At 71.2% G+C, this 57122-nt stretch carries 49 protein-coding genes and 1 pseudogene (1 of these 50 running past the window's edge); 24 read left to right on the top strand and 26 right to left on the bottom strand.

Annotated features, from left to right (window positions below; genetic code table 11):
* From ngcE to AB0Q90_RS38275, 10 genes are all read left to right on the top strand, one after another.
* Nucleotides 1-244, top strand: partial view of an N-acetylglucosamine/diacetylchitobiose ABC transporter substrate-binding protein gene (ngcE, locus tag AB0Q90_RS38320; protein WP_363163949.1) — the 3' end only. The gene continues 1199 nt to the left of window position 1, outside the view; the window shows 244 of its 1443 coding nt (coding positions 1200-1443); the start codon falls outside the window, past its left edge; the stop codon is at nt 242-244.
* 55 nt (nt 245-299) lie between these two features.
* Complete coding sequence (locus AB0Q90_RS38315) at nt 300-1235, top strand: sugar ABC transporter permease (protein ID WP_363163948.1); 936 nt, start codon at nt 300-302, stop codon at nt 1233-1235.
* A 17-nt stretch (nt 1236-1252) separates the two neighbouring features.
* Nucleotides 1253-2176 (top strand): carbohydrate ABC transporter permease, encoded by a 924-nt coding sequence (locus AB0Q90_RS38310; RefSeq protein ID WP_363163947.1) that lies wholly within the window; start codon nt 1253-1255, stop codon nt 2174-2176.
* Nucleotides 2177-2359: 183 nt separating this feature from the next.
* A complete protein-coding gene (locus AB0Q90_RS38305) occupies nt 2360-3559 on the top strand; it encodes an ROK family transcriptional regulator (protein WP_363164020.1) in 1200 nt (399 codons plus the stop codon).
* Nucleotides 3560-3692: 133 nt separating this feature from the next.
* On the top strand, nt 3693-4793 hold the full coding sequence (locus AB0Q90_RS38300) for a substrate-binding domain-containing protein (protein WP_363164019.1): 1101 nt from the start codon (nt 3693-3695) through the stop codon (nt 4791-4793).
* A 210-nt stretch (nt 4794-5003) separates the two neighbouring features.
* A complete protein-coding gene (locus AB0Q90_RS38295) occupies nt 5004-5795 on the top strand; it encodes an ATP-binding cassette domain-containing protein (RefSeq protein ID WP_363163946.1) in 792 nt (263 codons plus the stop codon).
* The gene (locus tag AB0Q90_RS38290) at nt 5792-7093 is read left to right on the top strand and encodes a sugar ABC transporter permease (protein WP_363163945.1); all 1302 of its coding nucleotides are present in this window, start codon (nt 5792-5794) and stop codon (nt 7091-7093) included. Before AB0Q90_RS38295 ends, AB0Q90_RS38290 begins: the two co-directional genes overlap by 4 nt.
* A 182-nt stretch (nt 7094-7275) precedes the next feature.
* The gene (gene dxs, locus AB0Q90_RS38285) at nt 7276-9201 is read left to right on the top strand and encodes a 1-deoxy-D-xylulose-5-phosphate synthase (RefSeq protein WP_363163944.1); all 1926 of its coding nucleotides are present in this window, start codon (nt 7276-7278) and stop codon (nt 9199-9201) included.
* A 138-nt stretch (nt 9202-9339) separates the two neighbouring features.
* A complete protein-coding gene (locus tag AB0Q90_RS38280; protein ID WP_363163943.1) occupies nt 9340-10863 on the top strand; it encodes an amino acid permease in 1524 nt (507 codons plus the stop codon).
* Between the two features lie 73 nt (nt 10864-10936).
* Complete coding sequence (locus AB0Q90_RS38275; RefSeq protein WP_363163942.1) at nt 10937-12364, top strand: glycosyltransferase family 39 protein; 1428 nt, start codon at nt 10937-10939, stop codon at nt 12362-12364.
* A 10-nt stretch (nt 12365-12374) separates the two neighbouring features.
* Here AB0Q90_RS38275 and AB0Q90_RS38270 read toward each other — a convergent pair whose 3' ends face one another.
* Complete coding sequence (locus AB0Q90_RS38270) at nt 12375-12749, bottom strand: NTP pyrophosphohydrolase (protein ID WP_363163941.1); 375 nt, start codon at nt 12747-12749, stop codon at nt 12375-12377.
* A 51-nt stretch (nt 12750-12800) separates the two neighbouring features.
* Between AB0Q90_RS38270 and AB0Q90_RS38265 the strand changes: the two genes are divergently transcribed.
* Nucleotides 12801-13814 carry a hypothetical protein gene (locus AB0Q90_RS38265; protein WP_363163940.1) on the top strand — a complete coding sequence of 338 codons (1014 nt, stop codon included), beginning with the start codon at nt 12801-12803 and terminating at the stop codon, nt 13812-13814.
* Nucleotides 13815-13872: 58 nt separating this feature from the next.
* Here AB0Q90_RS38265 and AB0Q90_RS38260 read toward each other — a convergent pair whose 3' ends face one another.
* From AB0Q90_RS38260 to AB0Q90_RS38245, 4 genes are all read right to left on the bottom strand, one after another.
* Nucleotides 13873-16002, bottom strand: a complete 2130-nt coding sequence (locus AB0Q90_RS38260) for a 3-hydroxyacyl-CoA dehydrogenase NAD-binding domain-containing protein (RefSeq protein WP_363163939.1) — start codon at nt 16000-16002, stop codon at nt 13873-13875.
* Nucleotides 15999-17219 carry an acetyl-CoA C-acyltransferase gene (locus AB0Q90_RS38255; protein ID WP_363163938.1) on the bottom strand — a complete coding sequence of 407 codons (1221 nt, stop codon included), beginning with the start codon at nt 17217-17219 and terminating at the stop codon, nt 15999-16001. The genes AB0Q90_RS38260 and AB0Q90_RS38255 overlap by 4 nt, the downstream gene beginning before the upstream one ends.
* Nucleotides 17220-17350: 131 nt before the next feature.
* Complete coding sequence (locus tag AB0Q90_RS38250) at nt 17351-18388, bottom strand: LacI family DNA-binding transcriptional regulator (RefSeq protein WP_363163937.1); 1038 nt, start codon at nt 18386-18388, stop codon at nt 17351-17353.
* The gene (locus AB0Q90_RS38245; RefSeq protein ID WP_363163936.1) at nt 18385-20742 is read right to left on the bottom strand and encodes a glycoside hydrolase family 2 protein; all 2358 of its coding nucleotides are present in this window, start codon (nt 20740-20742) and stop codon (nt 18385-18387) included. Before AB0Q90_RS38245 ends, AB0Q90_RS38250 begins: the two co-directional genes overlap by 4 nt.
* Before the next feature lie 151 nt (nt 20743-20893).
* On the opposite strand from AB0Q90_RS38245, the gene AB0Q90_RS38240 reads away from it, so the two are divergent.
* The 3 genes from AB0Q90_RS38240 to AB0Q90_RS38230 are packed head-to-tail and all read left to right on the top strand — an operon-like array spanning nt 20894 to nt 23987.
* Nucleotides 20894-22204, top strand: a complete 1311-nt coding sequence (locus tag AB0Q90_RS38240; protein ID WP_363163935.1) for an ABC transporter substrate-binding protein — start codon at nt 20894-20896, stop codon at nt 22202-22204.
* Nucleotides 22204-23145, top strand: a complete 942-nt coding sequence (locus AB0Q90_RS38235) for a sugar ABC transporter permease (RefSeq protein ID WP_363163934.1) — start codon at nt 22204-22206, stop codon at nt 23143-23145. Before AB0Q90_RS38240 ends, AB0Q90_RS38235 begins: the two co-directional genes overlap by 1 nt.
* Entirely contained in the window at nt 23142-23987 is an 846-nt protein-coding gene (locus tag AB0Q90_RS38230) for a carbohydrate ABC transporter permease (protein ID WP_363163933.1), read from the top strand. Before AB0Q90_RS38235 ends, AB0Q90_RS38230 begins: the two co-directional genes overlap by 4 nt.
* 16 nt (nt 23988-24003) lie before the next feature.
* Here AB0Q90_RS38230 and AB0Q90_RS38225 read toward each other — a convergent pair whose 3' ends face one another.
* From AB0Q90_RS38225 to AB0Q90_RS38215, 3 genes are all read right to left on the bottom strand, one after another.
* Nucleotides 24004-25296 carry a ribonuclease D gene (locus tag AB0Q90_RS38225; RefSeq protein WP_363163932.1) on the bottom strand — a complete coding sequence of 431 codons (1293 nt, stop codon included), beginning with the start codon at nt 25294-25296 and terminating at the stop codon, nt 24004-24006.
* Between the two features lie 196 nt (nt 25297-25492).
* On the bottom strand, nt 25493-26155 hold the full coding sequence (locus AB0Q90_RS38220; RefSeq protein WP_053751649.1) for a response regulator transcription factor: 663 nt from the start codon (nt 26153-26155) through the stop codon (nt 25493-25495).
* Between the two features lie 235 nt (nt 26156-26390).
* The gene (locus tag AB0Q90_RS38215; protein ID WP_363163931.1) at nt 26391-27056 is read right to left on the bottom strand and encodes a DUF3000 domain-containing protein; all 666 of its coding nucleotides are present in this window, start codon (nt 27054-27056) and stop codon (nt 26391-26393) included.
* A 104-nt stretch (nt 27057-27160) separates the two neighbouring features.
* Between AB0Q90_RS38215 and hemE the strand changes: the two genes are divergently transcribed.
* Nucleotides 27161-28216: a uroporphyrinogen decarboxylase gene (gene hemE / locus AB0Q90_RS38210; protein ID WP_363163930.1), complete on the top strand. Its 1056-nt coding sequence runs from the start codon at nt 27161-27163 to the stop codon at nt 28214-28216.
* 1 nt (nt 28217) lies between these two features.
* Here hemE and AB0Q90_RS38205 read toward each other — a convergent pair whose 3' ends face one another.
* Nucleotides 28218-29039, bottom strand: a complete 822-nt coding sequence (locus AB0Q90_RS38205; RefSeq protein ID WP_363163929.1) for a rhomboid family intramembrane serine protease — start codon at nt 29037-29039, stop codon at nt 28218-28220.
* Nucleotides 29040-29136: 97 nt separating this feature from the next.
* Here AB0Q90_RS38205 and AB0Q90_RS38200 point away from each other — a divergent pair, with 97 nt between their 5' ends.
* On the top strand, nt 29137-29421 hold the full coding sequence (locus tag AB0Q90_RS38200; RefSeq protein WP_363163928.1) for a hypothetical protein: 285 nt from the start codon (nt 29137-29139) through the stop codon (nt 29419-29421).
* On the opposite strand, the pseudogene AB0Q90_RS38195 reads toward AB0Q90_RS38200, so the two are convergent.
* Both AB0Q90_RS38195 and AB0Q90_RS38190 read right to left on the bottom strand, forming a co-directional pair.
* A pseudogene (locus tag AB0Q90_RS38195) lies at nt 29418-30393 on the bottom strand (FAD-dependent oxidoreductase); the annotation flags it as partial. The gene AB0Q90_RS38200 and the pseudogene AB0Q90_RS38195 sit on opposite strands and share 4 nt — an antisense overlap.
* A 451-nt stretch (nt 30394-30844) precedes the next feature.
* Nucleotides 30845-31822 (bottom strand): DUF4349 domain-containing protein, encoded by a 978-nt coding sequence (locus AB0Q90_RS38190; protein WP_363163927.1) that lies wholly within the window; start codon nt 31820-31822, stop codon nt 30845-30847.
* Nucleotides 31823-32006: 184 nt separating this feature from the next.
* Here AB0Q90_RS38190 and hemG point away from each other — a divergent pair, with 184 nt between their 5' ends.
* Together hemG and hemQ are read left to right on the top strand one after the other, a co-directional pair.
* On the top strand, nt 32007-33683 hold the full coding sequence (gene hemG, locus AB0Q90_RS38185) for a protoporphyrinogen oxidase (protein ID WP_363163926.1): 1677 nt from the start codon (nt 32007-32009) through the stop codon (nt 33681-33683).
* 5 nt (nt 33684-33688) lie between these two features.
* Nucleotides 33689-34420: a hydrogen peroxide-dependent heme synthase gene (hemQ, locus tag AB0Q90_RS38180; RefSeq protein ID WP_363163925.1), complete on the top strand. Its 732-nt coding sequence runs from the start codon at nt 33689-33691 to the stop codon at nt 34418-34420.
* Here the strand turns inward: hemQ and AB0Q90_RS38175 are convergent.
* The 8 genes from AB0Q90_RS38175 to AB0Q90_RS38140 form a co-directional block, all read right to left on the bottom strand.
* A complete protein-coding gene (locus AB0Q90_RS38175) occupies nt 34392-35993 on the bottom strand; it encodes an alpha/beta hydrolase (RefSeq protein WP_363163924.1) in 1602 nt (533 codons plus the stop codon). The two genes, hemQ and AB0Q90_RS38175, sit on opposite strands and share 29 nt — an antisense overlap.
* Nucleotides 35994-36109: 116 nt before the next feature.
* Complete coding sequence (locus AB0Q90_RS38170; protein WP_363163923.1) at nt 36110-36883, bottom strand: TIGR04222 domain-containing membrane protein; 774 nt, start codon at nt 36881-36883, stop codon at nt 36110-36112.
* A 92-nt stretch (nt 36884-36975) separates the two neighbouring features.
* The gene (locus tag AB0Q90_RS38165; RefSeq protein WP_363163922.1) at nt 36976-37752 is read right to left on the bottom strand and encodes a DUF4142 domain-containing protein; all 777 of its coding nucleotides are present in this window, start codon (nt 37750-37752) and stop codon (nt 36976-36978) included.
* An 83-nt stretch (nt 37753-37835) separates the two neighbouring features.
* On the bottom strand, nt 37836-39410 hold the full coding sequence (locus tag AB0Q90_RS38160; RefSeq protein ID WP_363163921.1) for a DUF692 family multinuclear iron-containing protein: 1575 nt from the start codon (nt 39408-39410) through the stop codon (nt 37836-37838).
* A gap of 94 nt (nt 39411-39504) precedes the next feature.
* Nucleotides 39505-40086, bottom strand: a complete 582-nt coding sequence (locus AB0Q90_RS38155; protein WP_363163920.1) for a TIGR03086 family metal-binding protein — start codon at nt 40084-40086, stop codon at nt 39505-39507.
* Nucleotides 40086-40499, bottom strand: coding sequence for a hypothetical protein (locus tag AB0Q90_RS38150; protein ID WP_363163919.1), 414 nt, complete (start codon nt 40497-40499; stop codon nt 40086-40088). The genes AB0Q90_RS38155 and AB0Q90_RS38150 overlap by 1 nt, the downstream gene beginning before the upstream one ends.
* A 76-nt stretch (nt 40500-40575) precedes the next feature.
* On the bottom strand, nt 40576-41214 hold the full coding sequence (locus tag AB0Q90_RS38145) for a TetR family transcriptional regulator (protein WP_363163918.1): 639 nt from the start codon (nt 41212-41214) through the stop codon (nt 40576-40578).
* A complete protein-coding gene (locus AB0Q90_RS38140) occupies nt 41211-41915 on the bottom strand; it encodes a peptidyl-tRNA hydrolase (protein ID WP_363163917.1) in 705 nt (234 codons plus the stop codon). The genes AB0Q90_RS38145 and AB0Q90_RS38140 overlap by 4 nt, the downstream gene beginning before the upstream one ends.
* Before the next feature lie 35 nt (nt 41916-41950).
* Here AB0Q90_RS38140 and AB0Q90_RS38135 point away from each other — a divergent pair, with 35 nt between their 5' ends.
* Together AB0Q90_RS38135 and AB0Q90_RS38130 are read left to right on the top strand one after the other, a co-directional pair.
* Entirely contained in the window at nt 41951-42805 is an 855-nt protein-coding gene (locus tag AB0Q90_RS38135; protein ID WP_363163916.1) for an ATP-binding cassette domain-containing protein, read from the top strand.
* On the top strand, nt 42802-43473 hold the full coding sequence (locus AB0Q90_RS38130) for an ABC transporter (RefSeq protein WP_363163915.1): 672 nt from the start codon (nt 42802-42804) through the stop codon (nt 43471-43473). The genes AB0Q90_RS38135 and AB0Q90_RS38130 overlap by 4 nt, the downstream gene beginning before the upstream one ends.
* Here the strand turns inward: AB0Q90_RS38130 and AB0Q90_RS38125 are convergent.
* The 6 genes from AB0Q90_RS38125 to zapE all read right to left on the bottom strand — a co-directional run bounded on the left by AB0Q90_RS38125 (nt 43465) and on the right by zapE (nt 49578).
* Nucleotides 43465-43647 (bottom strand): hypothetical protein, encoded by a 183-nt coding sequence (locus AB0Q90_RS38125; protein WP_363163914.1) that lies wholly within the window; start codon nt 43645-43647, stop codon nt 43465-43467. The two genes, AB0Q90_RS38130 and AB0Q90_RS38125, sit on opposite strands and share 9 nt — an antisense overlap.
* Before the next feature lie 18 nt (nt 43648-43665).
* Nucleotides 43666-44502, bottom strand: a complete 837-nt coding sequence (locus AB0Q90_RS38120) for a polysaccharide deacetylase family protein (RefSeq protein WP_363163913.1) — start codon at nt 44500-44502, stop codon at nt 43666-43668.
* Nucleotides 44503-44564: 62 nt separating this feature from the next.
* A complete protein-coding gene (locus AB0Q90_RS38115) occupies nt 44565-46082 on the bottom strand; it encodes an FAD-dependent oxidoreductase (protein ID WP_363163912.1) in 1518 nt (505 codons plus the stop codon).
* A gap of 31 nt (nt 46083-46113) precedes the next feature.
* The gene (locus AB0Q90_RS38110; protein ID WP_363163911.1) at nt 46114-47493 is read right to left on the bottom strand and encodes a PhoX family protein; all 1380 of its coding nucleotides are present in this window, start codon (nt 47491-47493) and stop codon (nt 46114-46116) included.
* Nucleotides 47494-47583: 90 nt separating this feature from the next.
* Nucleotides 47584-48372: a slipin family protein gene (locus tag AB0Q90_RS38105; protein ID WP_363163910.1), complete on the bottom strand. Its 789-nt coding sequence runs from the start codon at nt 48370-48372 to the stop codon at nt 47584-47586.
* A gap of 108 nt (nt 48373-48480) precedes the next feature.
* Nucleotides 48481-49578 carry a cell division protein ZapE gene (zapE, locus tag AB0Q90_RS38100; RefSeq protein ID WP_363163909.1) on the bottom strand — a complete coding sequence of 366 codons (1098 nt, stop codon included), beginning with the start codon at nt 49576-49578 and terminating at the stop codon, nt 48481-48483.
* A gap of 140 nt (nt 49579-49718) precedes the next feature.
* On the opposite strand from zapE, the gene AB0Q90_RS38095 reads away from it, so the two are divergent.
* From AB0Q90_RS38095 to msrB, 4 genes are all read left to right on the top strand, one after another.
* Entirely contained in the window at nt 49719-50474 is a 756-nt protein-coding gene (locus AB0Q90_RS38095; RefSeq protein ID WP_363163908.1) for a pyrimidine reductase family protein, read from the top strand.
* Nucleotides 50475-50710: 236 nt separating this feature from the next.
* Nucleotides 50711-51184 (top strand): indole-3-glycerol phosphate synthase, encoded by a 474-nt coding sequence (locus AB0Q90_RS38090; RefSeq protein ID WP_363163907.1) that lies wholly within the window; start codon nt 50711-50713, stop codon nt 51182-51184.
* A gap of 99 nt (nt 51185-51283) precedes the next feature.
* Nucleotides 51284-52669 (top strand): UDP-N-acetylmuramate--L-alanine ligase, encoded by a 1386-nt coding sequence (gene murC / locus AB0Q90_RS38085; protein WP_363163906.1) that lies wholly within the window; start codon nt 51284-51286, stop codon nt 52667-52669.
* A gap of 13 nt (nt 52670-52682) precedes the next feature.
* Nucleotides 52683-53090, top strand: a complete 408-nt coding sequence (msrB, locus tag AB0Q90_RS38080; RefSeq protein WP_363163905.1) for a peptide-methionine (R)-S-oxide reductase MsrB — start codon at nt 52683-52685, stop codon at nt 53088-53090.
* 62 nt (nt 53091-53152) lie between these two features.
* On the opposite strand, the gene AB0Q90_RS38075 is transcribed toward msrB, so the two are convergent.
* Nucleotides 53153-57122: SDR family NAD(P)-dependent oxidoreductase (locus AB0Q90_RS38075; RefSeq protein ID WP_363163904.1), on the bottom strand; the 3970-nt coding region annotated here is incomplete at its 5' end.

Here is a 57122-nt window from a genome sequence, read left to right as displayed (position 1 = left end):
CGACTCCGGCGTTCAGCTGCGGCCGGGTACGCAGTCGACGGTGGAGGCCTCCAAGGCCGCCGGCACCAACACCTTCCGGTACCTGTACACCGAGTGGTACAGCGAGATGGACACCGCGATCCAGAACGCGTCCAACGAGCTGATGGCGCAGCGGATCCAGCCGAAGGAGTGGCTGAAGCGGGCGCAGGCGGCGGTGAACAAGGCCGCTGAGGACCCGGCGTCCAAGAACAACCGCCGGGACTAGCACCGAAGGGCGAACGACGGCCATCAGAAAGAACACCAGGGCAGGAAACACGCCAATGCGCAAAGGGCAGTACGGGTTCGTCGCGGGATTTCTTCTCGTCCCCGTGGCGCTTTATCTGATCTTCGTCATCTGGCCCTACCTCCAGACGTTCGGCTACTCGCTGACGGACTGGAAGGGCCAGTCGCAGACCTTCAGCTTCGTCGGCCTGGACAACTACACGGCGCTGTTCCAGGACGACATCTTCTTGGGGGCCATCTGGCACAACATCCTGTTCCTGGTGTTCATCCCGGTGATCACCATTCTGCTCGCCCTGTTCTTCGCCTTCATGCTGAACGCGGGCGGGCGCGGTCGGGCCGGCGGAGTGTCGGGCGTCGCCGGGTCCAAGTTCTACAAAGTCGTCTATTTCTTCCCGCAGGTGCTGTCACTGGCGATCATGGCCGTGCTCTTCGGCGCGGTCTACCGCAGCGACAGCGGCGGCATGCTCAACGGATTCCTGGTCAAACTCGGACTGGTCGACGAGGGCGATCCGATCGAGTGGCTCAACGAGCCGAACATGGTGCTGTGGGCGCTGATCCTGGTGGTCGTCTGGCACGGCGTCGGCTTCTACCTCGTCCTGTTCTCCGCCGCCATGCAGTCGATCCCGAAGGACATCTACGAGGCCGCCATCATCGACGGCGCCGGCCGCGGCCAGTCCTTCTTCCGCATCACGCTGCCCCTGCTGTGGGAATCCGTGCAGACGGCGTGGGTCTACCTCGGCATCGTGGCGATGGACATGTTCATCCTGGTCTCGACCATGACCGCGCCCGGCGGCGAGTTCGGCGGCGGCCCCGACCACCACAGCGAGGTCATGGCGACCGTCCTGATGCGCAACTTCCTGATCTACGGCAAGAGCGGCTACGCCTGCGCCATGGGCGTGGTCATGCTGCTGCTCACCCTGATCCTGTCCATGGTCATGCTGCGCGCCACCCGCCGCGACCGCGTCGAGTTCTGAGCGGGAGAGATACGACGATGAGCGCACCCATCAAGGAGACCGCGGACGTGCCTGTGCAGCGGTCCGTGACCAAGGAACCCCACCGGGCCGGTGAGCGGCGCGGCGAAGGCGTCGTCCTGAACGCCTTCTCGCACGGCTTCCTCGCGCTGTGGGCCCTGCTGATCGTGCTGCCGCTGCTGTGGCTGGTGCTCAGCTCCTTCAAGACCGACGCACAGATCGCGGGCTCGGCCTTCGGCTGGCCCGAGAACTGGACCTTCGACGTCTTCTCCCGGGCCTGGGACCGGGGCATCGGCGACTACTTCCTCAACACCGTCATCGTGCTGGTGTTCTCGGTGCCGATGACCATGCTGTTCGGCTCGATGGCGGCGTACGTGCTGGCCCGCTACGAGTTCTGGGGCAATCGCTTCCTGTACTACTTCTTCGTCGCGGGCGCGATGTTCCCGGTGTTCCTGGCCCTGGTCCCGCTGTTCTTCATGGTCAAACGGCTGGACATGCTGAACACCTACCAGGGTCTGATCCTGGTCTACGTCGCCTACTCGATGCCGTTCACGGTGTTCTTCATGTACGCCTTCTTCCGGACCCTGCCCACCGCGGTGTTCGAGGCGGCGATCCTGGACGGGGCCTCGCACACCCGCACCTTCTTCCAGGTGATGCTGCCGATGGCGAAGCCGGGTCTGCTGAGCGTCGGCATCTTCAACACGCTCGGCCAGTGGAACCAGTTCATCCTGCCGACGGTGCTGATGCAGCCGCAGAGCGGCGACGATCCGGAACGTTATGTCCTGACCCAGGGGCTCATCCAGCTCCAGCAGCAGCAGGGCTACGCCTCCGACCTTCCGGTCCTCTTCGCCGGTGTCACGATCGCGATGATCCCGATGCTGGTCGTGTACCTGTCGTTCCAGCGCCAGGTGCAGGCGGGCCTGACCTCCGCGACCTTGAAGTAACCCTCGGCAGTCGGCCGTAAGCACGCCGTTCCCCTCCCTGGGAGCGGCGTGCTTCCGTGTGTCCCGGGACCCGGATGCTGTTCAACCTCTTGACGGGAGGCAACCCGAACGGCTCAGCTTAGAGTTCACTAGTTGGACATAGACGGGGCCTCACTGAAGCGGTCCCGCGCGCAGGAGGTCGTCGTGGAGACTCCGGGGTCGCAGTCGTCGCTGCACCGAGCCAACCTGGAGCGGGTCGTCCGAGCCGTACGGCTGGCGGGTTCGCTCACCCAGGCGGAGATCGCCAGGACGACGGGCCTGTCGGCGGCGACGGTGTCCAATATCGTCCGGGAGCTCAAGGACGGCGGAACCGTCGAGGTCACGCCCACGTCAGCGGGCGGCCGCCGGGCCCGCAGCGTCTCCCTGAGCGGGGACGCGGGCATTGTCATCGGGGTGGACTTCGGGCACACCCATCTGCGGGTCGCGGTCGGGAACCTCGCCCACCAGGTGCTGGCCGAGGAGTCCGAGCCGTTGGATGTGGACGCCTCCTCGACACAGGGCTTCGACCGGGCGGAAGAGCTGGTCAACCGCCTGCTCGCGGCCACCGGCGTGGACCGCTCGAAGATCGCCGGGGTGGGTCTCGGCGTGCCCGGCCCGATCGACGTGGAATCCGGCACGCTGGGCTCGACGGCCATCCTGCCGGGCTGGACCGGCACCAAGCCCGCCGAGGAGCTGCGCGGCAGGCTCGGCGTGCCCGTGCACGTGGACAACGACGCCAACCTGGGCGCACTGGGCGAGCTGGTCTGGGGCAGTGGCCGCGGGGTGCGGGACCTGGCGTACATCAAGGTCGCGAGCGGTGTCGGCGCCGGTCTGGTGATCAACGGGCGCATCTACCGCGGCCCGGGTGGCACAGCGGGAGAAATCGGGCATATTACTCTTGATGAGTCCGGCCCGGTCTGCCGTTGCGGAAACCGGGGCTGTCTGGAGACCTTCGCGGCCGCGCGCTATGTGCTTCCGCTCCTCCAGCCCAGTCACGGCACCGACCTCACCATGGAGGGCGTCGTACGGCTGGCCAGGGACGGAGACCCGGGCTGCCGTCGGGTGATCGCCGACGTCGGCCGCCATATCGGCAGTGGAGTGGCCAATCTCTGCAATCTTCTGAACCCGAGCCGGGTGGTCCTCGGTGGCGATCTCGCCGAGGCCGGCGAGCTGGTTCTCGGGCCCATCAGAGAGTCCGTGAGCCGGTACGCGATCCCCAGCGCCGCACGTCAACTCTCCGTTCTCCCCGGTGCACTTGGGGGTCGCGCAGAGGTGCTCGGAGCGCTCGCTCTCGCACTCAGCGAGATGGGCGATTCAACCCTTTTGGACGGCACCCTGCACGCAGCGGCACCCGCCTTCACTTAGAGAACGGATGGCACCGTTGCCAACCCGTTAAGGATTTACTTCTTGACGTCGCACGCGTGGCCGAGTTGACTTCCAGCCACCTCGGCCGCAACGACGCGGCCTCGTCAGGGAGGTTTCTGAAGTGAACACGCGTATGCGTCGTGCCGCTGTTGCCGTTGCCGCAGGTGCGATGGCCATCTCGCTCGCCGCCTGTGGCAGCGCCGATGAGGCGGACGACAACGGCTCCACCACGTCGGGCGCCAAGAAGGGCGACGACATCAAGGTCGGCCTCCTGCTTCCGGAGAACCAGACCGCGCGTTACGAGAAGTTCGACAAGCCCCTGATCGAGAAGAAGATCAAGGAGCTGACGAACGACAAGGGCGAGGTCGTCTACGCCAACGCCAAGCAGGACGCCAGCCAGCAGGCCCAGCAGGTCGAGTCGATGATCACCAACAAGGTGGACGTGATCATCCTCGACGCGGTCGACTCCGCCGCGATCAAGTCCTCCGTGCAGAAGGCCAAGGACGCGGGCATCCCGGTCGTCGCCTACGACCGCCTGGCCCAGGGCCCGATCGACGCCTACACCTCGTTCGACAACGTGACGGTCGGCAAGACCCAGGGCGAGGCGCTCCTGGAGGCCCTTGGCGACAAGGCCAAGGACGGCCAGATCGTCATGATGAACGGCTCCTCCACCGACCCGAACGCCGCCCAGTTCAAGGAGGGCGCGCACTCCGTCCTCGACGGCAAGGTGAACGTCGGCAAGGAGTACGACACCAAGGAGTGGAAGCCGGAGAACGCCAACGCCAACATGGAGGGCGCGATCTCGGCGATCGGCAAGGACAAGATCATCGGCGTCTACTCCGCCAATGACGGCATGGCCGGCGGCATCATCACCGCCCTCAAGGCCGCCGGCATCGACGACGTCCCGGTGACCGGTCAGGACGCCGAGCTCGCCGGTGTGCAGCGCATCGTCACGGGTGAGCAGTACATGAGCGTCTACAAGCCGTACGCCCCCGAGGCCGACGCCGCCGCCGAGATGGCCGTCGCGCTCGCCCAGGGCAAGTCGCTCGACTCCGTCGCCCAGGACAAGGTCGACAGCCCCACCAACAAGGGCATCCCGTCGGTCCTGGTCGACGTCACCTCGCTGACCCAGGACAACATCCAGGACACCGTCATCAAGGACGGCGTCTACACGGTCGCGGAGATCTGCACCGCCAAGTACAAGGCGGCCTGCGAGAAGATCGGCCTGGAGTAAGCAGCCGCAAGTCCCTTCCCAGGTACGGGAATTCGTCCTTGAATTCCCGTACGGGACTTGACGCTCAAGGCTTCCTTCCGGCGCCCCGCGCATTCGACAGCCCCGCAAGCTCGGCGCGGGGCGCCGGACGGAACGTTCCCTCGCGGGTAACCCCCGCACCCCCACCCTGTGTTTCTGCACAACCTCCCGCCGGGTCAGGCGGCGAAGGAGATGGTTTACGTGTCCGCTACGCCCGTGCTGGCGTTGCGCGGGGTCTCCAAGCGGTTCGGTGCCGTTCAGGCGCTCACCGACGTAGAGCTTGAGGTCCACGCCGGTGAAGTGGTCGCCCTGGTGGGCGACAACGGTGCCGGAAAGTCCACGCTGGTCAAGACGATCGCCGGCGTGCACCCCATCGATGACGGCGTCATCGAGTGGGACGGCAAGGCCGTAACGATCAACAAGCCGCACGACGCCCAGAACCTGGGCATCGCGACGGTCTACCAGGACCTCGCGCTGTGCGACAACATCGATGTCGTCGGCAACCTCTACCTGGGCCGGGAGATCCGCAAGCGCGGAATCCTGGACGAGGTCGAGATGGAGCGCCGCTCCCGCGAGCTGCTGGACACGCTGTCGATCCGCATCCCCAGCGTCCGCATCCCGATTGCCTCCCTCTCCGGCGGTCAGCGCCAGACGGTGGCCATCGCCCGCTCCATGCTGGGCGAGCCCAAGCTGGTCATCCTCGACGAGCCCACCGCCGCCCTCGGCGTCGAGCAGACCGCCCAGGTCCTCGACCTCGTCGAGCGGCTGCGCGAGCGCGGGCACGCCGTGATCCTCATCAGCCACAACATGGCCGATGTGAAGGCGGTGGCCGACAAGGTCGCCGTCCTGCGCCTCGGGCGCAACAACGGCGTCTTCGAGGTCAAGTCGACCTCGCAGGAAGAGATCATCTCCGCCATCACGGGCGCCACGGAAAACGCTGTGACCCGTCGTGCGGCGCGCACCACTGGGGAGATCAAGAAGTGAGCATCGACAAGACCTCTGAGGCTCCGGAGACCCCGGAAGACCACGTCGTGGAGAACCCCGAGGCCGCGGCCGGCGCCGCGACCGCCGTAGACCCCCGACTGCTGGTGCGCGAGCAGGGACTCGCGGGCTACATCTCCGAGTTCAAGCGCAAGATGAAGGCGGGCGACCTGGGTTCCATCCCGGTCGTCATCGGCCTGGCCGTCATCTGGATCATCTTCCAGAGCCTGAACTCCAACTTCCTCACCGCGGGCAACCTGTCCGACATCTCCGTCGCCATGGTCGGCACGGGCATGATCGCCGTCGGTATCGTCTTCGTCCTGCTGCTGGGCGAGATCGACCTGTCGGTCGGTTCCGTCTCCGGTGTCGCGGGCGCCATGTTCGCGGTGCTCAGCGTCAACGAGGGCATGAACGAGTGGCTCGCCCTGGTGCTGGCCATCCTCACCGGTACGGTCATCGGCGCGATCCACGGCTTCTTCTTCGCGAAGATCGGCGTCCCGGCCTTCGCGGTGACGCTGGCCGGCCTGCTGTTCTGGCAGGGCTTCATGCTGAAGATCCTGGGCGACAACGGCACCATCAACCTGGACAGTGACGGCGTCGTCGGCAAGCTGACCAGCTACTACTTCTCCGACGTGGCCGCCGCCTACGGGCTCGCCATCGCGGTGACCGTGCTGTTCTTCCTCAGCTCCTTCTACGGCAACAAGCGCCGCGAGGCCGCGGGTGTGCCGTCCCGGCCGCTGAGCGACACGATTCTGCGTACGGTACTGCTGGGGGTCGTCTCCCTGGCCGTGGCCATGGTCTACAACTCGTACAAGGGCCTGCCTCTGGCCGTGGTGCTCTTCCTCGCGGTCCTGATGCTGACGGACTTCGTGCTGCGCCGCACCGCCTACGGCCGCAAGGTCTTCGCGCTCGGCGGCAGCGTCGAGGCCTCGCGTCGCGCCGGCATCAACGTGGACCTGGTCCGGATCTCGGTCTTCTCGATCGCCGGCACCTTCGCCGCGATCGGCGGCCTCTTCGTCGCCTCGAAGATCGCCTCCGCCAACCAGGGCGCGGGCACCGGTGAGTTCCTGATGAACGTCATCGCCGCGGCCGTCATCGGCGGTACCTCGCTGTTCGGTGGCCGAGGCCGCACGTGGAACGCCCTGCTCGGTGTTCTCGTGATCGTCTCGATCCAGTACGGCCTGGCCCTGGAGGGCATCGCCGCCCCGGTCCAGTACATGATCACCGGTGGTGTCCTGATGGCGACCGTCGTCATCGACGCGGTCACCCGGAAGACCCAGAAGTCGGCCGGTCGCGCCTGACCGCCCCCGAGACCTGTTGCCCGGCACCAATGGCGGTGCCGGGCAACAGTCATGTCGTAGGAACGCCTGATCTTGGGTACAGCCGATCGCGTGACGTACGACGCACAGCCCGGGCGCCGCCCGCAAAGGCGGAACATTAGACTCGACAAGCCCGGCAACAGCTCTACTGCAAGGAGGCACGGGTGCCGCTGCTGACCCGCATCAGGGGACCGCGCGATCTGGACCGGCTCAGCCTGGAGCAGCTGGACCAGCTGGCCGGCGAGATCAGGACCTTCCTCGTCGACGCGGTCTCCAAGACCGGCGGCCACCTCGGCCCCAACCTCGGTGTGGTGGAGCTGACCATCGCCCTGCACCGGGTCTTCGAGTCCCCCAAGGACAAGGTGCTGTGGGACACCGGCCACCAGTCCTATGTCCACAAGCTGCTCACCGGCCGCCAGGACTTCTCGAAGCTGAAGATGAAGGGCGGCCTCTCCGGCTACCCCTCGCAGGCCGAGTCCGAGCACGACGTCATCGAGAACAGCCACGCCTCGACGGTCCTGGGCTGGGCCGATGGCCTGGCGAAGGCCAACCGGATCCGCAAACGGGACGACCATGTCGTCGCCGTGATCGGTGACGGCGCCCTCACCGGCGGTATGGCCTGGGAGGCGCTGAACAACATCGCCGACGGCGACCGCCCGCTGGTCATCGTCGTCAACGACAACGAGCGCTCCTACGCCCCGACCATCGGCGGCCTCGCCAACCACCTGGCGACCCTGCGCACCACCGACGGCTACGAGCGCTTCCTGGCCCGCACCAAGGAGGTCCTGGAGCGGACCCCGGTCGTCGGCAAGCCGCTCTACGAGACCCTGCACGGCGCCAAGAAGGGCCTGAAGGACTTCATCGCCCCGCAGGGCATGTTCGAGGACCTGGGCCTGAAGTACGTCGGCCCCATCGACGGCCACGACATCGAGGCCCTGGAGTCCGCGCTGGCCCGCGCCAAGCGCTTCGGCGGCCCCGTCATCGTGCACTGCCTCACCGAGAAGGGCCGCGGCTACCAGCCCGCCCTCCAGGACGAGGCCGACCGCTTCCACGCCGTCGGCAAGATCCACCCCGACACGGGCCTGCCGATCGCCTCCTCCGGCGCCGACTGGACCTCCGTCTTCGGCGAGGAGATGGTCGCGCTCGGCAAGGAGCGCGAGGACATCGTCGCCATCACCGCGGCCATGCTCCAGCCGGTCGGCCTGGACAAGTTCGCCAAGGCCTTCCCGGACCGGGTCTACGACGTCGGCATCGCCGAGCAGCACGGCGCCGTCTCCGCGGCGGGCCTGGCCACCGGCGGTGTGCACCCGGTCTTCGCGGTGTACGCCACCTTCCTCAACCGCGCCTTCGACCAGGTCCTCATGGACGTCGCCCTGCACAAGTGCGGGGTGACCTTCGTCCTGGACCGGGCCGGCATCACGGGCACCGACGGCGCCTCCCACAACGGCATGTGGGACATGTCGATCCTCCAGGTCGTCCCCGGCCTCAGGCTCGCCGCCCCGCGCGACGCCGACCAGGTCCGCGCCCAGCTGCGCGAGGCCGTCGAGGTCAAGGACGCGCCGACCGTGGTCCGCTTCTCCAAGGGTGCCGTCGGCCCCGCCGTTCCGGCCGTGGGCCGCGTCGGCGGCATGGACGTGCTGCGCGAGCCGGGCACGGACACCCCGGACGTGCTGCTGGTCTCCGTCGGCGCGCTCGCCCCGATGTGCCTGGAGATCGCCTCCCTCCTCGACAAGCAGGGCATCTCCGCCACCGTCGTCGACCCGCGCTGGGTCAAGCCCGTCGACGAGGCCATGGCCCCGCTCGCCGAGCGGCACCGCGTGGTCGTCACCGTCGAGGACAACTCCCGCGTCGGCGGCGTCGGTTCCGCGGTCGCCCAGGCCCTGCGGGACGCCGGAGTGGACGTACCGCTGCGCGACTTCGGTATCCCGCCGCGCTTCCTCGACCACGCCTCGCGTGCCGAGGTGATGGCGGAGATCGGTCTGACCGCCCCGGACATCGCCCGCCAGGTCACCGGGCTCGTCTCCAAGCTGGACGGCCGGTACGACCGTACGGCCGCCGAGGTCGACTCGGTGGAGCCCGCGCGCGACTGAGTACCTCCGAATGGGCCGGTCCCACCCCCCTTTGCGGTGGTGGAACCGGCCCATCCGTGTGACATCGCTTGTGTCAGGGCATGCGCACCCCGCCCCCTCTCGATCATGTCGGGGACGACAAGCGTCGGAGGTACGCCCATGAGCAGCACCCTCTTCCGGACGAAGAAGGTCGAGCAGTCCATCCTCGATACCGAGGAGCCAGAGCACGCGCTCAAGAAATCTCTGTCCGCGCTCGATCTGACGGTCTTCGGCGTCGGTGTCATCATCGGCACCGGCATCTTCGTCCTGACCGGCACCGTCGCCAAGAACAACGCCGGCCCCGCCGTCGCGCTGGCCTTCGTCGCGGCCGGCGTCGCGTGCGCGCTTGCTGCGCTCTGCTACGCCGAGTTCGCCTCCACCCTTCCGGTGGCGGGCTCCGCGTACACCTTCTCCTACGCCTCCCTGGGCGAACTGCCCGCCTGGATCATCGGCTGGGACCTCGTCCTGGAGTTCGCCCTCGGTACGGCGGTGGTCGCCGTCGGCTGGTCCGGCTACATCGCCTCGCTGATGGACAACGCGGGCTGGCACCTGCCCGACGCACTGGGCTCCAGAGACGGCGCCGACGGCTTCGGCTTCGACATCCTCGCCGCCGCGCTGGTCCTGGTCCTCACCGGCATCCTCGTGCTCGGCACCAAGCTCTCCGCGCGCGTGACCTCGCTCGTCGTCGCGATCAAGGTGACGGTCGTCCTGGTGGTGATCATCGCGGGTGCCTTCTTCATCGAGGGCGACAACTACGACCCGTTCATCCCCAAGGCGCAGACCGTGGAGGCGGGGGAGAGCCTGGACGCGCCGCTCATCCAGCTGATGTTCGGCTGGGCGCCCTCCAACTTCGGTGTGATGGGCATCTTCACCGCGGCCTCCGTCGTCTTCTTCGCCTTCATCGGCTTCGACGTCGTCGCCACGGCCGCCGAGGAAACCAAGAACCCGCAGCGCGACATGCCCCGCGGCATCCTCGGCTCGCTGGCCATCTGCACCACCCTGTACGTCGCCGTGTCCATCGTGGTGACCGGCATGCAGCACTACACCGAGCTGTCCGTGACCGCCCCCCTCGCCGACGCCTTCAAGGCCACCGGGCATCCCTGGTACGCGGGCTTCATCAGCTTCGGCGCCGCGGTCGGCCTGACGACGGTCTGCATGATCCTGCTCCTCGGCCAGACCCGCGTCTTCTTCGCGATGAGCCGGGACGGGCTGCTGCCGCGCTTCTTCTCCCACGTCCACCCGAAGTTCAAGACCCCGCACCGGCCGACCATCCTGCTCGGTGTGCTGATCGCGATCCTGGCCGGCTTCACCCCCCTCAGTGAACTCGCCGAACTGGTCAACATCGGCACCCTGTTCGCCTTCGTGGTCGTCGCGATCGGCGTGATCATCCTCCGCCGGACCCGCCCCGACCTGCACCGCGCCTTCCGCACGCCGTGGGTTCCGGTCGTCCCGATCCTGTCGGTGTGCGCCTCCCTGTGGCTGATGCTGAACCTGCCCGCCGAGACCTGGGTCCGGTTCGGGGTCTGGATGGTCGTCGGATTCGTCGTCTACTTCCTCTACGGCCGCTCCCACAGCCGCCTCGGCCGGCACGAGGAGACCACGGTCGGCCAGATCATGAAGCCTCCGCGAGGTGACGCGGAGTAATCGCTGCCTTCGCTGCTCCGGCCCCGTATGTCCCGCTCAGGCGGCGACTGCGGGGCCGGATAGCGTGACGTCCATGCTTCTCGCGCCGTCACGCTCCGTGTCCGAACCGCGGGTCGGCCGCGGCTACTGGAGACGGCTGCTGCCCGTGCTGGCCCTGCTGGCCTGCGTCACGCGGATCCCCTCCTTCGCCCGGCCGCTGTGGAACCCCGACGAGGGCTACCTCGCCGTACAGGCCCGGATGCTGGCGCACGGCGGGGAGCTCTACGAGACGGTCGTGGATCGCAAGCCACCGCTCGTGCCGTGGCTCTACCAGGGGGCGTTCGCACTGGCGGGCTCGGAGTCGCTGACCTCGGTGCGGCTGCTGGCCGTGCTCGCCCAGCTGCTCACCGCGGCGCTGCTCGTCTCGCTGGCCCGTCGCCGCTGGGGCGACTCGGCGGGCCGTACCGCCGGAGTGCTGTATCTGCTGCTCTCCATCGGCCTCAACCCCGAGGACGCGCAGGCCGCCGGGTTCGAGGTGTTCATGCTGCCGTGCACGGCGGCCGCGATGTGGTGCGCGGACCGCGGCCGCTGGGCCCTGGCGGGCGCCGCCGTCGCCTGCGCGTTCCTCGCCAAACAGACCGGCGGCGCCGTCCTGTTGCCGGTGCTGTGGCTGTGCGGCGCGGCACGGGGCGGGCTGCTGCGGCTCGGGGCGGGAGCCGTGCTGCCGGTGCTGGGCGCTGCGCTGCTCACGGATCCGGCGGGGTTCGTGTTCTGGACGGTGACGGGGTCGTCGGCGTACGCCTCCTTCACGGGCTCCGAACTGCACGTCCTGACACGGGGCCTGACGAACACCGCGATCCTCGCGGTGGCCTGCGCGGGCCTGCTCCCGCCGCTCGTACGGGCGGCCCGCGGGCGGAGGGGGCCGGCGGACCTCTGGCTGTGGCTGACGGCATCGGCCGGGGCGGTCCTGACCGGCTTCCACTTCTTCGGCCACTACTACCTGCAACTCATCCCGCCGACAGCCCTGTTGGCGACGGCCGCGCTGCATCTCCTGCCCCGCGACCGGCGCGTGGCCGCCGTCCTGACCACGGCCTGCTGCTGCGCCCTGTTCCTGACCTGGGGCCTGCTGGCGCCCCGCCCGGAACTGGACCACGCCCGCCGCCTGGCGACCGCGGCCAAGCACCTGACCGACCCCGGCGACCGCGTCCTGTTCTGGGGCATACACCCGGAGGCCTACTGGCTCGCCGACCGCACCCCCGCGACCCGTTACCTGACCGCGGGCCTCCTCACGAACTACAGCGGCGGCAGGGACGGCCCGCGGGTGGGGGAGCGATACGCGGTGAAGGGCGCCTGGAAGACCTTCCGCCAGGAGCTGACGGACCGTCCCCCGGCTCTGATCGTCGACGACTCCCGGGGCAAGCCGTACGCCCCGCAACGGCTGCGGAGCCTACGGCGGTTGCTGGCGACGGGGTACGAGGAGGCGGGCAGGGTGGACGGGGCGGTGCTGTACGAGCGCCGGTGAGACACGCCCTTCACGGCCGTACGGTGCGGGGCCCAGCCACTTCCGCCCCCAACTCCGTCACCCGGCGCCGCAGTTCCCGGTCCGCGGTCACCACGAGACACGGGCGGCCATCGGCTCGCGCGGAGACCAGCCCGACCATGCGGTCGTCCCCGCTCCCGGCCGCCGACTCCACCCGTACCCCCGGCACCGACTCGACGCCCCGGGCCGCCCCCTCCACCACCAGCACGATCTCCACCGGACCCGCCCGCCCCGGCACGCCGTCCGCCGCCAGCCGGTCCCGCAGCCGCTCCGCCGCACCCCGCCGGTCCCGCCACCAGCCGTCGGGCACCGACCCGACGACGTTCGCGGCATCGACGATCACGAGCAGGGGAGAGTTGTCGTCCATGGGGCCAGGGTCGCACGTGGTGCCCGGGACGCCCCCGTTTAGAGTGATCCGGTGAACGGCGACTGGCTCATACGCGGCCGAGACGGCCGCCTCAGCGTCTACTGGCCGACGCATGACGCCGTCCTGTGCCGGGCGGAACGGGCACCCGGCGGCGCCTGGGACCCCCCGCGCCGAGTGGGCGGAGACCAGAGGGTGCAGACGGGATGCGCGATTGGCCGGGGCGCCGACGGTTACACCCACCTCGTCGCCTGGCGGCCCACCGGGGCGGGCGAGTCCGCCCTGGTGCACTCCACGCACTTCCGGCCCCTGCTCGCCCCCCTGGACTGGCTTCCGGTCGGCCACCCCAACAAACAGGGCGGGCGCACCGGCACACCCGCCGTCGCCGTCGACGCCGAGGGACGGGCGCACGTCTTCGTACGCAACCGCGGCAAGGGCGTTCACATCATCAATCAGAAGGTGCGCGGCGGCTGGACCGTCTGGCGCGACCTGAGGGGCTCCAAGGTGAGCGAAGAACTCGTCGCCGTCACCGCGGAGTCGGGCCTGGTCGAGGTGTACGCCACGAACCCCACCGGCGTCCTGCGCTGGCTCCAGCAGGAGCCCGCCGCCCGCCCGGTGGCCGCCGAGCCGCTGGCCGCCCGCGTCGAGCCGGGCACGCTGAGCGCGCTGCCGACGTCGAAGGAGCACACGACGCTGTTCTTCGCCGACCCGGAGGGCATGCTGTACGCCTGGCGGCCCGGCGGCGACCCGATCGCCCTCATCGCCACCGCGGGCCCCGGCCCGGTGGCCACCCTGCGCTGCGACCTGGAGGGCCACGACTGCACGGTGCTCGCCCAGCGCTCGGCCTCCGGCCGCGTGGCGTTCGCCGCCTATCCGACGCAACAGGAGTCGGCGGGCCTGTGGTGGACCGAGTCCGGCCCGCACCTCCCGGCCGGCAGCCGGGTCGCCCTCGCACAGGACGCCGAGGGCCGAGTCGTGGCCGCGACGATGACACCGGACGGCGTGCTGCGCCTCGCCCGCCAGAAGAACGAGCCGGGGCTGGCGCTGGCGGCCTGGCAGGAGGTCTGAGAAAGGGGAAGGGGGCCTCCGCCGGTCGGCGGAGGCCCCCTTCACAGCCGCACGGAGGTTACGAAGGCACCGAAGCCAGGCCAGGGGCCAGGAACTTCTTGCCGTTCACGCGCTCCGAGACACCCTCACGGTCCAGGTACGGCGTGATGCCGCCCAGGTGGAAGGGCCAGCCGGCGCCCGTGATCAGGCACAGGTCGATGTCCTGGGCCTCGGCGACGACACCCTCGTCGAGCATGAGCCCGATCTCCTGCGCCACCGCGTCGAGCACGCGCTCGCGCACCTGCTCCTCGGTCAGCACGACGTCGCCCTGCTTCAGCAGCGCGGCGACCTCCGGGTCCAGCTCCGGCTTGCCGCTGTCGTAGACGTAGAAGCCGCGCTTGCCCGCCTTGACGACGGCCGCGAGGTTCGGGGAGACCGTGAAGCGGTCCGGGAAGGCCCGGTTGAGGGTCTCCGAGACGTGCAGACCGATCGCGGGACCGACCAGCTCCAGCAGGACCAGCGGGGACATCGGCAGGCCCAGGGGCTCCACCGCCTTCTCCGCGACCTCGACCGAGGTGCCCTCGTCGATGACGTTCTGGATCTCGCCCATGAAGCGGGTGAGGATGCGGTTCACGACGAACGCCGGGGCGTCCTTGACCAGAACCGCGGTCTTCTTCAGCTTCTTGGCGACGGCGAACGCCGTGGCCAGCGAGGCGTCGTCGGTCTGCTCGCCGCGGACGATCTCCAGCAGCGGCAGGATCGCGACCGGGTTGAAGAAGTGGAAGCCGACGACCCGCTCGGGGTTCTTCAGCTTCGACGCCATCTCGGTGACCGACAGCGAGGAGGTGTTGGTGGCGAGGATCGCGTGCGCCGGGGCGACCGCCTCGACCTCCGCGAACACCTGCTGCTTGACGCCGATCTCCTCGAACACGGCCTCGATGATGAAGTCCGCGTCCGCGAAGCCCTCGGCCTTGTCCAGGACACCGGTGACCAGGGCCTTGAGGCGGTTGGCCTTGTCCTGGTTGATACGGCCCTTGCCGAGCAGCTTCTCGATCTCGGCGTGGACGTAGCCCACACCCTTGTCGACGCGCTCCTGGTCGATGTCGGTCAGCACGACCGGCACCTCAAGGCGGCGCAGGAAGAGCAGCGCGAGCTGGGAGGCCATCAGACCGGCGCCGACGACACCGACCTTGGTGACCGGACGCGCCAGGTTCTTGTCCGGGGCGCCCGCGGGACGCTTGCCGCGCTTCTGCACGAGGTTGAACGCGTAGATGCCGGAGCGCAGTTCGCCACCCATGATCAGGTCGGCGAGCGCCACGTCCTCGGCGTCGTAGCCCTGCTGGAGGTCGCCGTTCTTGGCGGCGGCGATGATGTCCAGGGCGCGGTAGGCGGCCGGGGCCGCGCCGTGCACCTTGGAGTCCGCGATGAAACGGCCCTTGGCGACGGCCTGGTCCCAGGCCTCACCGCGGTCGATCACCGGACGCTCGACCTCGACGTCGCCCTTCAGCACCTGGGCGGTCCAGATCAGCGACTGCTCCAGGAAGTCGGCACCCTCGAAGAGGGCGTCGGCGATGCCCAGGTCGAAGACCTGCTGGCCCTTGAGCTGCTTGTTCTGGTTGAGGCTGTTCTCGATGATCACCGAGACGGCCTTGTCGGCACCGATCAGGTTCGGCAGGATCGTGCAGCCGCCCCAGCCGGGAACCAGGCCGAGGAAGACCTCGGGGAGCGAGAAGGCCGGGAGCGCCTTCGACACGGTCCGGTACTTGCAGTGCAGACCGACCTCGACGCCACCGCCCATGGCCGCGCCGTTGTAGTACGCGAAGGTCGGCACCGCGAGGCCCGCGAGGCGCTTGAAGACCTCGTGGCCGCCCTTGCCGATGGCGAGCGCGTCCTTGTGCTCCTTCAGCAGCTCGACGCCCTTGAGGTCGGCGCCGACGGCGAAGATGAACGGCTTGCCGGTGATGCCGACGCCGACGATGTCGCCGGCCGCGGCCTCCGCCTCGACCTGGTCGATGGCGGCGTCCAGGTTCGCCAGCGACTGCGGGCCGAAGGTGGTCGGCTTGGTGTGGTCGAAGCCGTTGTCAAGGGTGATGAGCGCAAAACGCCCAGCACCGAACGGCAGGTCGAGGTGGCGTACGTGCGCGGACGTCACGACCTCGTCGGGGAACAGCTCGGCCGCGCCCTTGAGGAGTTCAGCGGTGGTGCTCACTTGTTGCCTCCGTCGAAGTGCGGGTTCTCCCAGATGACCGTCGCGCCCATGCCGAAGCCGACGCACATGGTGGTCAGGCCGTAGCGGACCTGAGGCTGCTCCTCGAACTGGCGGGCCAGCTGCGTCATGAGACGCACACCCGAGGAGGCCAGCGGGTGGCCGAAGGCGATGGCGCCGCCGTACTGGTTGACGCGCGCGTCGTCGTCGGCGATGCCGTAGTGCTCCAGGAACGCGAGCACCTGGACGGCGAAGGCCTCGTTGATCTCGAACAGGCCGATGTCGTCGATGCTCAGCCCCGCCTGGGCGAGGGCCTTCTCCGTGGCCGGGATCGGGCCGTAGCCCATGACCTCCGGCTCCACACCCGCGAAGGAGTAGGAGACGAGGCGCATCTTCACCGGGAGGTTGTTCTCCCGGGCGAAGTCCTCGGAGGCGATCAGCGAGGCGGTGGCGCCGTCGTTCAGACCGGCCGCGTTACCGGCGGTGACCCGGCCGTGGACGCGGAACGGGGTCTTCAGACCGGAGAGGTTCTCCAGGGTGGTGCCCGGGCGCATCGGCTCGTCGGCGGTGACCAGGCCCCAGCCCGTCTCGCCGGCCTCGGGGTTGGTGCGGCGCACCGAGATCGGCACCAGGTCGGCCTGGATCTTGCCGTTGGCGTACGCCTTGGCGGCCTTCTCCTGCGAGCGCACGGCGTACTCGTCGGCGCGCTGCTTGGTGATCGTCGGGTAGCGGTCGTGCAGGTTCTCGGCGGTCATGCCCATGAACAGCGCCGACTCGTCGACCAGCTTCTCGCTGACGAAGCGCGGGTTCGGGTCCACGCCCTCGCCCATCGGGTGGCGGCCCATGTGCTCGACACCACCGGCGATGGCGATGTCGTACGCGCCGAAGGCCACGCCGCCCGCGACGGCGGTGACGGCCGTCAGGGCGCCGGCACACATGCGGTCGATCGAGTAGCCGGGCACGGACTGCGGCAGCCCGGCCAGGATGCCCGCGGTGCGGCCGATGGTCAGACCCTGGTCGCCGATCTGCGTGGTCGCGGCGATGGCGACCTCGTCGATCTTGCTGGGCTCCAGACCGGGGTTGCGGCGCAGCAGCTCCCGGATCGCCTTCACGACAAGGTCGTCGGCGCGGGTCTCGTGGTAGATGCCCTTCGGGCCCGCCTTGCCGAACGGGGTGCGGACGCCGTCGACGAAGACGACGTCCCTGACGGTACGAGGCACGATGGCTCTCCTCCAGATGCGGGATGGCACTGCTGGCACTGCTGCACGGCGCAAGCGCTGAGCGCGCGCTCAGGCCCATGCTACTTGTGGGTAACGTAGCTGCACAGTCCCGGAGGCCGGAGCGGTGAACGTCACATCCGCGGGGGTGCCGTCGAACCGCGTGGGGTGAGCACCGGAGTGGGTACGGGGTGTGAGCCCGGCCCCTGCCCGGTGATGGCCCCGAACAGGGTGCGGGCCGCGTCCGCGCCGAATCCGTGCACGTCATGGCTCATGGCGGACAGGGTCGGATGCGTCAGCCGGCACAGCTGGGAGTCGTCCCACGCCAGCAACGAGACATCGTCCGGCACCCGCAGCCCCATCTCCGCGGCCACCGACAGCCCGGCCACCGCCATGATGTCGTTGTCGTAGACGATCGCCGTCGGCCGGTCCGGCGGGGCGGCGGTGAGCAGCGACCGGGTGGCGCGGGCGCCCGCCTCGCCCGAGTAGTCCGTCGTGACCTGCCAGGCCCCGGCCAGCTCCAGCGTCCGCGCCGCCTCGTCGAACGCGGCCGTCCGCATCGTGGTGTGCCCGAGGGCCGCCGCCCCGCCGACCCGTGCGATCCGCCGGTGACCGAGCGCGGCGAGATACCGCACCGCATCCGTCACCGCCGTGGCGTCGTCGGTCCACACCGAGGTCAGTCCACCGGTGAGCGACGGATGCCCCACCGCGACCACTGGCATCCCGAGCCGCTCGACCGCCGCCACCCGGGGGTCGTCCGCCCGGAAGTCGACCAGGATCGAGCCGCCGATCTGCCGCCCACGCCACCACGCCTCCTGGATCGCGACCTCCTCCTCGACGTTCCGCACGAGCCGCAGCAGCAGCGAGCAGGAGTGCTCGGTCAGGACGCTCTCCACGCCGGAGACGAACTCCATGTAGAAGGGTTCGAGCCCGAGCAGCCGCGCGGGCCGGCAGATCGCCAGACCCACCACGTCCACCCGCGAGCCGGCCAGCGTCCGCGCGGTGAGGCTGGGCGCCCAGCCCAGCTCCCGGGCCGCGCGGAAGATCCGGTCCCGGGTCGCCTCCGACAGGCCCGGCTTGTGGTTGAAGGCGAGGGACACCGCGCCCTTGGACACACCGGCGCGCGCGGCGACGTCCTTGATGGTGACGCGGGGTCCAGGAGGAGGCGTCATCGGGAGGGCTCCACGCAGTACAGGGCCGATCGGGCGGTCTCCGGATCCGGAGTCTGCCAGCCCCGCACGCCGATGGTCACCCGCTCACCGGGAAGCAGCGTGACGAGCCCCCGGTCGGCGCGCGCCCGCGGGTCCAGCCGGTCGGCCTGGAGCAGCAGATCCCGTACGAGGGTGCGCGCCGTGACCGTGATCCCGCCCGGCACGAGCGAGACGTCGAACTCCGGCCGGGGGTAGGGGATGTCCCGGTCGGGGCAGGGGAAGTACAGCGCCCGCAACCCGTCGGCGTCGGCGACGAGGAACTCCTTGGGCCCGGCCGGCTCCAGCTCCGGCGGCACGCCGAGGCGGGCCACCGCCCGTGCCCCGGCGGCCAGTTCCAGGCGCGTCTCACCGACGACCTCGCCCTCGACGGACATCCGACGCAGCCGCAGCACGCCCAGCCACACCTGGGCAGACTGATTGACGGCAGCCACCTCCCGCCCTCGAAGGGTCAGCAGCCGGTCGGCATACAGCCGCCGCAGCTCGTGGTAGAGCGGCTTCTCCCGCCCGTCGCCGTCGATCGCCGCCCATGAGGTCACCGGCCAGCAGTCGTTGAGCTGCCAGAGCACCGTGCCCGCGCACACCGGCCAGTGCGAACGCCAGTGCTCGATGCCCGCGGCGACCGCCCGCGCCTGGTTGACCTGAGTGAGGTAGTGCCAGCGGTCGAAGTCCCCCTCGGGGAAGGCGAAATGGCGCTCAAGACCCCGCCGCAGCTTGCCGTTCCCGTCGTCGGCCTTCTGATGGTGCAGCATGCCGGGGGAGTCGTGCGCGAGCTCCTCCCCCGGCAGCGCCCGCCGCAGCGTGGCGTGCGCGGGCGGCGCCTGCCAGCCGAACTCGGCCATGAAACGCGGCACGTTCGCGCGGTACTCCGCATAGTCCTCCCGGTTCCACACGTCCCAGGAGTGATGCGTGCCGTGCGCCGGATCGTTCGGATGGCGGTCCCAGGAACCGGACCAGGGGCTGCCCGCCGTGTACGGCCGCGTCGGATCCAACTCGGCCACCACACGCGGCAGTAGGCCCAGGTAGTACCCCTCGCCCCAGGACTCCCCGGCCAGCCGCCGCTCCCAGTCCCAGTCCCGGAACCCCCACAGGTTCTCGTTGTTGCCGTTCCACAGCACCAGCGAGGGATGCGGCATCAGCCGTACGACGTTCTCCCGCGCCTCGGCCTCGACCTCCCCGCGCAGCGGCTGCTCCTCGGGGTAGGCCGCGCAGGCGAACGGGAAGTCCTGCCAGACCATGAGCCCGAGTTCGTCGCAGGCGTCGTAGAAGTCCTCGCTCTCGTAGATACCGCCGCCCCAGACGCGTACGAGGTCCACACCGGCGTCGGCCGCCTGGCCGAGCCGTGTGCGGTAGCGCTCGCGGGTGATCCGGGACGGGAACACGTCGTCCGGGATCCAGTTGACTCCCCGCGCGAACAGCCGCTCGCCGTTGACGACGAGGGTGAAGCCGGTGCCGTGCGCGTCGGCCGAACGGTCCAGCTCCACCGTCCGGAAGCCGATCCGCCGACGCCACACATCCAGCGCCTCGCCGCCGTGCAGCAGCCTCAACTCTACGTCGTACAGCGGCTGTTCACCGTATCCGCGGGGCCACCACAGCCGCGGCGAGGGCACTTCCAGCCGTACCACCCCGTGGGTGCCGTCGATCGACGCGCTCGCCCGGACTCCGTCCACCGTCGCCTCGACGGTCAGTGGCGCCTCGACCCGCGACCGCTCCACGTCGACCGCCAACTCCACGCGCCCCGAGCCCTGTTCGACGGTCACCAGCGGGCGCACCCGGGCGAGGCGGGCCGTCGACCAGTGCTCCAGACGCACCGGCCGCCAGATTCCGGCCGTCACCAGCGTGGGCCCCCAGTCCCAGCCGAAGGAGCAGGCCATCTTCCGTACGTACGCGAAGGGTTCGGCGTAGGCGGCGGGCCGCGCGCCCAGCCTGTCGCGTACGGCCTCGGCCTCGGTGTACGCGGAGAGGAACCGCACGGACAGCCGGCCCGCAGCGCCGGTCACGTCGAAGCGATGGGAGCGATGCATATTGCGCACCCGGCCGAGCGGCCGCCCGTCGAGCGCCAGCTCGGCGACGGTGTCCAGGCCCTCGAAAACGAGGTCGGTCTGCTCGTGCCCGGAGGCCGCGGACAGGTCCCGCTCGTAGGTCCACTCCCGCCGTCCGACCCACGCGACCTCGGTCTCGTTCCGCCCGAGAAAGGGGTCCGGGATCACCCCGGCCGCCAGCAGATCGGTGTGCACGCACCCCGGCACCGCGGCCGGGAGCACCTCTCCGTCGTGCCGCAGGATCCAGCCGTCGCCGAGCGGTGTGGCCTCCAGCATGCGCACTCCCTAAACCGGTCAACCCCAGTACGGGGCAGGATTTTGGCACCGATGGCGAGATAGGGACTTTACCGGTTGAGAAAGCGCTGTCAGAGTTCCGAATCAGCCAACCCGCTCGTGCTCGTCCGTCCCGTGAACGGAGCTGATGCACATGTACCGCCGTACAGTCCTGGCCGTCGCCGCGAGTGCCCTGCTGCTCTCGGCGTGCACCGGTACCGGAGGCACCTCGAAGGAGGCGGACGCCGACGCGCCCACCGACCCGGCCAAGGTCAGCGGAACCATCAAGGTCCTCACCGTGCGCACCGACCTCGTGCAGGACGGCACGATGGACCGGTACGCCGCCGAGTTCAACAAGACCTACCCGAAGGTCAAGGTCGAGTTCGAGGCGCTCACCAACTACGAGTCCGAAGTCAAGATCCGTATGAACACGGAGAACTACGGCGACGTCCTGCTGATCCCCGCAGTCATCAAGAAGAACGACTACCCGAAGTTCTTCGCCTCGCTGGGCACGGCGGAGGAGCGCAGCAAGAAGTACCGCTTCACCGACTTCACCACCGTCGACGGCAAGGTCTACGGCCAGAGCCCGGTCGGTGTGATGCCCGGCTTCGTCTACAACAAGAAGGTCTGGCGGGAGGCCGGCGTCACCGAATGGCCCACCACACCGGCCGAGTTCCTCACCGCGCTGCAGGCGATCAAGGACAGGACCGACGCCGTTCCCTACTACACGAACTTCGCCGCAGGCTGGACGCTCACCTCCTGGACCTACGTCAACGGCTCGGTGCACTGCGATCCGGAGGCCACCACCAAGCTGGCCGAGGGCGACCCCTGGGCCGAGGACGCCGACCTGCGCGTGGGCGACACGCTGCTGCACGACATCGTCGAGCAGGGCCTGGCCGAGAAGGACCCGACCACCACCAACTGGGAGGAGTCCAAGCCCCGGACGGCCAAGGGCGAGATCGCCACGCAGTGGCTCGGCACCTGGGCCATCGTCCAGTTCCAGGACGCCGCGAAGCAGGCCGGGGTGAACCCCGACGACATCGGGTTCATGCCCTTCCCGGCCCAGACGGACGGCAAGTTCTGCGCCGTGGTCGCCCCCGACTACAACCAGGCCGTCAACGTGCACTCCGAGCACAAGGAAGCCGCCCGCGCCTGGATCGACTGGTTCACCGACAAGTCCGGCTACGACCAGGACAACCTGGCGATCTCCCCGCTCAAGAACGCCCCGCTGCCCCAGGTCCTGAAGCCCTACGAGGACGCCGGCGTGGAGTTCATCGAGGTGAACGACGCCAAGGGAGCCGAGGTCAAGCAGATCGACAACCAGTCGGAGACCGGCATCTACGCCCCCGAGTACCGCCAGAAGCTGGTGGATCTGGCCCGGGGCGCCACGAAGGGCAGCCTCGACGACTTCTTCGCCGACCTCAGCAAGCGCTGGGCCGAAGCGCAGCAGACCGCGGGGTCCTGATGACGGACACCGCGGAAAAGGCGGTCGAGCGTGCGGTCGCGGGGACGGAACTGGCCGCCCCCGCCCCGCGCAGGGCACGCCTGTGGCGAGGCGTCACCCCCTGGCTCTTCCTGCTGGCCCCCCTCGCCCTGCTGATCGTCTTCACCTACGCGCCGATCGCCAACATGGTCGCGTACAGCTTCACCGACTGGGACGGCGTGAGCCCCGAGCTCAACTACACGGGCGCCGAGAACTACACGGAGATCTTCACCCGTGAGGACCTCTTCCGGGTGTTCTTCGTCAGCGGCTACTACCTCGCGGCCTCCGCGGTCCAGATCGCGGCGGCCCTCTACTTCGCCACGATCCTGAGCTTCAACGTCCGCTTCCGGAACTTCTTCAAGGGCGTGCTCTTCTTCCCGTACCTGATCAACGGGGTCGCGATCGGCTTCGTCTTCCTCTACTTCTTCCAGGACGGCGGCACCCTCGACTCGGTGCTCGGCCTGCTCGGCGTGGAGACCGACCACGCCTGGCTCTCCACTTCGACCTCGGCCAACACCTCGCTCGCGGGCGTCTCGGTCTGGCGCTACCTGGGCCTGAACTTCGTGCTCTTCCTCGGCGCGATCCAGTCGATCCCGGGGGAGTTGTACGAGGCGGCCGAACTGGACGGCGCGAACCGCTGGCACCAGTTCCGGTACATCATCGCGCCGGGCATCAAGCCGGTCCTGAGCCTGACGGTGATCCTGTCGATCTCCGGCTCGCTGTCGGTCTTCGAGATCCCGTACATCATGACCGGCGGGGCGACCGGCACCGAGACCTTTGTGATCCAGACGGTGAACCTGGCCTTCCGCTTCAACAAGACGGGGCTCGCCTCGGCGGCCGCGGTCGTGCTGCTGCTGATCATCCTGCTGGTCACCTGGGTCCAGCGGCGCCTCGTCCCGGACGACAAGGTGGACCTCGTATGACACAGCCTCGTGTGACACGCCGAGCCGCAGCCCGTACGTTCGTCTACCTGTCGTTGGTGACGGCGACCGTGGTGGTCCTGCTCCCGCTGGTCGTGGTCCTGCTGACCTCGCTCAAGACGGAGCAGGAGATGGCGGACGCCGACGGAGCCCTCTCACTCCCCGGCAACCCGCTCAACTTCGACAACTACGTGACCGCGTTCCAGGACGGCCGCATGCTCTCGGCATTCGGCAACACGGCCCTGATCCTGCTGTTCGCCATCGGCGGCACGGTCCTGATCGGCTCGATGACGGCCTATGCGATCGACCGGTTCCACTTCCGCTTCAAGAAGCTGGTCGTGGCCCTCTTCCTGGTCGCCGCGCTGGTCCCCGGTGTCACCACCCAGGTGGCGACCTTCCAGATCGTCAACAGCTTCGGCATGTTCGACACCCTCTGGGCGCCGATCGTGCTCTACATGGGCACGGACATCGTCTCGATCTACATCTTCCTGCAGTTCGTGCGGTCCATCCCGATCTCCCTGGACGAGGCCGCACGCCTGGAGGGCGCCAACGCCTTCACGATCTACCGGAAGATCATCTTCCCACTGCTCAAACCGGCGATCGCGACGGTGGTCATCGTGAAGGGGATCACCGTCTACAACGACTTCTACATCCCCTTCCTCTACATGCCCTCCGAGGATCTTGGCGTGATCTCGACGTCCCTGTTCCGCTTCCGCGGCCCGTACGCCGCCCATTGGGAGACGATCTCGGCAGGCGCCGTGCTGGTCATCCTGCCGACACTGATCGTCTTCCTCTTCCTCCAGCGCTTCATCTACAACGGCTTCATGCGAGGAGCGACGCGGTGAGAAGCGCCGACGCCGGCTAGGCCGACAACGCGGCCACCAGAATCGGCGTGACCTGCTCGACCTGCCAGGCGCGCGCCCCATGCCCGGCAAGCGCAGCCCCCACCGACTCCGGGTCGACCACCGTCGGCGGCTCCCAGCAGACCCGCCGCACCGTGTCCGGCGTGATCAGGTTCTCCTGCGGCATGTTCAACCGCTCCGCCAGCGCCGAGACGCCCGCCCGAGCCGCCGACAGGCGAGCCGCGGCGGCCGGGTCCTTGTCGGCCCAGGCGCGCGGCGGCGGAGGCCCCGTCACCGGCTGTCCAGGCTGCGGCAGCTGCGACTCGGACAGCACCTTCGCGCGGTCCACCGCCGCCTGCCACTGCTCCAGCTGCCGCCGTCCCATCCGATGCCCGAAGCCGTTCAGCGCGGCCAGCGCGTGCGCGTTGGCCGGAAGGGAGAGCGCCGCCTCCACGATGGCCGCGTCGGACAACACCTTGCCCGGGGACACGTCCCGCCGCTGGGCGATCCGGTCCCGGGTCTGCCACAGCTCCCGTACGACGGCCAGCTGCCGGCGCCGCCGCACCTTGTGCATCCCGGAGGTCCGCCGCCAGGGGTCCTTGCGGGGCTCGGGCGGCGGAGCCGACGCGATCGCGTGGAACTCCTGCCGGGCCCACTCCAGCTTGCCCTGCCGGTCCAGCTCCTTCTCCAGCGCGTCGCGCAGGTCGACCAGGAGCTCGACGTCCAGGGCGGCATAGCGCAGCCACGGCTCGGGCAGCGGACGGGTGGACCAGTCGACGGCCGAGTGGCCCTTCTCCAGGACGAAGCCGAGGACGCTCTCGACCATGGCGCCCAGGCCCACCCGGGGGAACCCGGCGAGCCGGCCGGCCAGCTCGGTGTCGAACAGCTGGGTGGGCACCATGCCTATTTCCCTGAGACAGGGCAGGTCCTGGGTGGCGGCGTGCAGCACCCACTCGGCGTCGGCGAGCGCCTCGCCGAGACCGGAGAGGTCGGGGCAGGCCACGGGGTCGATCAGCGCGGTGCCGGCGCCCTGGCGGCGCAGCTGCACCAGATAGGCGCGCTGTCCGTAGCGGTAGCCGGACGCGCGCTCGGCGTCGACGGCGACGGGGCCGGACCCCGCGGCGAACGCGGCGATCGTCCGGGCGAGGGACTCCTCGTCGGCGATCACGGGCGGAATGCCTTCGCGCGGTTCGAGCAAAGGGGTCGGTTCAGGGTTCGGCGCCCCCGTAACAGAAGATCCGCCGTCGTCCGGAGGGGCGCCTCCGGTGGTTCGCAGTGAGCTGTCTGCTGCGGTGTCTTGGGCGTCGGTCACCTGTCAAGGGTATCTGTGTGTGGACAGGGCCCGCCGACGGAACGTTCCGTCGACGGGCACCTGGGGGTCGTAAACCAGTCAGGTCGGTGAATCGTCCGGCTCACGACGTGCGGGGTGCGGACGCGAGGGATCAGCGGCCGATCCGTTCACGTCCGTGAATGGGTGGGGTCGGGGAGTGGGGGAGGGGCGGGAAGGGTCAGTGGATGATGCCGGTGCGCAGGGCGACCGCGACCATGCCGGCGCGGTCACCCGTGCCGAGCTTGCGGGCGATCCGGGCGAGGTGGCTCTTGACGGTCAGGGCGGACAGGCCCATCGACACGCCGATCGCCTTGTTCGACTGGCCCTCCGCCACCAGCCGCAGCACCTCGACCTCACGGCCGGACAGTTCGCGGTAGCCGCCCGGGTGGCTCGGGGCACCCGGGGGGCGGCGGTGCATCCGGGCGGCGGCCGCGCCGATGGGAGCGGCGCCCGGCCGGGTGGGGAGCCCGACGTTGGTACGGGTGCCGGTGACGACGTAGCCCTTCACGCCCCCGGCGAGGGCGTTGCGGACGGCGCCGATGTCGTCGGCGGCGGACAGGGCGAGGCCGTTGGGCCAGCCCGCGGCGCGGGTCTCCGACAGGAGGGTCAGGCCGGATCCGTCGGGCAGGTGGACGTCGGCGACGCAGATGTCACGGGGGTTGCCGATGCGGGGACGAGCCTCCGCGACGGACGAGGCCTCGATCACGTCGCGGACACCGAGCGCCCAGAGGTGGCGGGTGACGGTGGAGCGGACGCGGGGATCGGCCACGACCACCATGGCGGTCGGCTTGTTCGGGCGGTAGGCGACCAGGCTTGCGGGCTGCTCAAGAAGAACGGACACCGGGCCTCCTGGGGTGCGGGGACGGCTTTCAAGGTCACAGTCGTCTTCGGCACCAAACCCGCGGCCCTTTAGAGAAAGATCACGATTTAGTGAGTAACAATCGGGGCAATTCGGACGCATGGTCGATCGTTCGGTGAACGAATCGGTTCGTTCGAGAGATCGTTCCTGACTGAAAGTGGCCGTGTCGACAAAGCGACGGTCATGGGGGCGGCCGAGGAGGCCCCCGCGGCGACGGTCATCGCGAGTGCGGCCCCCTGCGCTGCGGCAGCGTCACCACCGCCGCGTCACCCGGACCGGCCGGCGGCAGCCCCGCGACCTGCGCGAGCAGATCGCTCCACGCGGCCAGGTGCGCCGCCGTGTCCGGCACCCCGCCCAGACCCTCGCGCGGCGTCCAGGAGGCACGGATCTCGATCTGCGAGGCCGACGGCCGCTCGGACAGCCCGCCGAAATAGTGGGAACTCGCGCGCGTGACCGTGCCGCTCGCCTCGCCGTACGTCAGCCCGCGCGCCTGGAGCGCCCCGGTCAGCCACGACCAGCACACCTCGGGCAGCAGCGGATCGGCGGCCATCTCCGCCTCCAGCTCCGCCCGCACCAGCGTCACCAGCCGGAAGGTGCCCCGCCAGGCGTCGTGCCCCGCCGGGTCGTGCAGCAGCACCAGCCGGCCGTCGGCCAGGTCCTGGTCGCCGTCGACGACCGTGGCCTCCAGCGCGTACGCGTGCGGAGCCAGCCGCTGCGGAGCCCGGGTCGCCTCCACCTCGATCTGCGGCCGCAGCCGCGCGGCTCTCAGCGCCTCGACGGCAGCCCGGAAGGGCAGCGGAGCATGCCCATCGCCCTCCTTGGTCTCCTTCGCGTCATCCATCCCGCCAGCGCCGTCCGACAGTCGTCCCTGAGCCGCAGCCATGCGGGGAAGATTAAGGGGAACGGCGGCTGCGTGCAGGGAGGGACACCCGGACAACCCCGGCACCGCGCGCCGGGTACCACTGGCACCGTGCGAGACTGACCACCGTGAGTGCCAACGACACGCAGCCGACAGCGACGTACGACTCCGCCTTCATGAAGGCCTGCAGGCGCGAGCCCGTCCCGCACACCCCCGTGTGGTTCATGCGCCAGGCCGGGCGCTCCCTGCCGGAGTACCGCAAGGTGCGCGAGGGCATCCCGATGCTGGAGTCCTGCATGCGGCCCGAGCTGGTCACCGAGATCACGCTCCAGCCCGTCCGCCGGCACGACGTGGATGCCGCGATCTACTTCAGCGACATCGTCGTCCCCCTCAAGGCCATCGGCATCGACCTCGACATCAAGCCGGGCGTCGGCCCCGTCGTCGAGCAGCCGATCCGCACCCGCGCCGACCTCGCCCGACTGCGCGACCTGACCCCCGAGGACGTCTCCTACGTCACCGAGGCCATCGGTCTGCTCACCCGGGAGCTGGGGTCGACCCCGCTCATCGGTTTCGCGGGCGCGCCTTTCACTCTCGCGAGTTACCTCGTCGAGGGCGGTCCGTCCCGTACGTACGAGAACGCCAAGGCGATGATGTACGGCGACCCCGAGCTGTGGGCCGACCTCCTCGACCGTCTCGCCGACATCACGGCCGGGTTCCTGAAGGTCCAGATCGAGGCGGGCGCCTCGGCGGTCCAGCTGTTCGACTCCTGGGTCGGCGCGCTGGCCCCCGCCGACTACCGGCGCTCGGTGATGCCCGCCTCCACCAAGGTCTTCAAGGCCGTCGAGGGCTACGGCGTCCCGCGCATCCACTTCGGCGTCGGCACCGGCGAACTGCTCGGCCTGATGGGCGAGGCCGGCGCGGACGTCGTGGGCGTCGACTGGCGCGTCCCGCTGGACGAGGCCGCCCGCCGCGTCGGCCCCGGCAAGGCGCTGCAGGGCAACCTCGACCCGACCGTGCTGTTCTCCACCACCGAGGCCGTCGAGACCAAGACCCAGGAGGTCCTCGACGCCGCGGCGGGCCTGGAGGGCCACGTCTTCAACCTCGGCCACGGCGTCATGCCGAACACCGACCCGGACACGCTCACCCGGCTCGTGGAGTACGTCCACACCCACACCGCGCGCTGACTCACCACGTCTCCCGGGGCCGCGCCCTCCTGCCGAACAGCAGGCCGCGCGGTTCCGGTGGCGGTGGGGTGCCCGGGCGCAGCGGCCAGGCGATCGCCATGCCGACGAGGAAGCCGACGACATGTGCCGCGTACGCCACGGTGCCCGCGTCGGTGACGCCCTCGCCGGAGGAGTACACGGCCTGGAGCAGGAACCAGAAGCCGAGCACCAGCCAGGCCGGCAGCCGGAGCGGCAGGAAGATCAGGAACGGCACGAGGACCCACACCCTGGCCTTCGGATACAGCACGAGATAGGCGCCCAGCACCCCGGCGACGGCTCCCGACGCGCCGATCAGCGGGTCGCCCGAGTCGTCGTTGAGGTACGCGAAACCGTACGAGGCCGCGTAGCCGCAGACGACGTAGAAGAGCAGATACCGCACGTGGCCCATGCGGTCCTCGATGTTGTTGCCGAAGATCAGCAGGAACAGCATGTTGCCGAGCAGGTGCAGCCAGCCGCCGTGCAGGAACATCGCCGTGAAGACGGACAGCGCGGGGGACTTGTCGTAGCCCGGCTCGCCGATGACGCAGCCGGGGCCCTGCGGGCCGATGCCGACGTCGCCGGTGGGGGCCGCCCGGGGGGTCTGACCGTGGATCAGTTCCTGGGGCACGGCCGCGTAGTGGTCCAGGAACGCGTGCAGCTGGCAGACCTGGGACAGGTGGCTCTCCCCGGGCACGCCGACCGTGCCGGGCATGGAGAGGAAGACGAGGACGTTCGTGGCGATCAGCGCGTAGGTCACCCAGGGGGTGCGGCGCGTCGGGTTCACGTCATGGACGGGGATGACCACAAGGAACTACTGCCCTGGATGCGGTGCGTGAACCGGTGAACGCCGGGCTCCTGTTGCGCGTATGGCTTCTCAACCAGGTCTACGTGAGGAACAGGCGATGAGCGACCGAGTGACTCCCCCGATTCATGCTCTGCCCGACGGCGAGGCGGAGATCTCCTTGGTGGTGCGGCTCCCGTGGGAGGACGTCGCCCGGCTCGGTCAGGAGGCCGGGCGGCTGGCCTCCCAGACGGGGCGGCCGGTGACGCTGGACGAGGCCGTCAGCCACCGGCTGCGCTCCACCCGGGCCACGGCCGCGCACGCGAGGCCGGGGGCCGAGCAGCCGGTCGCCGCACCGGCCGGCGGGTCCGTGGCCTCCCTGCCCAGGATCAGCGGGACGGCCTAGCTGTCCTCCTGCACCTTCTTCGACGCCTTGCGGGCCGCCACCAGCACCGGGTCCCACACCGGGCTGAACGGCGGGGCGTAGCCCAGGTCCAGGGACGTCATCCCGTCCACGGTCATACAGGCCGTCAGGGCCACCGCCGCCACGTCGACGCGCTTTCCCGCGCCCTCCCTGCCGACGATCTGGACGCCCAGCAGGCGGCCCGTGCGGCGTTCGGCGAGCATCTTGACCGTCATGGGGGAGGCGCCGGGGTAGTAGCCGGCGCGGCTGGTCGACTCGACGGTGACCGTGACGTACTGCAGGCCCGCCCGGCGGGCGTCCTTCTCGCGCAGGCCGGTGCGGGCGATCTCCAGGTCGCAGACCTTGCTGACCGCCGTGCCGACCACACCGGGGAACGTGGCACAGCCGCCGCCGACGTTGGTGCCGATGACCTGGCCGTGCTTGTTGGCGTGGGTGCCCAGGGCGATGTGCCGCTCCTGGCCCGAGACCAGGTCGAGGACCTCGACGCAGTCGCCGCCCGTGGGAGGCTGGGGCTTCGTTCTCGTGCCCGCGCACCCGCATCGCCAGGTCCGTCAGCAGGCCCCCGTGCGCGCCCAGCGGCAGCCCGGCCGCCCGGGCGAGCCCGGCCTCGGGGCGCACGCCGATACCGAGCACCGCCACGTCCGCCGGGTACTCGGCGTCCTCGGTGGCCACCGCGCGCACCCGGCCGTCCTCGCCGGTGAGGATCTTGGTGACCTCGGCGTCGTTCACCATCGTGATGCCGAGCCCCTCCATGGCCGCGTGCACCAGGCGGCCCATGTCCGGATCGAGCGTGGACATCGGCTCGCTGCCCCGGTTGACGACCGTCACCCCGTAGCCGCGGTTGAGCAGCGCCTCGGCCATCTCCACGCCGATGTAACCGGCGCCGACGACCACCGCACGACGCCCATGCGTGCGTGCCAGCGTGTCGAAGAGGGCCTGACTGTCGTCGAGCGTCGGACGCCGCGGACATCCCCGCGGCGTCGCCGCCGAGGCACGACCCAGTCGTTCCCTCGTACCGTCCCTCAACAGTGAGCGGCGTAAGCCTGTTCACTGGCGCGCCCCGAACGGTGTTGGGCGCACTGGTCGTCCGCTTTCGCATCCCGGGCGGCGACACGGATCGCGTCCGTGGTCCGAGCCAGGCGGGCGGAGTCCCTCACGACCTGGCCTGTGAGTGCGGTCGGAGGCGACGGGGAGGCCCTGAACCATCACTCCGGTGGAGCAGGGGCCCCGCACGCTGACACCGCACCTGGCGTCCCAGGTCGCATAGCGACGCTACCCCAGCCTGGCTGGCGCACCGCAAGGTCATGAGCTGACGATCACACGATCGAGCTAAACCGCTCCTATGTCCGGGCATCACTCACGCTCATGCGAACACGCTACGGGCCCAGGGCATTTCAGGCCCGGGTCAGTCCTCCTCACCCGGCCGCGCGGTCCCGGGCTCCGGCGCCTGCCGGGCCGTCGGCAGCGGGCCCAGCGCGGACATCGCCGGCGCGGCCTGCGAGGACCGCGGCAGCCGGGGCCGGACCAGGCGCCACCACAGCCAGACCAGCAGGGCCACCACCGCCGCGAACGGCAGCACCGCGGCGAGCGCCACCACGATCCACCGCAGCATCGTCACGAACGCGTCCCAGCCGCCGCCGAGCGCGTCCAGGACTCCGGGGTCGTCGTCCTCGACCGCCTTCTTCACCGGCGTCTCGGACAGGGAGAGGGTGATGGTGGCCAGGGTCGTGCGGTCCTTCAGGGACGCCTGCTGGGCGAGCAGGGCCTCCAGGTTCGCCTGGCGGGTGCTCAGCTCGCCCTCCAGCGTCACCACGTCGCTCAGCTTGGTCGCCTGGTCCATCAGCTCGCGGATGCGGGCCACGCTGGCGCGCTGCGACCTGATCCGGCTCTCCACGTCGACGACCTGCTCGGTGACGTCCTGCGCCTTGGCGGTGCGGTCGAGGAGTTTGCCCGCGCCCTCCAGGTCGGCGAGGACGTCCGCGTAGGAGTCGACGGGCACGCGCAGCACGACGCGGGTGCGCTCGTTGCCCTTCTCGTCGCGGGTGGTGGTCTCCCTGCCGACGTAGCCGCCCGCGTTCTCGGCCGTGGTGCGGGCCTCGTCCAGGGCCTTCGGTACGTCCTTGACCTGCACGGTCAGCGAGGCGGTGCGGATGATGTGGCTCGCGGTGACCTTGGGCGGCGCCTCCGCCTGCGAGGCACCGGACTCGTCGGACGCGGCACCCTCCTTGCTGTCCTGCTGCATCGCCTTGTCGCCGTTGGCCTTGGAGCCGCTGCCGGAGTCGCTGTCGGCGCCGGTGCCGGAGCAGCCGGTCAGGGCGAGCGCCGCGGCCAGCAGCAGGCCGGCGAGCGCCTGAACGGGTCGTACGGAACGTCGTGTTCGCATGTGGGTGTACCCCCCGAGGGTCGTGACGACTGATGCTTCTTCGACGCCGGGAGGGCCCCGGACGTTGGACCGGAACGGTTCCGATGCGGTCACGGTCGGGACTCGGCCCGGGCACATGGACCCGGCAGGGCGGGGGCCGAACGGCCCTGTCGGGAGTGTCAGTGGGGTTTGAGAGAGTGGGATCATGCGCGGAGCGGACACATCAGCGGATCAGGGGCATGTTGTCGTCATCGGGGGCGGGATCGCCGGACTCGCGGCGGCCCACCGGCTGCTGGACGGCCGCAGACGTGTGACCGTGCTGGAGGCCTCCGACCGGCTCGGCGGCAAGCTGCTGCCCGGTGAGATCGCCGGTGTGCGGGTGGACCTCGGCGCCGAGTCGATGCTGGCCCGCCGCCCCGAGGCCGTCGCCCTGGCCCGCGAGGTCGGCCTCACCGAGCGCCTTCAGCCGCCGGCCACCGCCACCGCCTCGATCTGGACCCGCGGCGCGCTGCGCCCCATGCCCAAGGGCCACGTCATGGGCGTGCCCGGCACCGCCTCCGCCCTGGCCGGCGTTCTGTCGGACGAGGGCCTCGCCCGCATCGAGCGCGACGCCGTGCTGCCCCGCACGGAGATCGGCGAGGACATCGCGGTCGGCGCGTACGTGGCGGAGCGGCTGGGCCGCGAGGTCGTCGACCGCCTCGTCGAACCCCTGCTCGGCGGGGTGTACGCGGGCGACGCCTACCGCATCTCCATGCGCTCGGCCGTCCCCCAGCTCTTCCAGGCCGCACGGACGCACGACTCCCTGACGGAGGCGGTCCGCGAGATCCAGGCCAAGGCGGCCGCGGGCCGGCAGACCGGACCGGTCTTCATGGGCATCGAGGGCGGCATCGGCACCCTCCCCCTCGCGGTCGCCGAGTCGGTACGCGCGCGGGGCGGCGAGATCGTGACCGGCGCGCGGGTGACGGAACTGCGCAGGGTCGGGGGGCGGGTGCCGGGCGGCACCGACGGGCCGCGTGCCTTCGGCCGCGGTGGATCGGTCGGCGAGGAGGGGCCGGCGAGCGCCGGAAACGGTCCGCACAGCTCCGCCCCCGGCGAGCCGGTCGTCGGCCAGGGCGGTCCGGCGAGCGCTGGAGAGAGCCCGCGTGCTTCCGGTCGCGGCGAGCGCCGTCCCGCCAGCGCCGGTGCGGCGGACCAGCCGGGCGCGGCTTGGCGTGTCGTCGTCGGTGAGCGTGTGCTGTACGCGGACGCGGTGATCGTCGCGCTGCCCGCCCCGGCCGCCGCGGCCCTGCTGCGCGCCGAAGTGCCGGAGGCCGCCGTCGAGCTGGACGCCGTCGAGTACGCCTCGATGGCCCTGGTCACCCTGGCCTACCGCCGCGCGGAGACGGATCTCCCTGAGGGCAGCGGCTTCCTCGTCCCGCCGGTCGACGGGCGCACCATCAAGGCGTCGACCTTCGCCTCCCAGAAGTGGGGCTGGATCGCCGACGAGGACCCCGGCCTGGTCGTGCTGCGCACCTCGGTCGGGCGGTACGGCGAGACGGAGATCCTCCGGCGCGACGACGCCGACCTCGTCGAGGTCTCCCGGCACGACCTGAAGGCCGCGACCGGCCTGGACGCGACACCGGTCGAGACCCGCGTCACCCGCTGGGACGGCGGCCTGCCCCAGTACCCCGTCGGCCACCACGCGCGCGTGGCCCGCATCCGCGAGCACATCGGCCGCGTACCCGGCCTCGCGGTGTGCGGCGCGGTCTACGACGGCGTCGGCATCCCGGCCTGCATCGCGAGCGCGTACGCGGCCGTCGACCAGATCCGAGGCGACGAGCGCGGTGTGCAGGAGCTCACCGCCAACCCGGTGCAGAGTCTGCACGGAGGAGCAGGAGAATAAGGACCATGAGTGACGACGCCCCCACCACCGAGTCCGGCAGGATCCCGAACAAGGGCAAGCTGGCCAAGGACCTCAACGAGGTCATCCGCTACACCCTCTGGTCGGTCTTCAAGCTGAAGGACGCGCTGCCCGAGGACCGCGCGGGCTACGCCGAAGAGGTCCAGGAGCTGTTCGACCAGCTCGCCGCCAAGGACGTGACGATCCGCGGCACGTACGACGTGTCCGGGCTGCGCGCCGACGCCGACCTCATGATCTGGTGGCACGCGGAGACCAGCGACCAGCTCCAGGAGGCGTACAACCTCTTCCGTCGCACGAAGCTGGGCCGCGCCCTCATGCCGGTGTGGTCGAACATGGCGCTGCACCGTCCCGCCGAGTTCAACCGCTCGCACATCCCGGCGTTCCTCGCCGACGAGACGCCCCGCAACTACGTGAGCGTCTACCCGTTCGTGCGCTCCTACGACTGGTACCTGCTGCCGGACGAGGACCGTCGCCGCATGCTCGCCGACCACGGCAAGATGGCCCGCGGCTACCCGGACGTGCGCGCCAACACGGTCGCCTCGTTCTCGCTGGGCGACTACGAGTGGATCCTCGCCTTCGAGGCCGACGAGCTGTACCGCATCGTCGACCTCATGCGCCACCTGCGCGCCTCGGAGGCCCGCATGCACGTCCGCGAGGAGGTCCCCTTCTACACGGGCCGCAGGAAGTCGGTCACCGAGCTGATCGCCGGTCTGGCGTAGGTTCGGGCTTCGGCTCCGGGTGCGGCGCACACGCGGCGCGCCGCACCGGAAGCCGGCCTTCCAGCAGATACGCGTCCACATGGGCGTTGACGCACTTGTTGGGTCCGCCCGCGATCCCGTGCGTCCCCGCGTCCCGCTCGGTCACCAACACCGAGTCCCACAGCCTCCGATGCAGCTCCAGCGCCCCCTCGTACGGCGCGGCCGCATCCCGCTCCGCGGCAAGAATCAACGTCGGCGGCAGCTCCCCGGGCCCCGTCCGCACATCGAGCGGCTGCTGACGCGGCGCGAGCCAGTACGCGCAGGGCAGATTCATCCACGCGTTGTCCCACGTCTCGAACGGCGCCACGCGCGCGAGCCGGGTGTTGTCCCGGTCCCACACCTTCCAGTCCGTCGGCCAGGACGCGTCGTTGCACTCGACGGCCGTGTAGACCGCCTTGCTGTTCTCCGCCTCGGCGGCAGCCTCCGTGACCGGCGCCGCGATGTCGATCAGCGGCTTCGGATCGCCCTTCAGATACGCCGACAGCGCCTGCGCACGCTGCGGCCAGTAGTCGTCGTAGTACCCGGCCTGGAGGAACGCCCCCTGCAACTGGCCGGGCCCCACCTTTCCGCCCGCGGGCTCGGCGGCGAGTCGGGCCTGTGCCCTCTCGTAGCTGCGCAGCACCTTCGCCGGGGTGTCGCCGAGCCCGTACACCTCGTCGTGCCGCGCGATCCACTCCCGCAGGTCCGCCCAGCGGCCCTCGAACGCGGCCGACTGGTCGAGGTTGTTGCGGTACCAGATCTGCTCGGGCTCCGGGTTCACCGCCGCGTCGAACACCATCCGCCGCACGTGCGAGGGGAACAGGGTCGCGTACAGCGCGCCGTAGTACGTGCCGTACGACGCGCCCATGAACGTCAGCTTCTCCTCGCCCAGCGCGGCCCGCAGGACGTCGAGGTCGCGGGCGTTGTTGAGGGAGTTGTAGTGGCGCAGTGCGCTGCCCGCCCGCTCGGCGCAGCCGCGCGCGTACGCCTTGGCCTGTGCGATGCGCTCCTGCTTGTACGACTCCGAGGGGTGCGTCGGTGCCTGGGAGGGCCCCTTGAAGAAGTGCTTGGGGTCCTTGCAGGACAGCGGCGCGCTGCGGCCCACCCCGCGCGGGGCGTAGCCGACGAGGTCGTAGGCCGCCGCGAGGCGCTTCCACTCGGGCAGCAGGCCGATCAGCGGGAAGTACATGCCGGAGGCGCCGGGGCCGCCCGGGTTGTAGACCAGGGCGCCCTGGCGCGGCACCCGGCGCTTGCTGTTGTGCGGGTCCCTGTGTGTGGCCCGCACCCGGCTGACGGTGAGCTTGATCTGCCGGCCGCCCGGATCGGCGTAGTCGAGCGGGACGCTGACCGTGCCGCACTGGAGGCTGCCCGGCATGTCCTGCTCCTTGGAGCAGGTGCCGAAGTCGATGCCGGCGGTCTGTGCGCGGGCGGCCGCCACCGCGGTGCCGCGCAGCTCGGCCGCGCCCGGGACGGCCTCCGTGCTGCCGGCGGGGGTGACGGCCAGGGTGGTCAGGAGCAGTGACCCGGCGGCCGAGTAGAGGGCGGGGGCTCTCATCGCGTATCCCTTCGGTGCACGGCAGCAACAAAAGGGATGTTTCGTTCACCGGTTGGCGAAGGCAAGCACCACCCGGCCGGTGTCGGCGCCAATGCCCCCTGTGCGCCCCCCGCGCCTCAGTCGCGCCAGAGCGGCTCGCGGTCCTCGAAGGCCGCGCGCAGGTCCGGCTCGCCGATCGCGCGGACGCCGCGCACGGCGACCGTGGTGAGGTACGTACGGTCGTCAGCGTCGCCTGCGTGCCGGGCGAGCGTGTCCAGCAGCCGCTGTCCGGCCGGGGAGGCCCAGCGCGAGTAGGGGTGGACCTCGATACGGGCGATGGCCAGGCAGCTCAGGGTGAGCGCGAACGGCAGTCCGAACCAGAGGGCGACCAGATGGCGCGGCATGTCGGCGGCGCCGGGCACGAGCAGCGCGGCCCCGCCCAGCACGAGGACGGCCGCCGCGGCCAGTTGCACCTGGCGCACCGCGGTCGCGATGCCGGACCGGGCGCCGGCAGGCACGGCGAGGCCCGCGCGCACCAGCCGGTCGGCGAGGCTGCCCACGGCCTCCGCCGCGGCCGCCGCGGACCGCACCGGCGCGATACGGGACTGCCCCTCGGGCCCGATGGCGCCCAGCACCGAGCGTTCCATCTCGTCCCGCCCGCGCGGGTCGACGACCGTCGCCCAGCCCGTGTGCGCGAGCAGCAGCCGGCGCTGGCGGGCCATGGAGACGAGGGTCAGATCGGCGACCCGTCCGGGGCCGCCGGACAGGAACGCCGCCTCGTACAGCGTCAGATCGTGCCGCCGGGCCGCCTTCACGTCGGCGGCCGCCGCATGGACGGCGGCCAGGCACAACCGTGTGCACGCCGTGCCGGCAGCGGCCCAGGCCAGCAGCAGGAGAAGCACCCAGAACATGCCGCGTTTCTATGCCAAACGCACCGGAGAACGCCATGCCTTGTTCACGATCCGGACGGAGAGTTGCCGGTACGTGACGTTCCGGTCCCCGGTCAGGACTCCGGAGGCGGGCTGGCGGCCGCCGGTGGGAGCGAGTAGCTCGCGGCCGGCGACGGGGTCACCGGGATCGCCGGGGAGGGGTCGGTGGTGGGGCCGGGCGGGGCCGGGGAGTTGGTGAGCGGGGGAGTGCTGCCCGCGGCCATCTCCTGGGCCAGGGCGTCGAAGTCGACGTAACCGGTGGCCTCCAGGACCTTGATGTGGTCCAGCACGGTGGTGTTCGCGTCCTCGGCGAGTTCGCGCACCAGCGAGTTGCGGGTGCTCGCGCGGACCTGGGCGACCACGGAGAAGACCTTGCCGTGGGCCAGCCGCAGGATGTTGGCGAACTGCCGGTCGTAGTCGACCCCCTGGGCCGCGCTCAGAGTGGCGAGCCACTGCGTCTGCTGCTCGTTCGGCTCGTTGGGCAGCTCCAGGGCGAGTTTTGCCGCGACGTCACGGACCCGCTCGTCGAGGAAGGCGTGCCCCTCGACGAGATGCTCGCCCGCCGTCCGTACGGCCGGAGTGGTGCCCTTGCGCTGGGCCTCCTGGCCGGCGGGCAGCTCCCAGAGGCCCGCGAGGCGGACCCTGGTGAGGAAGTCGCGGTCGAGGGCCGACAGCGGCCCGTACTTCGTCGAGACGGTCTGGGCGTTGAGCACGTCGACGCCGGTTCCCGAGCGGTCGGCGTACGACCAGATCGGGAAGACCAGCGCCGCCAGGGTCGCCGTCAGGCCGGTGATGATGAGACCGGTACCGCTGAAGATGCCCCGGCCGTTGACGGGGGGTCGCGGTCGCATGGTGCCTCCTGTTGCGGGCACCGCACGTCAGTGCGTTTCGAGGGTGGGATGGGCATATTAACCGCCTTTACCCGACCCCCTGTTCACCGGCGGCTCAGCGACCGTCCGATCCGCGCCAGTCGGGACCGCGACCGCGGAGCCGGACCCGAACGCTCCAGCCACCACTCCCGCAGCTCCTGCCGGGCCCGCGCGTCCAGCTCCCGCGGCCCATCCAGCAGACGGCCCGCGAACTCCAGCGCGTCGCGGCGATAGCCGCCGGTCATCGGGTTGCGCTGCGCGTAGGCGAGGAAGGCGGTCCGGTACTCCGCCCCGAGAATCCGCGGCAACTCCGGCGCCACCTTCGCCACAACATCCGCCCGCTTCCCGGCAAGCGCCCGCGCCTGCACCCCGACCCGCCCCCGATCAAACCCCTCCGGCACGGGCGTCCCGGCAACGAGCGCGGAGAGCAGGGCGGCCTGGGCCAGGGCGAGGCGTTGGCGGGCGGGGGTGGGGTGGGTGAGGCCGGTGGCTGGGGCGTCCGGTGTGGCGGAGTTCGCCGCATCGCTCGGGCGGGGGTGTCCGGCGGCCGTGCCGTCCGGCGTGGCCGTCGCCGTGCCGGCCGGGTGGGGGGATTCGGCGGCTGTGCCGCCTGGTGTGGTGGAGGTTGCCGTGTTGGCGGGGTGTGGGGATTCGGCCGTCGTGCCGCCTGGCGTGGTCGAGGTTGCCGTGTCGGCGGGGTGGGGGGATTCGGCGGCCGTGCCACCTGGCGTGGCTGAGGCCGCCGAACCGCCCGGGCAGGGGAACTCGGTTGCCGTCCCGCCCGGCGTGGCCGCTGCCCCCGCCCCCGCCTGCTCCCGGCCCTTCTTCACCGCCGCCCCGATTGCCGTCAACTCCCGCTCCAGTTCCGTCGGCTCGGGGAAGTTCTCGTCGCGCTCCAGCAGGACGCCGGGCGGGGAGACGCGGGACGCGAGGTCCGTGAGGATGTCGAGGACGGGCTGCGGGACGGGGTGGGCGTGGCTGTCGTGCCAGACGCCGTCCCGCTGGAAGCCGCCCGCTACATGGACGTATGCGATGGCCTCCAGGGGGAGGCCGGCGAGCGCCTCGGCCGGGTCCTCGCCGCGGTTGACGTGGTTGGTGTGCAGGTTGGCGACGTCGATGAGGAGCCGGACGCCGGTGCGGTCGGCCAGCTCGTACAGGAACTGCGCCTCCGTCAGCTCCTCGCCCGGCCAGGAGAGCAGCGCGGCGATGTTCTCGACGGCGAGCGGCACGGGCAGCGCGGCCTGTGCCGTACGGACGTTCTCGCACAGCACGTCCAGGGCGTCCCGGGTGCGCGGGACGGGCAGCAGGTGACCGGCCTCCAGGTGCGGGGTCGCGGTCAGCGGGCCGCCCGCCCGGACGAACGCGATGTGCTCCGTGACCAGCGGCGAGCCCAGCGCCCGCGCCCGCTCGGCGAGGGCGGTGAGGCGGCCCTCGTCCGGGCGGTCGGCGCCGCCGAGGCCGAGGGAGACGCCGTGCGGGACGACGGTGACCCCGCGCTCGCGCAGCCGCGTCAGGGAGTCCGGGAGATGCCCGGGGCACACGTTCTCGGCGACGACCTCGACCCAGTCGATCCCCGGCATGCGCTCCACGGCGTCCGCGATCTCCGGCCGCCAGCCGATCCCCGTGCCCAGTCGCTTCATCGTCGTCCCCCTCCTTCACGTGCGTGACGGGGGTATGGCCCCGCCGCCCGGCCCCGAATCCCGGCGCGGTCACCTTCAGAGCAACATTTGAGGTTCACCCCCGCCCCGGCGACCGGCCGAGGAGCCGCAGTGTCTCCTCCAGCGGCCCCGCGCCCGACGGCACGTCCAGTGCCGCGGCGAAGGCCGAGCCCGGACCCCGGGACGCGGGGTCGGCGGGGACGCGCCGGGCCACCTCCAGGGCGGCGGCCACTACCTCGTCGGGCAGGTCGAGACCGACGCCCACCGTGGCGGCCACGTCCCAGGCGTGCACCACGTAGTCGACGAGATGGAAGCGGATCGCCAGCCGTCCGGGGAACGGTCCGCCCAGCTCGGGGAGGATGAACTCCCGCTCGACGGCGCCCGGTTCGGCGAAGGCGTCGAGCACATCCGCCGCGGCCGCCCGGTGGACCGCCGCCGGATCGCGCATGTCCTCCGGCTCCGCCCACTGCGCCAGGTCATCGCCCGTCCCGCGCGCGGCGGCCGCGAACCCGCCGTGCTGCGCGGCCATGTGCGCCACCAGCCGCCGTAGCGTCCACCCGGCGCAGGGGCTGTCCCGTTCCCAGTCCCCGTCCCGCGCCGACTCCACCAGCCGCACCGCCTCGCGCACGGCGACCCGGTCGAGCTCCACGACGTCCATCAGCGCTCCTCGGTGATCAGGTCCAGGGCGTACGCCCAGACGGATTCGGGTGCGAACTCCTCGAACTCACGGCGCGCCGAGCGCAGTTCGCCGTGTCCGCCGTGCCTGCGCATCACGCGGACATGGTCGGGTCGGCGGAGGAACTCCTTCAGTGCCCGCTCGTCGACCCATACGGACACGGACCCCGAGCGGCGGTGCAGCGGGTCGGCCCACAGCCACATGCCGACCGCGCCCCGCGTCGTCGGCCAGGTGCGGCGCAGCCGGAGCCCGGCCAGGGCGACCGCGGCGGCCCGGCCGTGGCCGCGGGCGGTGAAGTCGGTGACGCCGACCAGTACGGGGCCGACGGGCGGCAGGGCCGGTCCGGGCCGCCAGGGTGAGCGCAGGATCCGTCGTGGAGCGTGAGCAGTACGCATGGGCCGATGTTAAAACTAAACGAACGGTCGTGCTACTTGTTTGGCGTGATCGTGCACCGAGCACCGCCCTTGCCGTTCAAGGCACTTGAGGAATCGACCCCGGATCCGTCGCCGCGAGCCGGAGGCGGGTGGCGATGCCGCGGCGGGCCCTGTCGTACGGCTCGGTCTCGCCGTGCAGGACGGAGAGTGCGTTCGCCGTCTCCATCAGGGCGACCAGCTCGAAGGCCAACTGCGCCGGATCCGTGTCCCCCGTCAGCTCGCCGACGGTCCGCGCCTCCTCGGCACCGGCCCGGAGGTGTGCCGTCCAGGCCCGCTGGGCCTCGGCGAGGGTGTCGTGGACCGGGCCCTCGCGGGCGTCGAACTCGGCGAGCGCGCCGTAGAAGAAGCAGCCGCCGGGGAAGACCCGCCGCTCCGAGTAGTCGAGCCAGGCCGCGCACAACGCCCACAGCCGGGCCACGCCCGTCGCGGATGCCGAGGCGGGCCGGAGGACCTCGGCCGCGAAGATCCGCGAGGCCTCCCGTACGGTCGCCAGCTGGAGCTCCTGCTTGGAGCCGAACAGCGCGAACACCCCGCTCTTGCTCAGCCCCAGGTCGGTGGCGAGCCGCCCCACGGACAGCGCCTCAAGACCCTCCACGGAGGCGATCTCGACGGTACGGCGCAGCACCGACTGCCGGGTGCGGTTGCCGCGTTCGACCCGGCCGTCGAGCCGGGTCACCGCAGCGCCGGATGGTCGGCGACGACGGTGCAGGAGCCGGGGGCGATCTCGGTGAATCCGGCGTCGCGGACCAACGGCAGGGCGCCGGAGGTGAGTTCGGGCCAGCGTTCGCGCGGCGCGCTGCGCACGGCGAGCGGGAACCCGGCGTCGCGCCAGGCGGCCCGCTCCTCGTCCGACAGCTCCCACCAGGCGAGCTGGGCGCCGTGCCCGGCCTGCGCCATCGCCTTGCCGGCCGACATATCGAGGTCCGGGTTCATCCAGAGCACGGGCACGCCCGGGTCCGCGTCCGCCGGCGGCTCGGGATCGTCCAACTCGGTACCGGACACCTGGAGCTTCGCCAGGTCCTTCGGCCACCCGTCCAACGGAACGGGCGGGTAGACCCGCACCTCGGCGGACTTGCCGGTGACCGTGATCCCGGGCAGCGCCTGGGCCCGCCGCCACTCGGCGCGGCGCGCCCGCCGCACGACCTTCCGGATCCGTGCGTCCTGCCAGTCCCGCACCGCCTGGGCCCACTCGCCGTCCCCGAGGGAGCGCTCGTCGCTGAGCAGGACGAGCACGGCCCGCGCGGCGGTCTCCAGGGCGTCGGTACGCGCCGGGGGAGCGCCACGGTCGATGTGCACGACCAGCGGGAGGACGAACTGCGGTGCCTCGTCGCGGGCAATGGCCTGGTGCTGGAAAGGACTGTCGCTCACGTCGGTCAACCTTACGGGCAGCCGCGATACGACAGGATTGCCCCATGCAACGCGATCTTCGTCTGGACAACGTGGGCCGCCGCTACGGCCTGCGCGGCCCCTGGGTGTTACGCGCCGTCGACCTCGCCATAGCGCCCGGCACCCTCACCCGCGTCGAGGGCGCCAACGGCACCGGCAAGTCCACGCTCCTGCGCCTCCTCGCCGGCATCGACGCCCCCACCGAGGGGCGTATCACGGGCCGCCCCAGCACGGCCTACGTCCCCGAACGCTTCCCCACGGCGCTGCCCTTCACCTCCCTCGGCTACCTCACCCACCTCGGCACCATCCACGGCCTGTCCCGGGCGGCGGCCGCGCGCGCCGCAGAGGCGTGCCTGGAACGCTTCGGCGCCGCCGCCTACGCCCGGACCCCCATGGCGCAGCTCTCCAAGGGCAGCAGCCAGAAGGTCGCGGTCGCCCAGGCCCTGCTCGCCGAACCGCAGCTGCTCGTGCTGGACGAGGCCTGGACCGGTCTGGACACCGACGCGCGCGCGGAGCTGGAGCGCGCGGTCGCCGAACGGACCGCCGCCGGTGCCTCGGTGGTCTTCGTCGACCACGACCCGCGCCGCCTGGCCGGGCTGTCCGACGTGATCTGCACCGTCCGGGACGGCGGCGTCGACCGCCGTACGGAACAGGCCGCCGTGCGCGTCATGGGCCCGCATGTCGTCGTGGTGGCCCAGGGGCCGCGGGGCGGAGCGCTGCCCGCCGACGCGGACCGGGCCGTGACGGCGGCCGAGGAGACAACGCCGGGCACCTACCGTCTTGCCGTGCCGGTGTCCCACTCGGACGTCGTGCTGCGCGCCCTGCTCACTGCCCGCCCGCCCTGGCACGTGGTGAGCGTGGCGAACCAGGAGGACCGATGACCGCCCTGCTCCGCTACCAGGCCGCGCTGCTGGCCCGCTCGCAGCGCTGGCTCCCGCCGTTCCTGCTGTACGCCGTGTTCCTCGCCGTCGGTGTGCAGGGCGGCCAGCCGGTGCTCGACTCGCTCGGCTACGCGGCGGCGGCCCTGCTGCCGGTGGCCGCCTGGCTGGTGCGCATCTGCGTCACCAACGAGCCGCCCGCCGCCCGCGGTTGCGTCTCCGCCGCCGTCGGCCCCGGGCGGGCGCACCTCGCCGCGCTGCTGGTGGCGCTGGCCGCGGCGGCGGCCCTCGGCACGCTCGCGACCGTCGTGGTGACCCTGATCAGCGACCCGACGAGCGCCGACCACCAGACCGAGGTGCCACGGCTCCCGGCGGGCGCCGCGGGCCTGCTCGCCGTACTGGCCTGCGCCCTGCTCGGTGCGGCCGTCGGCGCGCTCACCACCTGGCCGGTGCTGCGCTCGACCGGCCGGGCGATCCCGGCGATGCTGCTGGCGGCCCTGCTGTCGGTGGTGGTGACGGGCTCCCCGGCGCAGGCGGCGGTCAGCGGACTGGTCACCGGCTCCCGCTCCGGCACCGTGCCGCTGCCCGTGCTGCCGTTGGCCGCCGCGGCCCTGTTCGCGACCGCGGCGCTCGCGGTGGCCTGCGCGCTCAGCTCCCGCCGGTCACCCTGAGCAGGCGGTCCGCTCGGCCTCCCGCCACTCGCAGACCGGGCAGAGCGTGATGCCCTTGTACGACTCCGGGTACTCCGTGGGTTCCCGGCACAGCACGCACTCCGCGTACGGCGGCCCGTCCGCCTTGGGCGGCTTCGTCGCGTCGGCGATCGTGCAGTAGTCGCTGTCGCTCATGCCCCCAGCGTAGAACGCTCACCGCCGGTCGTCCGCGGCCCCGATCAGCTCGGACACCTTCACGAACCGATAGCCCTGGCGGCGCAGCTCGGGCACGATCGTGCGGACGGCCCGCTCGGTGGCCGGGGCGGCGCTGCGGGTGCAGTGCATGACGACGACCGACCCCGGCCGCACCCCGTCCAGCACCTGCCGGGCCACGGCGTCGGCGTCCGTCGCGAACGCGTCCCCGCTCACCACGTCCCACTGCACGGCGGTGACACCCGCCGGCGTCAGCGACTTCAGCGCCCGCCGGTCGTAACAGCCGCCGGGGAACCGGAAGTACGGCATCGCGTCCGGCACGCCCGCCTTCCGGAAGGCCGCGTACGCCCGCTCCACGTCCGCCCGCATCCGCTCACCGGACACGGTCGGCAGGCCGTAGCAGTCGCCGGTGAAGGCGTAATGGCTGTACGAGTGGTTGGCGACCTCGAAGAGCGGGTCCCGCCCGATCGACCGGGCCTGCACCGGGTACTCCTCGGCCCATCGCCCGGTCATGAACACCGTGGCCGGCACCTTCAGCGCCCGCAGCGCGGCGATCAGCCCCGGATTGTCGAACCGCTCACCGCCCGCGGCCCGCGGCCCCTGGTCGGCGGTCATGTCGGCGTCGAAGGTCAGCGCGACGGTCTTGTCCGGCGTCCGGGGGCCGTTGCGGAAGACGGGCGTCAGACCGGAGGGGCCGGGCGCGAGAGTGGGAGGCCGGGACTCGACGGCCGACGGCGCCTGACGGGGGGCGGCCGCCTCCGGGGTGGCGGCGGCACAGGCGGTCAGGGCGGCGCCGAGGGCGCAGACGGCGGTGATGCGGCGTACGCGAGTGATCACCGTATGAAATTACGGCGGTATGCACCTTATGCGGCCTTCGACACGGGAGCCGCGTCACCCGGTCAGAGCTCGTGCTGTTCCAGCGGCCGGGTCGCCGGGCCCTGGATGACCTTGCCGGAGGGGGCGAAGCGGGAGCCGTGGCAGGGGCACTCCCAGGCGTGTTCGGCGGCGTTGAAGGCGACCAGGCAGCCGAGGTGGGTGCAGCGGGCCGAGACGGCGTGGTGCTCGCCGTCCTCGTCGCGGTAGACGGCGAGGTGGTGGCCGTCGACGCGGACCACGGCGCCCTCGCCGGGCGGCAGGGCCTCCACCGGTGGGGCGGGGCGCAGGCGGTCGCCGACGAAGTGGCGGGCGACCCTGGCCTGGTGTCTGAGGAAGGACGGTGCCTCGCGGACGGTGGAGCGCAGACGGCGCGGGTCGTACAGCTCGCTCCACGCGCAGGGCCGCCCGGTGATCAGGTCCGTGAGCAGCGAGCCCGCCATCACCCCGCCGCTCAGGCCCCAGCCGCCGAAGCCGGTGGCGACGTAGGTGTGCCGGGCGCCCGGGTGCAGCGGGCCGACGAGGGGCACGGTGTCGGTGGAGTCGTTGTCCTGCGCGGCCCAGGCGTGGGTGGGGGACAGGCCCGGGAAGTGCTCCCGGGCCCAGGCGGAGAGGTCATCGAAGCGGGAGCGTGTGTCGCCCGTGCCGGGTGTGAAGTGCTCCCCGGTGACGATGAGCAGCCGCCGGTCCTCGCCGTACGGCGCCGTGCGCACCGAGCGGGTTCCCTCCTCGGGCGTGATGTACATGCCGTCCGGATCGCGGTCCGCGTCGACCGGACCGGCGACGACCAGTTCGCGGCGCGGCGAGAGGCGGGTGAACAGCAGGGCCCGGTCGAAGATCGGGTAGTGCGTGGCGACGACGACGTCCCGGGCGGTCACCGTCGCCCCGGGCTCGGTGGTCAGCCGGCACGGCACGCCCTCGTCGAGGCCGAGGACGGCGGTGTTCTCGAAGATCAGCCCACCCCGCGCGGCCAGATCGTCGGCCAGGGCCAGCAGGTACTTGCGCGGATGGAACTGCGCCTGCCCGGTGACCCGGACGGCGCCCGCCACCGGGAACGGCAGCCCGGTCTCCGTCACGAACGACGCCGGCAGCCCCGCCTCCCGGGCGGCCCGCGCCTCGGCCCGCAGCTCCTCGACGCGGCCCGCGTCACGGGCGTACGTGTAGGCGCTGCGGCGCTCCCACTCGCAGTCCACGTCCAGCTCCTGCGCGACCGCCCCGACGCGCTCGACGGCCTCGGTCTGCGAGCGGGCGTACAGGCGCGCTCCCTCGGCGCCCCGGGTCCTGCGCAGCCTGTCGTAGATCAGCGTGTGCAGGGCCGTGAGCTTGGCCGTCGTGTGTCCGGTGACGCCGGCCGCGATCCGGCCGGCCTCCAGGACGGCCACGCTGCGGCCGGTCCCTGCCAGCTCCCGGGCCGTGCTCAGCCCGGCGATCCCGGCGCCCACCACGGCCACGTCGACAAAGAGGTCCTCCGTCAGCGCGGGGCGGGCGGCGCCGGGCGCCGTCTGAAGCCAGTACGATCCGCTGAGCTGCGGGTTCTCGGTCATGGGGGCCGAGTACCCCGGCGGCGGCCGGTCGCTACCTGCGCCAGGGACCCGTCACGGCGAAGGTCGTCCCGGGCGTGTAGCAGTTGACGTACATCGTCTCGCCGTCCGGGGAGAAGGCGACACCGGCGAACTCGCCCCATTCGGGTTCCTCGGGTGTGCCGATGTTCTGCGCGTTGCGGGCCATCGCGTAGACCTCGCCGCGGCGGGTGACGCCGTAGACGTGCTGGGCGCCGTTGCCGTCCTCGCAGACCATGAGGCCGCCGCTGGGGGCCAGGCAGATGTTGTCCGGGGACTCGCCGGGCAGCTGTACGTCGGTGTCGGGGCCGAAGACGATCACGAGCGTCAGTCGGCGCGCGGCGGGGTCGTAGCGCCAGATCTGCCCGTAGTGGTCGCCCGCCGAGCCCTCGGAGCTGCGCGCGTACGACGACACGAAGTACACCGAGCGGCCGCCCCAGTAGCAGCCCTCCAGCTTCTGGGCGTGGGTGATGCCCTTGGGGCCGAAGTCCTGGAGCCTGACGGGGGTCTGGACCGCGAGCGGGTCCGGTACGTCCACCCACTCGACGCCCTCGAAGGAGGCGCCCGTCTCCTGGATCGAGGAGAGGTCGGGGACACCGGGCACGCGCATCGCCTGGAGCCGGCCGCCCGCGCGCAGTGAACCGCCGCCGCCCAGCGGCTCGTTGGGCAGGAAGCGGTAGAACAGGCCGAAGGGCTTCTGGAAGGCGTCCTCGGTCTCGTAGACGATGCCGTGCCTCGGGTCCACGGCGATCGCCTCGTGCTGGAAGCGGCCCATCGCGGTGAGCGGGACGGCGCCGCTGCGGTGCGGGTCGGCCGGGTCGACCTCGAAGATGAAGCCGTGGTCCTTGGTGTAGCCGTTGGTGCCCGCCTTGTCCTCGTTCTCCTCGCAGGTCAGCCAGGTGCCCCAAGGCGTGGGCCCGCCCGCGCAGTTGACGGCCGTACCGGCGATGGCGACCCGCTCGGTGAGCACCTTGCCGTGCGGGCTCAGGGTGAGCGCCGTACAGCCGCCCTTGGCCGCCGGGTCGTAGGTCAGGCCCTCGACGGCCGGCACGGGGATCTTCCCGGTGTGCCGGTTCTCGTGGTTGCGGACCAGGTGGATGCGGCCGTGTCTGCCGGGCAGCGCGGTCATTCCGTCGTGGTTGGAGGGGACCATGCCCTCGCCGGAGCGCAGGGGGTCGCCCTCACGGGACAGCACCCGGTAGCGGAAACCTTCCGGCAGATCGAGCAGGCCCTTCGGGTCCGGGACGAGCGGGCCGTAGCCGGTGTGGCCCAGGTTCTGTGCGGCGGCGGTGCCCGCGAAGAGTTCGGTGAGGTTTCCGGCGAAGGCGATTCCGGCGCCCAGGGCGCCGGTGCGGACGAGCATCTGACGGCGGGTCGTGCTGCCGTTCTCGGACATGGGGCAACCTTCCTGCTGGCGGACAGGACTGTGACGCCGCCGTGTCTACCATCTGGTGACGGCCACGTGAACCACGCGCGTAGAGCGTGTTCACCTGCCGAGGGTGTGATCCGGCGGCGCCTGCTGGGCCTTCTCCAGGAACCGCAGCAGCTCCACCGGGAACGGCAGCACCAGCGTGGAGTTCTTCTCGGCGGCAACCGCCACGACCGTTTGGAGCAGCCTCAGTTGCAGCGCGGCGGGCGTGTTCTCCATCTGCTGCGCGGCCTCGGCCAGCTTCTTCGACGCCTGGAGTTCGGCGTCGGCGTTGATGATCCGGGCCCGGCGCTCACGGTCGGCCTCGGCCTGCCGGGCCATCGAGCGCTTCATCGTGTCCGGCAGGGAGACGTCCTTGATCTCGACGCGGTCGATCTGCACGCCCCAGCCGATCGCCGGGCTGTCGATCATCAGCTCCAGACCCTGGTTGAGCTTCTCGCGGTTGGAGAGCAGATCGTCCAGGTCGCTCTTGCCGATGATCGAGCGCAGCGAGGTCTGCGCCATCTGCGAGACGGCGAACCGGTAGTCCTCGACGTTGACGACCGCCGCCGCCGGGTCCACGACCTTGAAGTAGACGACCGCGTCCACCTTCACCGTGACGTTGTCCCGGGTGATGCCCTCCTGGGCCGGCACCGGCATCGTCACGATCTGCATGTTGACGTGGCGCAGCCGGTCCACCGCGGGGACGATCAGGGCGAGCCCCGGCTGGCGTACGGCACTGCGCAGCCGCCCCAGCCGGAAGACCACACCGCGCTCGTACTGCTTGACGATCCGCGCCGCGGCGGCCAGGTAGACCGCTCCGGCGGTGACGGCGACGGCGCCCGCGGCCAGCAGCTCCTCGACCATGACGACCTCCCTGTCAGAGGTCCGGTATGTTCGCTTCTTTGACGATATGCCCAGAGCCCGGTCCGGGGCCATGGGCGGCCCCGGACCGGGCTCTGGGGTGTTGGCCGGTCAGAGCGTTTCCACGAGCCCCTTCGCGTCCCGGGCCAGCGCGGTGAGCCGGGAGATCGCGCGGAAGTACTTCTTGCGGTAACCGCCCTTCAGCATCTCCTCGCTGAACAGCCGGTCGAAGGGCATCCCCGAGGCCAGCACCGGCACCTCACGGTCGTAGAGCCGGTCCGCGAGCACCACGAGCCGCAGTGCCGTCGACTGGTCCGGAATCGGCTGTACGTCGGTCAGGCACACCGCCCGGATTCCGTCGGTCAGCGCGCCGTACCGGCTGGGGTGGACCTTGGCCAGATGCTCCAGCAGGTGCGGGAAGTCGTCGAGGGAGGCGCCCTCGGTGGCGTACGCCGCCTTCGTCACCTGCTCGTCGGTGAACGGCGCCGGTGCCTCGGGCAGACCGCGGTGGCGGTAGTCCTCGCCGTCGATGCGCAGCGGGTGGAAGTGCGCCGACAGGCCCTGGATCTCGCGCAGGAAGTCGGCCGCCGCGAAGCGGCCCTCGCCGAGCTTGCCGGGGAGCGTGTTGGAGGTGGCGGCGAGCGCGACACCGGCGTCGACGAGCTTGCCGAGCAGGGTGGAGACGAGGACGGTGTCGCCCGGGTCGTCCAGCTCGAACTCGTCGATGCACAGCAGACGGTGGCCGGAGAGGGTCTGGACCGTCTTCTGGAAACCGAGGGCGCCGACCAGGTTCGTCAGCTCGACGAACGTGCCGAACGCCTTGAGGGAGGGCTCGGCCGGGGTCGCGTGCCAGAGGGAGGCGAGCAGGTGGGTCTTGCCGACGCCGTAGCCGCCGTCGAGGTACACGCCACGGGGTCCTGCCGGGGTCTTCGGCGCCTTGGGCCGGCCGAAGCCGAAGAAGCCGCGCCTGCCCGAGGTGACGGCGTGCGCTCCACCGAGGCCGGCCGCGAAGCGCTCCAGGACATGGACCGCCTCGGTCTGGCTGGGCTGGTTCGGGTCCGGGATGTACGTGCCGAAGCGGACCGAGTCGAAGCGGGGCGGGGGGACCATCTCGGCGACCAGGTGCTCCGCGGGGACGTGCGGTTCTCTGGCCGAGAGGGCGAGGGGGGCGGCTATGGGGGTTTCGCCGGCGGTGGTGGAGGAGGACACGTTTATCCATGGTAGGGGGTGGGGGCGGCCGGTCCGGGGCGGCCGGGGGCCGGTCGAGCGGGTCTCCATGGGCCCCGCGCCGACCGTATGACCGTCATTTCGTCGGATACGTACTCGCCCGGTCGTGGAACACTGCCCGCATGCAGCGCCTGTTCCCTGTGACCGATCAGACAGCCGACCGCGAGTGGAGCCTCGCCGAGCTGGCCGAGGCCTACGCCTACCCCGAGACCGACGCGCCCTGGCTGCGCGCCAACATGGTGTCCACGCTCGACGGGGCCGCCCAGCACGACGGCAGGTCGCAGCCCATCTCCAACGCCACCGACATGCGGATCTTCGGCACGCTGCGGGCGCTGGCCGACGTGGTGGTCGTGGGCGCGGAAACGGTACGCCAGGAGGGTTACCGCCCCGCACGCGCGCGTGCGGAGTTCGCGGCGGCGCGGGAGGCGGCCGGGCAGGCGCCCGCGCCGGCGATCGCGGTGATCAGCGCGAGCCTGGACCTGGACTTCTCGCTTCCGCTGTTCACCTCGCCTCTTGTGCCGACCCTGGTCCTGACCGGCGCCGCGGCGGCCCCGGAGCGGACCGCCGCCGCCGAGAAGGCGGGCGCGCGCGTGGTGGTCGCCGGTGATGGCGCCGGCGTCGAGCCGGACCGTGCCGTACGGGCCCTGGCCGGCCTGGGGCACCGGCGGCTGCTGACCGAGGGCGGCCCGCGGCTGCTCGGGCAGTTCGTGGCCGCCGGGGTGCTCGACGAGCTCTGTCTGACCGTGTCCCCGATGCTCACCGCCGGGGACGCGCAGCGCATCGCCGGCGGACCGTCGGTGGCACTGCCCCGGCAATTCGCACTGGTGTCCCTGCTGGAGGAGGAGGGCTTCCTGTTCAGTCGGTACCGGCGGCGCTGACGGGGGAGAGGGGGGTTCGGGAGCGCTCCTGAGGCGGTTGCGGCCGGGCCCGAAAACAACCCCATCGATACCGCGGTCCCGAAAACGGCGGAATCAACCGTTCCGTTTAGCTTCCGCCGGGCACACTAAAACTCGCAGTCCCCGTGCGACCACGGGGCAGGATGGTTTCCGCAGGGCCTGGCACGGCCCACGCAGGACGGAGGGCCCATGGGTCCTCGGAGCAGAAGGGGCGCCTGGTGTTCAGAAGCGTATTGATGATCGAGAAGGCCCTGACGTCCGCAGACGTGGAGTTCGTCACGACCTTGCACGGGGACGAGTCGGTCTCCTTCCACGTGCTGCTCCAGCCGCGCGGCGACCAGGCGGACCGCCTGCTGCGCGCCATCGACGACGTCGCACTCGGAGAGCTGGACGAGGCCGCCCGGGAGCGGGAGACACCGGAGGGGGAGGACGCGCGAGGGTTCGGGGAGCGGGCGCTGGAGGTCTCCCTCCAGGCGCTGCGCACCTCCGGCAACGAGGCGGAGGGGCAGCTCATCGAGGACCACCCGCTCGACGCCCTGAAGGCGCTGGTCGAGGAGACCGGCGCGGACGAGGTGATCGTGCTGACCGACCCCCACTACGTGGAGGAGTTCTTCCACCGGGACTGGGCCTCGCGGGCCCGGCACAAGGTGGGAGTGCCCGTGCTGAAGCTGTTCTCGCACAGCAAGGTGTAGGGCAGGCCTCCCCGCTGGGCGGGTGTCCGTGATTGTCGGTGGCTCGGCATAGGCTTGGCCGCTGAACGTCCGCGCACCAGCACGCACAGGGAGACACGCATGGCACCCGGCCTTCCCACCGCCATGGACCGACCGCACTTCATCGGCATCGGCGGCGCCGGGATGTCGGGGATCGCGAAGATCCTCGCGCAGCGCGGGGCCGCCGTGGCGGGCAGTGACGCCAAGGAGTCCGCGACCGCCGAGGCCCTGCGCGCCCTGGGCGCGACGGTGCACATCGGGCACGCCGCCGAGCACCTCGCCGACGACGCGAGCTGCGTGGTCGTGTCGTCGGCGATCCGGTCCGACAACCCCGAGCTGGCCCGCGCCGCCGAGCTCGGCATCCCGGTCGTGCACCGCTCCGACGCCCTGGCCGCCCTGATGGACGGGCTGCGCCCGATCGCGGTCGCCGGCACCCACGGCAAGACGACCACGACCTCGATGCTCGCGGTGTCCCTGACCGAGCTGGGCCTGCGGCCGTCGTACGCGATCGGCGGCGACCTGGACGCCCCCGGCTCCAACGCGCTGCACGGCGACGGCGAGATCTTCGTGGCCGAGGCGGATGAATCGGACCGCAGCTTCCACAAGTACGCGCCCGAGGTCGCGATCGTGCTCAACGTGGAGCTGGACCACCACGCGAACTACGCGTCGATGGACGAGATCTACGAGTCCTTCGAGACGTTCGCGGGCCGGATCGTGCCCGGCGGCACGCTGGTGATCTCCGCCGACCACGAGGGCGCGCGGGAGCTGACGCGACGCGTCGAGGGCGTGCGCGTGGTGACGTACGGCGAGGCGCCGGACGCCGACGTGCGGGTCCTCGCCGTTGTGCCCCAGGGCCTGAAGAGCGAGGTCACCGTCCTCCTGGACGGCGAGGAGCTCACCTTCACCGTGTCCGTCCCCGGCCGCCACTACGCGCACAACGCGGTGGCCGCGCTGGCGGCGGGCGCGGCGCTCGGCATCCCGGCCGCCGAGCTGGCCCCGGCGATCGCGGCCTACACCGGCGTCAAGCGGCGCCTCCAGCTCAAGGGCGAGGCGGCGGGCGTCCAGGTCATCGACTCCTACGCGCACCACCCGACCGAGATGACCGCGGACCTGGAGGCGATGCGCGCGGCCGCCGGCGACGCGCGCATCCTGGTGGTCTTCCAGCCCCACCTCTTCTCCCGCACCCAGGAGCTGGGCAAGGAGATGGGCCAGTCGCTGTCCCTGGCGGACGGCTCCCTGGTCCTGGACATCTACCCGGCCCGCGAGGACCCGATCCCGGGCGTCACCAGCGAGCTCATCATCGAGGCGGCGCGGGCGGCGGGCGCCGACGTGACGCCGGTGCACGACAAGGCCGAGGTGCCGGCGCTGGTCGCGGGAATGGCGAAGCCGGGCGATCTCGTTCTCACGATGGGCGCGGGCGACGTGACGGACCTCGGCCCGCAGATCCTGGACCGCCTGTCGAAGTGAGGGGCTGAAGCTCATGTCGTACGACGTCGAGAAGCCGGACGAGCAGTGGCGCGCGGAACTGACGCCGGCCGAGTACACGGTGCTGCGGCAGGCCGGCACGGAGCCCGCCTTCACCGGTGAGTACACGGACACCAAGACGAAGGGCGTCTACTCCTGTCGCGCCTGCGGCGCCGAACTGTTCACCTCCGAGACCAAGTTCGCCTCGCACTGCGGCTGGCCGTCCTTCTTCGACCCGAAGGACTCCGACGCCGTGGAGCTGCTGGAGGACCGGTCGCACGGGATGGTGCGGACCGAGGTGCGGTGTGCGCGCTGCGGGTCGCACCTCGGGCACGTGTTCGAGGGTGAGGGGTATCCGACGCCGACCGATCAGCGGTACTGCATCAACTCCATCTCGTTGCGGTTGGCCCCGGACGAGGACTGACACCAAGAGTTGGGGGGCGGCGTGTGCCGCCCCCCAACCATCTCTCCTGCGCCGATCCGGGATCAGGCGAAGTTCTGGTGGCCGTCGAGATAGTCGAAGAGTTCGTCGTCGGTCGCCGAGGCGATGGTCGTCACGACCTCGTCGGCATCGCGCCGGCCCGCCTGGAGCTTGAGCACGACCCGCCCCAGTCGCTCGGCGGTCTCCTCCGACGGCTGCTCGCCCGCGCTCCGCGACGCCAGCGCGTCCACCAGCGCCTCGATCTCGTCGAGCAGCGACGTCACCGACGCCTCCCGGCTCGGCGCGAGCTGCTCCAGCAGATGCCGGACCAGCGCCTCCGGAGTGGGGTGGTCGAAGACGAGCGTGGCGGACAACGGCAGACCGGTGGCCGCCTTGAGGCGGTTACGGAACTCCACCGCCGTCAGCGAGTCGAACCCCAGCTCCTTGAAGGACTGCCCGCCGCCCACGCCGTGCGCGGAGTCGTGGCCCAGCGCCGCCGCGGCATGGGAGCGCACCAGATCCAGCACGACCCGCCCGCGCTCGGACTCGCCGGCACCGGCCAACCGCTCCCGCAGCGACTCGGGGGCGGCCTGTGAACGCCCCTCCACCACACGCCGGGTCCCTCGCACCAGCTCGCGGAAGAGCGGCGGCAGGGACCCGTCGTCGGCGCCCCCGCGCAGGGCCGCCAGGTCCATGCGCACCGGCGTCGCCAGCGGCCGTCCCCACGACAGCGCCTCGTCGAACAGGGCGAGCCCCTCATCCGTGGGCATCGCCACGAGCCCGCCGCGCGCCATTCGGGCCAGGTCGGCCTCGGCCAAGTGCCCCGTCATACCGCTGGCTTCGGCCCACAGCCCCCAGGCCAGCGAGGTCGCGGGCAGCCCGAGCCGGTGGCGGTGCTGCGCCAGGGAGTCCAGGAAGGCGTTCGCCGCCGCGTAGTTGGCCTGCCCCGGCGTGCCCAGCACCCCCGCAGCCGAGGAGAACAGCACGAACGCCGACAGGTTCAGATCCCGCGTCAGCTCGTGCAGATGCCAGGCCGCGTCGGCCTTGGGCCCGGCCACCGCGTCTACATGACGAGGCGTCAGCGAGGTCAGGGCCGCGTCGTCGAGCACACCCGCCGTATGGACCACGGCAGTCAGCGGATGACGCCCAGGAATCCCCGCCAGCAACTCCGCCACCGCAGCACGATCGCTCACGTCGCACGACGCGAACGTCACCGTCGCGCCCAGAGCCGTCAGTTCGGCCGACACCGCGGCGGCGTCCGGGGCCCGCGAGCCACTGCGGCTGGCCAGCAGCAGGTGCCGGACCCCGTACTCCTGCACCAGGTGACGTGCCGTCAGCCTGGCCAGCACGCCGGTGCCACCGGTCACCAGCACGGTTCCCTCGCGATCGAGGGGGCCGGGCACAGTAAGGACCAGCTTGCCGACATGACGGGCCTGGCTCAGATACCGGAACGCCTCCGGCGCCCGCCGGACGTCCCACGTCGTGACGGGAAGCGGCCGCAGCACACCGCTCTCGAACAGCTCCAGCAGATCGCTGAGCATCTCCTGTATTCGCTCGGGCTCCGGCTCGAACAGGTCGTACGGGCGGTACATCACGTCCGGATGCCGTACGGCCATGGCGTCCGCGTCACGGATGTCGGTCTTGCCCATCTCGATGAAACGACCGCCACGCGGCAGCAACCGCAGCGAGGCATCGGTGAACTCCCCGGCCAGCGAGTTGAGCACCAGATCGACGCCCTTGCCGTCGGTCGCCTCCAGGAACCGCTCCTCGAACTCCAGCGTCCGTGAACTGCCGATGTGCCCGTCGTCGAAGCCCATCGCCCGCAGGGTGTCCCACTTCGCCGGGCTCGCGGTCGCATACACCTCGACGTCCCAGTGCCGGGCCAGCTGCGCCGCCGCCATGCCCACCCCGCCGGTCGCGGTGTGCAGCAGCATCGACTCCCCGGGCTGGAGCCTGCCGAGGTCCACCAGGCCGTAGTAGGCCGTCAGGAACACCACCGGGACCGCCGCCGCCTGGGCGAAGGACCACGAGGACGGCTTACGGACCACCAGCCGATGGTCCGTCACCGCGACCGGCCCGGCCGCACCGCTGAACAGACCCATCACGGCATCCCCGGGCAAGAGCCCGGTCACCTCCGACCCGACCTCCAGGACCACGCCCGACGCCTCACTGCCGACCAGCGCGTCGCGGTCCGGATACATGTTCAACGAGATCAGCACATCACGGAAGTTCAGCCCCGCCGCGCGCACCGCGACCCGCACCTCCCGCGGCCCCAGCGGCGCGGCCGCCGCCGGACACGGCGCCAGCACGAGGTTCTCCAGCGTTCCCTTGTCGGTGATCTCCAGCCGCCATGCCTCCTCGCCGGCCGGAGGCCTCAGCAGGTCGCGCGACGTCGCCCGGCCCAGCCGCGGCGCATACAAGACGCCGTCGCGCAGCGCCAGTTGGGGCTCGTCCAGCGACAGGGCCGCCGCCAGCGCGTCGGCGAACGGCGTACGGCCGTCCAGGTCCAGCAGCACGAACCGGCCCGGATGCTCCGTCTGCGCGGTTCGGACCAGCCCCCACACGGGCGAGTCGGCCAGCCCCGGAACATCGTCGGTCACCCGAGCCGCGACCGCGCCCCGGGTCACCACCACCAGCCGTGCCCCCTCGAACCGCTCGTCGCCCAGCCACGCCTGCAGCTCTTCCAGCACCCGTGCCGTGACCTCACGCGCCGCGCCGGCCACCCCGGGCCCCGACAGGGCCCCGGCGGTGAGGCAGGGCAGAACGACCACCTCGGGAACAGGGGCACCGGATGCCACGGCCGCCGACAGCGAGACCACGCCGGGGAAGCGGCCCAGCCGCCCGGACAGCACCTCGACGACACCGTCCGCGTCCTCGCCCAGCACAGCCCAGCCCTCTGCGGCCGTCTGCCGGTCCGCCGGCGCCGGCACCTTCACCCAGTCCAGGTCGAACTGCCGCCGGGTACGCGCCGACGCCCGGCCGGAGACCAACTGCTCCACCGCCACCGGCCGCAGCGCCAGCGCACCGACGCTGACGACGGGCAGACCCGCGGCGTCGGTGAGCAGCAGCGACACCACACCCTGCTCCCTCGGCGTCAGCCGGACCCGCAGGGCGGAACCTCCGGTCGCATGGACCTGGAACCCCTCCCAGGAGAACGGCAGAAGAATCCGCCCCTCCCCGGCATCCCCGAACACACCGCTCGCCCCCAGCAGATGCAGCGCGGAGTCCAGCAGCGCCGGATGCACGGCGAACCCGTCGACGGAGACATCCCGGTCGTCGGGCAGTGCGACCTCGGCGCAGAGCTCGTCGCCGCGACGCCAGGCCTTGCGCAGGCCCTGGAAGACCGGCCCGTACTCGTAGCCTTGCGCGGCGAGCCGCTCGTAGACCCGCGCGAGATCGAGGACTTCGGCGCCTGCCGGGGGCCACGCCGATGCCTCGGTGGGTTCGAGGCTGGTTGCTGACGCGGTGGGTACCAGCGTTCCCTCCGCATGGCGTGTCCAAGGCCGGTCCGTGCCTGGCTCGGCACCGTCGACGGGCCGCGAGAAGATTTCCAGCGGGCGTGCTCCGGAGTCCTCGGCGGCTCCCACCACCAACTGGATCTGCACCGCGCCGTCCGCCGCCAGTTCCAGCGGCGCGTGCAGCGTCAGTTCCCCGACCTGAGCACAGTCCACCCGTTCCCCCACCGACCAGGCCAGGTCGGCCAGGGCTGCGCCAGGGAGGAGGACGGTGCCGTGGACGGCGTGGTCGGCCAGCCAGGGGTGGGTGGTGAGAGAGACACGGCCGACGAAAGTGCAGCCCGCTCCGCCCGGGACCTCGAACTTCCCGCCCAGCAACGGGTGTTCGACGGCATCGAGCCCGAGGGACTCGGCGTCCTGGGCGTCTGCGGAGGCGGTGAGCCAGTAGTGCTGGTGTTGGAAGGGGTAGGTGGGGAGGGGGGTGTGGGGTTGGGGGGTGAGGAGGGTGGTCCAGGTGGGGGTGGTGTTTTGGGTGAGGGAGGTGGTGAGGCGGGTGAGGTGGCTTTCGTTGCGGCGGAGG

The organism is Streptomyces sp. NPDC079141 (assembly GCF_040686775.1).
Classification (GTDB): domain Bacteria; phylum Actinomycetota; class Actinomycetes; order Streptomycetales; family Streptomycetaceae; genus Streptomyces.
Note: the sequence above shows the minus strand (reverse complement) of the source record. Positions and strands in the feature narration are given on the sequence as shown.

What these genes read in the sequence shown, in the direction of transcription:
- AB0Q90_RS38315 (WP_363163948.1), top strand. Translation starts at nt 300, where the DNA reads ATGCGCAAAGGGCAGTACGGGTTCGTCGCGGGATTTCTTCTCGTCCCC.
- AB0Q90_RS38310 (WP_363163947.1), top strand. Translation starts at nt 1,253, where the DNA reads ATGAGCGCACCCATCAAGGAGACCGCGGACGTGCCTGTGCAGCGGTCC.
- AB0Q90_RS38300 (WP_363164019.1), top strand. Translation starts at nt 3,693, where the DNA reads ATGCGTCGTGCCGCTGTTGCCGTTGCCGCAGGTGCGATGGCCATCTCG.
- AB0Q90_RS38295 (WP_363163946.1), top strand. Translation starts at nt 5,004, where the DNA reads ATGGTTTACGTGTCCGCTACGCCCGTGCTGGCGTTGCGCGGGGTCTCC.
- AB0Q90_RS38280 (WP_363163943.1), top strand. Translation starts at nt 9,340, where the DNA reads ATGAGCAGCACCCTCTTCCGGACGAAGAAGGTCGAGCAGTCCATCCTC.
- AB0Q90_RS38275 (WP_363163942.1), top strand. Translation starts at nt 10,937, where the DNA reads ATGCTTCTCGCGCCGTCACGCTCCGTGTCCGAACCGCGGGTCGGCCGC.
- AB0Q90_RS38270 (WP_363163941.1), bottom strand. Translation starts at nt 12,749, where the DNA reads ATGGACGACAACTCTCCCCTGCTCGTGATCGTCGATGCCGCGAACGTC.
- AB0Q90_RS38250 (WP_363163937.1), bottom strand. Translation starts at nt 18,388, where the DNA reads ATGACGCCTCCTCCTGGACCCCGCGTCACCATCAAGGACGTCGCCGCG.
- AB0Q90_RS38245 (WP_363163936.1), bottom strand. Translation starts at nt 20,742, where the DNA reads ATGCTGGAGGCCACACCGCTCGGCGACGGCTGGATCCTGCGGCACGAC.
- AB0Q90_RS38240 (WP_363163935.1), top strand. Translation starts at nt 20,894, where the DNA reads ATGTACCGCCGTACAGTCCTGGCCGTCGCCGCGAGTGCCCTGCTGCTC.
- AB0Q90_RS38235 (WP_363163934.1), top strand. Translation starts at nt 22,204, where the DNA reads ATGACGGACACCGCGGAAAAGGCGGTCGAGCGTGCGGTCGCGGGGACG.
- AB0Q90_RS38230 (WP_363163933.1), top strand. Translation starts at nt 23,142, where the DNA reads ATGACACAGCCTCGTGTGACACGCCGAGCCGCAGCCCGTACGTTCGTC.
- AB0Q90_RS38215 (WP_363163931.1), bottom strand. Translation starts at nt 27,056, where the DNA reads ATGGCTGCGGCTCAGGGACGACTGTCGGACGGCGCTGGCGGGATGGAT.
- AB0Q90_RS38200 (WP_363163928.1), top strand. Translation starts at nt 29,137, where the DNA reads ATGAGCGACCGAGTGACTCCCCCGATTCATGCTCTGCCCGACGGCGAG.
- AB0Q90_RS38190 (WP_363163927.1), bottom strand. Translation starts at nt 31,822, where the DNA reads ATGCGAACACGACGTTCCGTACGACCCGTTCAGGCGCTCGCCGGCCTG.
- hemG (WP_363163926.1), top strand. Translation starts at nt 32,007, where the DNA reads ATGCGCGGAGCGGACACATCAGCGGATCAGGGGCATGTTGTCGTCATC.
- hemQ (WP_363163925.1), top strand. Translation starts at nt 33,689, where the DNA reads ATGAGTGACGACGCCCCCACCACCGAGTCCGGCAGGATCCCGAACAAG.
- AB0Q90_RS38175 (WP_363163924.1), bottom strand. Translation starts at nt 35,993, where the DNA reads ATGAGAGCCCCCGCCCTCTACTCGGCCGCCGGGTCACTGCTCCTGACC.
- AB0Q90_RS38170 (WP_363163923.1), bottom strand. Translation starts at nt 36,883, where the DNA reads ATGTTCTGGGTGCTTCTCCTGCTGCTGGCCTGGGCCGCTGCCGGCACG.
- AB0Q90_RS38165 (WP_363163922.1), bottom strand. Translation starts at nt 37,752, where the DNA reads ATGCGACCGCGACCCCCCGTCAACGGCCGGGGCATCTTCAGCGGTACC.
- AB0Q90_RS38160 (WP_363163921.1), bottom strand. Translation starts at nt 39,410, where the DNA reads ATGAAGCGACTGGGCACGGGGATCGGCTGGCGGCCGGAGATCGCGGAC.
- AB0Q90_RS38155 (WP_363163920.1), bottom strand. Translation starts at nt 40,086, where the DNA reads ATGGACGTCGTGGAGCTCGACCGGGTCGCCGTGCGCGAGGCGGTGCGG.
- AB0Q90_RS38150 (WP_363163919.1), bottom strand. Translation starts at nt 40,499, where the DNA reads ATGCGTACTGCTCACGCTCCACGACGGATCCTGCGCTCACCCTGGCGG.
- AB0Q90_RS38135 (WP_363163916.1), top strand. Translation starts at nt 41,951, where the DNA reads ATGCAACGCGATCTTCGTCTGGACAACGTGGGCCGCCGCTACGGCCTG.
- AB0Q90_RS38130 (WP_363163915.1), top strand. Translation starts at nt 42,802, where the DNA reads ATGACCGCCCTGCTCCGCTACCAGGCCGCGCTGCTGGCCCGCTCGCAG.
- AB0Q90_RS38125 (WP_363163914.1), bottom strand. Translation starts at nt 43,647, where the DNA reads ATGAGCGACAGCGACTACTGCACGATCGCCGACGCGACGAAGCCGCCC.
- AB0Q90_RS38115 (WP_363163912.1), bottom strand. Translation starts at nt 46,082, where the DNA reads ATGACCGAGAACCCGCAGCTCAGCGGATCGTACTGGCTTCAGACGGCG.
- AB0Q90_RS38110 (WP_363163911.1), bottom strand. Translation starts at nt 47,493, where the DNA reads ATGTCCGAGAACGGCAGCACGACCCGCCGTCAGATGCTCGTCCGCACC.
- AB0Q90_RS38105 (WP_363163910.1), bottom strand. Translation starts at nt 48,372, where the DNA reads ATGGTCGAGGAGCTGCTGGCCGCGGGCGCCGTCGCCGTCACCGCCGGA.
- AB0Q90_RS38095 (WP_363163908.1), top strand. Translation starts at nt 49,719, where the DNA reads ATGCAGCGCCTGTTCCCTGTGACCGATCAGACAGCCGACCGCGAGTGG.
- murC (WP_363163906.1), top strand. Translation starts at nt 51,284, where the DNA reads ATGGCACCCGGCCTTCCCACCGCCATGGACCGACCGCACTTCATCGGC.
- msrB (WP_363163905.1), top strand. Translation starts at nt 52,683, where the DNA reads ATGTCGTACGACGTCGAGAAGCCGGACGAGCAGTGGCGCGCGGAACTG.